A 57,671-nucleotide genomic window follows, 5' to 3' on the forward strand; every position below is an offset into this window, starting at 1 on the left:
TGCAGCGACGGACCTCGGGACGCTCTTACACCACGTCTGCGCGCGCCACCTTGCACGCGCTCCTAAATTACTCAAATAGCTCTATAGCGGGCTTATATGTGTTAGGTTAATGAACATATTTTCTGTTATGTCTATTATCTTTTGCCGGCAATATGGCACTACAATAGCAACAGTACTCATATTTGCCATTTTTTGCCCACAGGGCCTGGAAAAGGCCAACAGGGTAGTCATTGGGGACGTTCTTAAACGACCAGTCAAACAAGAACGTCCCCAACGACTACTTAAAAACGGGAGATTATCCACTCTCATTCTGCGAGCACTCATTTAAGTCTGTCCCCAATGAGTGCCCGGCAGCAACGGGACCGCCGATGTCTTGGCAGAGTCAGCGAAAACCCGCGTAACTAAACCCGCTCCGCGATCTCGTGAATGAGGTAGTCGGTCTTTTCCCAGCCCAGGCACGGATCGGTGATCGACTTGCCAAAGACACCGCCGTCGACCGGCTGGTTGCCGTCCTCAAGGTAGGACTCGATCATAAAGCCCTTGACCAGCCTTGAAATGGCTTCGTTGCGGCGGCAGCTGTCGAGCACCTCCTTGCAAATGCGATACTGCTCCAGTGGACGCTTGCCCGAGTTGTCGTGGTTGCAGTCGATGACCGCTGCCGGATTGGCATAGCCGGCGTGCTCGGTATAGCGCTCGGCCAGGCGCTCGAGGTGCTCGTAGTGGTAGTTGGGGTAGGTGCGCCCATCGAGACCGATGTAGCCACGCATAACGGCGTGCGCGAGCGGATTGCCGTCGCACTCGACCTCCCAGTTGCGGAAGATGAAACTCTGATGCGCCTGAGCGGCGTAGATGGAGTTGAGCATGACGGTGGTGGAGCCGGCAGTGGGGTTCTTCATGCCCACCGGCACCGAAATGCCGCTCGACACCAGACGGTGCTCCTGGTTCTCGACCGAGCGCGCGCCCACAGCGACGTAGCTCAGCAGATCGACAAGGTACTGATAGTTAGAGGGGTAGAGCATCTCGTCGGCGGTAAAGAAGCCGGTCTCCTCGATGACGCGCAGGTGCATGTGGCGAATGGCCTTGACGCCCTCGAGCAGGTCATCGGGCGCCTCGGGGTCGGGATTGTGCAGTAGACCCTTGTAGCCGGTACCCTTGGTGCGCGGCTTGTTGGTGTAGACACGCGGGATGAGGATGAGCTTGTCCTTGACCTCCTCGGCGGTTTTGGCCAGGCGGTTCATGTACTCGAGGACCGAATCCTCGCGATCGGCAGAGCACGGGCCGATGATGAGCACCTTGCGCGCGTCCTCGCCGGTAAAGACCTTGGCGACCTCGGCGTCGAATGCCTGCTTCTTAGCGGTAAGCTCGGCGGAAAGCGGCATTTCCTCGCGGATCTCCATGGGGATCGGCAGCCTGCGTTTGAAATCCATGGCCATAGGGGCCTCCTCAATCTATAGAGAGAGCAAAAAGCGTATTGTCGAGTGCTCGGCATTATCCGCTGTCGCACGCTAAAGTGCAAGCACAGCCTACTAAAAAGGGAATGAATCGACACAAGGGCCCGCTCACCACGAGAGTGGATAATCTCCCGTTTTTGGCCCATGTTCGCGCTCAAAGTGGGAGATTATCCACTCTCGTCGGGCAAGCGTCCGAAAATCCTCACTCGTGACCCCTTTTCCTCCGTCCCCGAGGGATCGGGGCTCGCCTGCCGAATGATTGATGCGGCCGCCCTGCGTCCATGTCACACTCAGAGGTGGCCTGACCCAACTTGGAAGGAGCCTTCATGAGCCTTGACAACGTAACCCTGCGCGCCGCCACGCTCGACGACCTGACCGGCATCGCTGCCATCTACAACCAGCTGTGGTGCAACACGCTGCGCAACCGCGGCGACGTCGAAGCTGCCGATTTCTGCGCGCGCTTTAACATCGCTATGCAGCTGCAACGCTCACCTATCGCGCTTGTCGCCGAGGCCGAGGGCCGCATTATCGCCGCCTGCTGCATCGGCATCTTCGAGGACGGCAAGCCGCGCACCAACCCCACGTGGGAGTCCTGCTACAACGAGATGCTCGCCCAGGCAACCGAAATGGCAAAGGCTGCCGACGCCAAGCTCGAGGGCTCGCTCTTCGGCGACAGTCGCGAAAAGGCCACGGCGGATCGCTTTGCCGCCACAGGCAACGAGTATGCCCAGGGCCAGCTCAACCTGATCATCATCGTGCCCGAGTGGCAGGGCAAGGGGCTCGGCCGCGCGCTTATCGACCTTGCGCGCGCCGAGCTCGCCAAGGCAGGCTGCACCAAGTTCTTCCTGATGAGCGACTGCAACTCCGACTGGCAGTTCTACGAGCACCTCAACATGAAACGCATCCTGGAGGATCACAGCCAAGACACCGGCGACGGCTTTATCGTCTACATGTACGGAGGCGACACGCAGGATTAGCCTGAGTGCCACCTCATGGGCTTTCTCCAAAACAGCCCAAACCAATCAGCCACGCCAAAAGGGACATGCCAAAAAGGGACAGGTTTATTTTGGCAGGTTTTATCTGGGAAAACGCCAACCGCCGCGAGGGGAGCTACTTGCCCTTGCGGCGGCCTTCTCGCCGAAAAACCAAGTGAGTAGACCTTTTGCAGGAGGCCGAGCACACTCCAAAACGCCACAGCTCTGACCTGCGGTTTTATTTAGCGTTTGTCGCGGTGTGCTCGACAGATCCAAAAAAGCCTACTCACTTGCATCTGAGGCGCACCGGATCGGCAAAAAACCGCCGCGAAAGGGATCCGGACCCTTCGCGGCAGTTGTTAATACGCCGAACTTGTTATCGCAAAAGCCAATCACGCGCCGAGACCACGCTACAGTCTTTCGACTCATACGTTGAATCCACGCGGGCCACAACATAGCGCGCATCTTTTGCAATGTCGATCTCATCGCATACAGCCTGTAAATGGCGGGCGTACTTATCGTGATACGTTCTGGATGATTTTATTTCGATAGCCTTGGGACTCCCTGAGTTTGTGCAGTCGAGCAAATCGATTTCTCGCTTGCCGTCGTCCCTATAGAAATACAACTCGGGATTCTCGCCCACGTTGAGATGGCTCTTCGCCGTTTCGGAAACGATGAGGTTTTCGAAAACTGCCCCCAGATAAGGGCTCTCCAAAAGTTGCTCCAGTGATCCAATTTTGAGCAAGTAGCAGAGCAGCCCCGTGTCGTAAAAATAAAGCTTGGGCGTTTTAGTCAAACGTTTCCTGGCATTTGCATAATAAGGCTGCAGTGAAAACGTCAGGTAGCTCTGCTCCAGGATAGACAACCAGCTTTTAATGGTCGATACGTTCACACCCGTATCTCGAGAAAGCGAAGATATATTAATGAGAGCACCGGCGCTCTGGGCAATTATGGACAGTAACTTATGAAACTCCGCTTTATTGCGCACGTCAAGCAAGCCCACAACATCGCGCTCAACATAGGTATCAATATAGCTGGGGAAATAAACCGAGGACGGCATTCCGGCGGAACGCAGGCGAGGGTATCCCCCTTCGAGCGCAAACAAATCCACTTCCAACTGCCCCTGCTGGCCCCTCTCCGCTTCTCGAAACGAAAATGGCAGCAATTTTAAGATCCCGACTCGCCCGGCAAGAGACTGGCCGATGCTTTTCATCATCAAAAAGTTTTGCGATCCCGTAAGGATGTATTGACCGGCATCTCCCCGCTCATCCGAAACAACCTGGATCATCGAGAACAAATCCGGGGCGTATTGCGCCTCATCGATGATGAGTCCGCCCTTTCGGTTGCGGATAAAACTCACCGGATCCTCCAAGGCCGCGCGCCTCGTTTGGGGGTCCTCAAGCGTGACATAGGAATAGTCGGGAAAGGCATGCCTAACCAGCGTAGACTTTCCGCTCTGCCTAGGCCCCGTCAACGACACAACAGGAAACCAACCCGCCATGCGAATGAGCAACTCATGCAAATCCCTGTTAATGTACTCGGCCATATCAACGCCCCTTATAACGCTGTTACCATAATCGTATAGTATCATTTGCCATAATCTCGCAGTAGCGTTTTCCATAATCTTGTAGTAGTGTTTTCCACAATCTTATAGTAGCCCAGTTCAAAAACGTTATTTATAGAGCCGAAATCTCAGACCCTAAATAACAATAGCCACCACAATGGGAACTGTCCCCATTGTGGTGGCTTGCAGGCGAGTTGACTTATTCGACTATCGCGGGCCGGCCGTGTCCGAGTCTAGAGCGTGGCAAGTCGCTTGGATTCGCGGACGGCGAGGGCGATGGAGATAAGACCAGTGATGGCGTCAGCCGCCACCAAGGCAAACCAGACACCCTGAACGCCCATCATGTTGCCAAGCAGGTACATAAGCGGCACGGAGCAGATCACGTAGCGGAGCAGACCGGTGAACGTGGCGATACCCACCTTCTCAACCGCCTGGAAGTACATCGACATGGTCATGGCAAGATAGCCCAGGGCCACGGCCAGGATAACGATGCGCGTGGCGTTGGCGGCAACCTCGACGAGCGCCGGGTCGCTACCAGCAAAAAAGGCGCAGACCGGCGTTGCGGCCACCCATAGCACAGCAGACACCGCAGCAAGCGTCACGACCTGGTACTTAAGCGTGCAGGAGAGCGTTTCCTTGAGGCGCGCCCACGCCTTGGCGCCGGCGTTGAAGGCGGCAATGGGCTGCAGGCCGTACGAGAAGCACTGGGCGACCATCATGGTAATGTAGAGGATGTAGCCGTTGATCACACCAAAGGCCGCGATGTAGAGCGAACCCATGTCGCCGCCGAGCTGGCCAAGCAACGAGTTGGCAACGGTGTTGAAGATGAACGTGGCAGCTTGCACCAAAAAGAACGGGAAACCAATCTTAATGATCTGGCCGCAGATGGCCATGTCGAGTTTGAGGTCGGCGGCGCTGATCTGGAGCTGCGACTTCTTACCGCCGATGAACCAGAAGATACCGATGGCCCAGATACCGATGGAAAGACCGTAGTACACGCCAGCTCCCATAACGCCAAGCTTGAGCACAAACGTGGAAAGCGCAAGCCAGCAGATAGCGACGATGGCAGACACGGTCATGAGGTTGGCCTGGATCTGAACCTTCTCGTCCACACGCATGACGGCGGTGACCATCTGACCAATGACCGTGAGCGGCAGCAGCACGGAGAAGGTGCGCACGCCGGCAACGGTATCGGCCATGATGTCGGGCGTGGCGCCGAAGAATGCGCAGATGGGCTCGGTAAACACAGCCATCACCACAGCAAGCAGCACACTCACAATCGTGGTAAGCCAAAAACCCTGGCTAAACGCCTTGCTGGCGCCCTTAATGTCGCCGGCACCCAAAAGGTTGCCCACCACGGCGGGCACGCCGGTGCCAAACAGGTTGCCAAAGGCCAGGTTAATGTACTCGACCGACATGATGATCGAAACACAGGCCAGGCCGTGTGCACCCAGGCCCCAACCCATCACGAGGCCCTCAAGGACCACCATGATAATCTGGGCGAGCATACCCTGGCCGGTGATGATGGTGTACTTGCGCACCAGGCCGGGAATCGGCTGCGAGGCAAGCTCACGCTCCTCCTCAACAGCGGCGGTTGTCTCTTCTGCCATTGTTCTCCCCTTTCCATGAGAGATTGATGAATGGATGGATGAATGGATGGGCGGCACGCACAGGCTGTGGCACCGCCCAGCGATGCAGCAGCCCCGCTAGGCCTCGTAGACCACCTTGCCGGCAATCATCGTGAGAGACGCCGTGGCCTCGAGGACCTCAGCCGGTTCGCAGTCAAAGAGGTTGCGGTCGAGCACACAGATATCAGCCTGTTTGCCGCATGCGAGCGTACCGATGCGATCCTCGGCATGCATGGCGTAGGCGCTGCCGTAGGTGTAGGCGCGCAGGGCCTCGGCCATGGTGATGCGCTCCTGCGGGAACCACCCTTCTGGGTTGGAGCCGTCCTCGAGCATGCGGAAGACCGCGCCGTACACCTCCTCCATGGGCTCCAAGCCCACAACGGGGAAGTCGCTGCCCAAGTGCACCACGGCACCGCTGGCAAGCAGGCTGTGCAGGGGCCACGAAAGCGCTGCACGCTCGGGGCCCACGGCATCGTCCTTGGCAAGGTCAGCCATATCGAGCAGCATGTGCCACGGTTGCATGCCGGGGCATATACCAAGCTCCGCGTAGCGCGGCAGATCCTCGGGCTGAACCGTCTCGTTGTGCTCCATGGAGTGGCGGCAACCCCGCTTACCATGCAAGCGCTCGCCCTCCTCAAAGCAATCAAGCACAAAACGCACCGAGCGATCGCCGATCGTATGGACGCGCGTGTCAACGCCCCATTCCTGCGCCCTGACAATGGCGGCACGGATGCGCTCTGGATCCTCCGCGGGCTCACCGCAGGTATCGGGCGCGTTGGAATAGGGTTCAAGCATCCAAGCGGTGTGGTCGGAGCACACGCCATCAAGAAACTGCTTAAAGCCGTGCCACTCGACCTGCGTACCCGAGAAGGCGTATTTCTCCTTGATCTGCTCGAGCGTTAAGGACTCGTTTTCGAACAGATCGGTGTACAGGAACACGCGCAGTGGCAAGTCGCCCTTGGCATTAAGACCTGCCAACACCGCATACGGGTTTTCCATGCTCACAAACGTAGGATTGACCATGCCGACCGTAGTGATTCCCAGGGCATTGGCGCGCCGGGCGGTTTTTGCAAACGACGCGTCAACAACCTCGGGCGCTGGGTCGTAGACCTCGTCCATAAAGAAGACGCCGGCGTTGTTGGAAAACACGCCCGTCAGATTGCCCTCGGCATCCTTAAGGATCTTGCCGCCTGCGGGATCGGGCGTCTGCGAAGTTACTCCCACCTTGTTGATGGCGCAGGTATTGGCACTAAAGGTATGCAGGTCAACCTGCTGCAGAAAGACCGGGCGGTCCGAGATGTACTCATCGATCATCGCGGCTGTGGGCATCTCGGGGACATCCCACTGGAACTGGATAATCTGGCAGCCCAGAATCCACTCGTTATCGGGATGGTCGGCCGCAAACGCCACGACACGTTCCATCGCCATCTCAAAACTGGTGCAGTCGATGAGGTTGACGGAAAAATCGGGGTCGGTCATAAGCGCGCCCTGGGCAAAATGCGTGTGTGAGTCGATCAGGCCGGGCATGACGAGCTGGTCGCCAAAGTCGCGCACCTCGGTATCGGGACCGATAAACGGTGCCAGGTGAGCATCGTCACCGCAGGCAACAATCTTATCACCGCGCACGGCAACGCCGCCCTTAAACGGCTCGAGCCCATCGCCGGTAAAGACGGCGTTGCTCTTGATAACTACATCAGCCTTGTCCATGTGAGCCTCCTCAGGCATCTTTGGTTGCAACGCGGACGCACCGCCCGCGTGGGCACTCGGTTGGGAGCGTAGCGCTCCCGCATCGGCGCGTGCCTACAAGCCGTGCTCGGACGTCTGTCCCACGTCCGCGGCTTCGCGCTACACCCATTGATACACAGGGGCAAATCCGTGCCAAGGCCAGGGATCGCAAACGGTCAGTTTAAGCAGGTTTACACGCTTTACCTGCAGGTTTATTGTCTGAGATTATTACCGCGTCATTACGCCCAACGGCGTGCCCGCCCACACGGCAAGACCCGCATGCAAGGAAGAATAGGACTAGGAACGCCAAAAGGCATCTATGAGGTCATCTCGGTTGGAGACACCGCTTTTAACGTAGATGCGATGCAAGTGCGCCTTGACAGTGCCAGGGCTGATGACCAACTCGCTGGCGATGTTTTGGGCGTCGTTGCCCTTCAGCACCAGCGTGAGCACCTCCTGCTCGCGCCGCGACAGCTTATGGGCATCGGCATAGATCACAACGCGTGATGCTAGATCGTCCCCAGAGCGTGCGCTCTCGGCCGCCACGTCCTCATCGGCACGCGGATGACGGGCATACACGCGCAGGATATGGCTAAACTGGCAAAAGAGTTGGACCGCGCATGCCACGAGCAGCACGTTTTCGGAGATATTGCGCTCGGACAGATACCACAAAAAGAGGCTGATGACGGGGTTTTGAGAGTCGGGGCGGCAGAGCAAAATCATGTAGGTGTCCTCGGCGATTACGCAAAACGCAAGAACGAGTGCCACCTTCCAAAAGAGCTTTGAGCGGTCGAGGTCGAGTTTCTCAACACGCGTGGCCCTGTGCCGGTAATGCCAGGCGGCATAGGCAAGACATCCTACATTTCCCAGGTCACGCGTGAGCCAAAAGAGATACTGCTGCATCTCTCCGGCAGCACCGCTGCGAGGCACCAGCACCAATTGCAAGATTGAAAACGGCACGATAACAAGTCCGAGCATGCGCGACGTCGGCCTTTTGCGCAAGCGCGCAAACATCCACAGTACCACGCAGGCATAGATGGCAATACCGAGCACGCAGCGCAGCAAGGGGTGCTGCAACGGCTCGCTAAAGGTAACAGCGTAGTCGTATTTGAGCCGATTGTACTCGTCAAAAAAAATGACCGACATATCGAGCATGTAGAGCAAAAAGCCCGCCGCGGCCACCAGGCTGTCGCGACGGCGCGTCATGAGCCAAACCACCAATGCCACGGCACTGGTCACCAGAGCCACACCCATGATAATCGTGGTGTAGATATAGAACGCGAAACTCATGCCCGCCTCCCCTGTCTAGATGCCGTGAGGATGTTGACAGATTCTTTGCCGCAAGATTAGACTCACCGATTAAACGTACTGTATCGTTTAGATAAACAAGCTGTGTCTCACCGATGAAAGGAGATGCCATGGCGCCTATCGCACCGCTCAAAATACTCGTTGCCCCTGCCGCCAAGGCCATCGTCCACCTGAGCGACTCACTTACCTACAATGACGTCCCCTGTGTCGTCGAGGCGCGTTCGGACAGCTGCCCCTACCTGGGCCACGTCCCCTACTTTGCGCCTAAGCTCGTTTCCGATCCCGAGCACCGCGAACAGTAATCCAAGATGCACCAAGCGCTGCGTAACTCGCGGCGCTTACTGTTTTGGTGCAAAGTAACCTGACCCCCGTGCACCAACGCCGGGATTGTCGACGCTTCGGCCGCGGCGAGATATGAGGCGCGAAACCTCGCCCAATAACACGCCAATCACTACGCCCGCGAGAATCGGCAACTTTGCCATCTCGGCAGGTGAGCTGTTGAGCGGCACAATCGTAGCAACAATCGAAAGCACGAGCTCCACCACGGGAATCGCAAGCGCCACCGCGAGCACCTTGCCCTCGAAAGGCGCACGGAACACACGCGAGCGATTATCGTGCTTGCGCAGACGCCAAAACGCTGGGAACATGGGGATATAGCTCATGAGCAGAAAGACGACGTTCATCGAGAAGAAGACCCAAAAGACGTCGGAACCCTCACCCAGCGGAATCTGGAGCAGCAGCACCAGGCTGGCAAAACAGCCGTTAATGAGCGCCGAGCCGTTGGGCATGCCGGTCTTTTTGGACACCAACGCAAAGGGACGCGGCATGTTGCCATGGCGCGCGGCATAGCTCGCTACGTTGTTGACGCCAAAGCTCCAGCAGATCATATTGGCGAACAGCGTCACCAAAAAGGCCACGCCCACGACCATCGTCAGCGGGTGGGTGCGCCCCACCATAGCGGCGACTGCGTCCACAATGCCCGAATCGAGTGAAAGCTGCTCGGTGGGAACCGCAGCTCCAATGCCAATGCCACAGATGATGTAGATCGCCGCAATGGCCACGCCACCGGCAATAACCGCCTTGGGGATATCACGCGACGGGTTCTTCATCGTGCTGGCAAAGGTCGCGACCACTTCGAAGCCCATAAAGTTGAACAGGATAATCGATAGGTACGTCAACGAATTGGTGTCGCCCAGATCTGGAATGAAGGTCTTAAACGACATGTCGTTGGCAAAGCCGTTATTGCAGGCAAACCAAATGCCGACGATTCCCACCACAGCGGTAATGAGCACCTTGATGACGGCGCCGCCGTCCATGACCCAATCTGCCTCGGCCACCGGCTGCATTGCCATGACCGTGACGCCCCACACAAAGGCAATCTCGATGGCGATTCGGATCCCGAGTGAAAACTCGATACCCCACACCGCATTAATGACACTGGGGAACATGCAGGCGATACTTGCCACCCACAGCGGAAAGTTAACCCAGTAGCACCAAGAGCAACGGGCGCCCCAACGGTCGCCCAGGCCCAAGCGAACCCAATCGTACAGGCCGCCCTCGGAATCAAACGCCGTACCCAGCTCGGCCACCACCAGACCATAGGGAAGCAAAAACGTAATGATAAGGAAGATCCACCAGAAGAACTGCACGTTGCCCATGGCAGATGCCGGAGCCGCCGCCTCGATGGTAAACACGACGCAGATAACCGAAAGGATGACCTCGATCAGGGAGAACTTTTTACCTGCCATGGCGCGCTCCCCCTACAGCAAAAAGGATGGCATCTGTACCGAAGGCGCAGCCCAAGGTAGGGTTGCAGGCCGCGTCACCGGTGCAGGTGCCATCCCAAAGAGAAGAGAGGATGCAATTATTGGACCAACGCTCGCGGAACAGGCGCGTGTAGATAACGATACGCTGGTACATAGATACTCCGATCAAAACGGCCGCGTTCACGACCGATAACTTTCGGCAATTGAAAACGCGTCTGACCTGGGAAATTCAAGCGAACAATTGGCCTAACCCGCAAAAAATCCCAGGCCAGACGCGTACTCAATCAAAGAAAAGGGCACTCCGAAGTGGAGGCAACGGAGTGCCCAAAGAAAACCCAACCGACCAAGACATCGGGCAAGCCGACCATCAATGCCCCAAGATGGTTCGATTCGCCGATTGTCCGATTGATCGGCTGGGTTTTCGAGGTGCCCCAGGTCGCCGCGAAAGAGGAGCGAAGCGTACTTTGGTACGCGAGCGACGGTTTGAGCGGCGAGATGGGGTGCCTCGGAAAGCCAGACGTTTACTCGGCGTGCTCAGGTGCGCCAGATTGGCGCGAACGAGGAGCGTAGCGTACTGACGCTACGTAAGCGACGAGTGAACGCCAAGGTGGCGTGCCTGAGTTACGCCGAGGGCTCCTGCTGCGTAATGCAGTGGATATTGCCGCCGCCGAAGACGACCTGCTCGGACTGAACGCCGACGCACTTGTAGACGCCCTCGCCCCAGACCTCGTCATAGATCTTCTGGAGCGTGTCAACGGCCAGCTGGTCGTTCTCGTCGCCGTACTGCGGGACGATAACGCCGTGGTTGGTGACAAGGTAGTTCATGTAGGAGGCGATCAGCGGCTCGTCGGGGACGCGCGGCTCGGCGTTCTCGTCGGCGTCGATGGTGTCGCAGGAAGCCTGGTCCATGAACAGCGGGTTCACGGGCATGCAGAGCTTGTAGACCTTCAGCTTGCGGCCCTTGGCGTCAACGGCGTTGGAGAGGGTCTCGTAGGCAGCGTGGCACTGCTCGTAGAACGGGTACTCGGGGTCGTCGGTCCAGATGCAGGCCATGACGCCCGGGGCAATGAACGTGGCGACGTCGTCGATGTGGCCGTTGGTCTCCTCGGGGTCGATGCCCTCCTTGACCCAGATGACCTTCTCGACACCCAGGTAATCCTTGAGGTGCTCGTTCATGTACTCGCGAAGCTCCTCGCTCCAGGGCTCGAACTTCTTGTGGTACTTAGGCCAGATGGACTCGGGATCCTCTTCCTCCTCGAGCACCGCAGAGCAGGTGCGGCCGGGGGACAGGAGGCACTGGTCGGTAACGACAAGGGTGCCCTCGCCGTCGACGGTGATGGAGCCGCCCTCGAGGATCATGTCGTCGGGACGATAGCGACGGCAGCCGGAGAGCTCAGCCATCTTAAGGGCGATCTGCTCGTCCTTGTCCCACGGGAAATAGAGGCCGTCGACGAGGCCGCCGTAGGCGTTGAAGTGCCAGTGGTTGGCGCGCTTCTCGCCCTTGCCGTTGATGACGTAGGTGGCGGCGGTGTCGCGGAACCAGGCGTCGTCGGTGGTCATCTCGATGACGGTGACGTTCTCGTCGTTCTCGAAGACGGCCTTGCAGTTGGCATAGTCGACCTGGTTGGCGCACATATAGACCGGGGTGAACTCGGAGATGGCGCGGGCGATGGCAGCATACTGCTTCTGAGCAGGCTTGGCGCCGTGGGCCCAGGTGTCGGTGCGGTGGGGCCAGCCCATCCACACGCGATCCTGCGGGGCGAACTCGGCGGGCATGAAGAAGCCGTCGGCCTTGGGGGTGGACTCGGACTCGGTGATCGTACGCATAAGATTTCCTCCAAATCGAACGATCGTTTGCCGCGGGCGGGTTACCCGCAGCCTAAAACCAAGAGATGGTAGGCGCCCGTTCCCCGGCAAAGGTCGGGGCGCCCGGCGCCGGTTTTCACGGAGTCGCACCGGCAAGCGACGACGTAACCCGGTGCGCGGAGACAGAACGCACGAAGGATACGGAAGAGAGATTGGGGTGGGCGGTGGTTACCGGAGCAATAGCTCACACCCACCCCAGGGAATGGTTAGCAAACCTGTCGCTTGGGCACGCCTCCAAAGAGGCCGGAGTGCCCAGAGTCGGGAGCGACAAGCCCGACGAAGCGCACGTTGGTACGCGAGGAGGGTCGGAGTCCCGAATCCGGGTGCTCTAGTCCTCTTCGGCCTCGGCGGCCTCCTCAGCGAGACGCTGAGCAGCCAGCTCAGGGGTGAGACCCTTGTACTCGGTCTCGCGACCCTTGGCGCTGACGACGCGGACGACCTCGCCGATGAGCACAAGCACGATGAAGATAACGATCATCGGGACCTTGTCGCCAATTTCATCGACGGAGAACGGAACCAGCGTTGCAACGATGGCCAGGATCAGCTCGATGCAGGGGATGGCCAGCATAACCTTCATCACGGCGCCCTTAAACGGGAACGTGAAGATGCGCTCGCGGTTCGGGTCGTTCTTACGAAGGTTGAGGAATGCCGGGAACATCGGGATGTAGGTGAGCAGCAGGAAGACGACGGAGGTGCCGAAGAGCATCCAGAAAACACCGTTGGAGATGGCGTCGATGGGAACCAGCTGCAGGCACAGCACCAGGGAGGCAACGACGGCGTTGACCAGGTTGGCGCCGTTGGGCATATCGTCGTCAGAGATCATCGAGGCGAAGACCTTGGGCATGTTGCCGTGCTCGGCAGCGTAGCGGGCGACGGAGTTAACGCCGAAGGACCAAGCGGCCATGTTTGCGAACAGGGTGATCAGGAAGGCGATGCAGATGACCTTAAAGATCATGGAGTCGCCCACCATGGTCTGGACTGCGACAATCATGCCAAAGTCGGGGTCGATGGAATCGGCCGGCACAGCAGCGCCGATGCCAAAGCCAGCGAACAGGTAGATCACGGCGATGGACAGGCCACCGACGATGATAGCCTTGGGGATATCGCGAGCGGGATCGGCCATGTCGTCGGTCATGGTGCAGATGACCTCGAAGCCCATGAAGTTAAAGATGATGATCGACAGGTAACCGAGAGCGTTGGTGTTGGTGAGCTCGGGCAGGAAGGTGGCGGCGGACATGTCGTTCGCAAAACCGTTCTCCATGGCATACCAAATGCCCAGGGCGCCGACGATAACGGCGACGGCGACCTTGATGATGGCGCCACCGTTAAGGACCCACTCGGAGTCGGCCGCCTTTGAGCGGCCCATAAGGTAGACGATCCACACAAAGGCAAGTTCGATACCCATCTTGGCGACCAAGTTGAACTCGACGCTAAAGGCCATGCCCAGGATGTCGGGGAACATCGTAGCCAGCGAGGCGATCCACAGCGGGTAGTTGACCCAGTAGTAGTACGAGATGCGGGCGCCCCATTTGTCGCCCAGGCCATCGCGTACCCAGTCGTAAATGCCGCCCTCGCCGTCATAGGTAGTACCGAGCTCGGCGACAACCATGCCGTAGGGAAGCAGGAAGGTCAGGATCAGGAAGATCCACCAGAAGAACTGCTGGTTGCCAATGGCAGCAGCAGGAGCGGCGGCCTCGCAAACGAAGACGACGCAGATGATGGTCGAAATGACCGTCAAGAAGGAAAGCTTTTTCTTTCCGTCGCTCATGATGAGCTCCTTCGCTCAGTCTTGGACAGATCCGAGGCCCAAGGTACTAAGGCAATTGCTTGAGCCTCGGTGAGCGGGCGACAGGAGACGAGCATCCGCCGCCCGCAAACGTGCTTTTAGAAGCTTTGAGGCTTAGAGCTGCTCGAGAGCCTCGAGAGCGGCGTGGAGCTCAGCCTTGGCGGAGTACTCGACACCCTCGTCGTTGAGCGGAGTGCGCTTGCCCAGGGCGGCAAGGAGAGCACGGATGGAGTGCTTGCGGTTCTCGGCCTCGACCCAGCACAGGGAGCGCTCGGGATCGTCCATGACCTCGTCGACGACTTCCTCATTGCGGGTGGCCGGCAGGCAGTGCATGAACTTGGAGTTGGGGCCGGCGAAGTTCATCATGTCCATGGTGACCTGATACTTGGGATAGAACACGTCCATGTAGTTCTCGCCCGAGACCTCCTCGTCGTACAGGCCATACCACACGTCGGTGTAGATGAAGTCGGCGCCCTTGATGCACTCGATGTCGTCGGAGATGACGACCGAGCCGCCGGAGACCTTGCAGTTCTCCTCGGCGATAGCCATCATCTGCTTGCCGAACTCGGTGCGCTCCTCAACGGTGCCAACATGCAGGCCGCCGTCGGGGATCTGGTGGCCCTTAGGTCCAAACTGGACAAACTTCATGCCGACCTTGGAGGCGATGAACATGAGGGAGACGCAGACCTGGGTGGCGTCGCCGATGAAGGCTAGGGTGCAGTCCTCGATCTTCTTGCCCTCGGGGAGGTTCTCGAGCATGGTCATGAGGTCGCCCATCTCCTGCGTGGGATGGTTGAACTCGGACATGCCATTGATGACGGGAACAGCGGAGCCCTCGGCGAGACCGACGACGTCCTTGTGACGGTCAACGCGAGCCATCATGATGTCGAGCAACGAGCCCATAACGCGAGCGGTGTCGCCCAGGGACTCGTGACCGCCGAGCTGGATGGTGCCAGGGCCATAGAACTGAGCATGGCCGCCGAGGTCGGTCATAGCGGTCTCGAAGGAAAGACGGGTGCGGGTGGAGACCTGCTGGAAGATCATGCCAAGGCTCTTGTTGCGGAGCAGGTGCGGATAATAACCGTCAACCTTGATGGCCTTCTTCATTGCCAGGCCAAGATCCTCGATAGCCAGAATCTGCTCTTTGGTGAAGTCGTTGGTGTCGATGAAATCCTTAGGCAGTGCCATGTCGATTTCCTTTCCGCCGGTCTTGCCGACTATTACTATGAGGCGCTCGTACATCACGCCTCGTGTTGACAAGACCATCATTCACCCGTATGCAATTTTTACCTAGTTTATTCGGGATTAAAGACCGTTCACGGAGTTACACCCCCTCTAAACCAATATAAACCCGCAGGTAGCGGGCTTGCAGGGGGTTTACTATCTAGAACCGCGAACGGTATACGGCTATGCTGTATCTCGGTGCCTAATCCGCAATGAAACGAAGGGTTGAGACGTCTATACCCCACAAGGCATACAGGGCTTTGCCATAGATTAAATGAGATGGGACGGTGACAGATGAACACTCTGATGTTCTTCTATACCCTAGCGATACTCGTGATCTGTATTGTGACGGCAGTGCTTTCGCTTGCCGCCTATGCCTCGTCCCGTCGCCGATTCTTTATCTATGGCAGCGGCGTTTTTATTTGCTATGCCATCGAGATGACCGAGATCTTCTTTTTTGAATACACGTTGCAAAACCAGAGTTTTCCGGCCAGTGACTATTACTCAATTACCATGCCTGTAATGCGGACCCTTGTGGCGACCGCTTCACAAGCTTTTATCTGGCTCATTGCCATGGACTTGCTCGACAAACATTCAAAAAAGCAGTTTGTTATTCCCGTCGCAACGTTCTTCCTGAGCGAGCTGCTGATCATTGTCGCTGTCCCCTACGGCCCCATGCATCAATGGCTCTACTACACGATGCGTCAGGCATTCCTTGTATTTGTGGGGCTCTATATCTTTTGGACGGCGCATAAAAGCACGCAGGTCGAGCTTAAGGCGCGCGTCAACAATCAAAGAAAGCACCTCATTATCGGCGCCATTCTGGTCGGGTGCATCGTTGCCGAGGATTTCTACAACATCCTTGTTGTTCCCATGAGCCTGGCACCCTCCTGGCTGCAACTGTACCTATCCGAGCGCAACTTTAGCGAGAACATCTTTGCATGCTACTTTGCGATTCTGCTGATCATCTACGCCTATCACGTGCTTTCGATTCGCATGCAGGAGGCACCCGAGGAAAAGAACGTCAGCGATCTTGATCGACACATCGAAGAGCAGATGCCCTTCTACCGCAACGCCTACAAGCTCTCCAACCGCGAGACCGAAGTCATGCACCTGGTTGTGCTGGGCAAATCGAACCAAGAGATCGCCGACGAGCTATTCCTTGCCGTGGGCACCGTCAAGACCCACATCCACAACATCCTGGTCAAAACCGAGCAGCAAAACCGCACGACGCTGATCCTCCACTTCTGGAAGCGATAACCTACCAAAAAGGGACAGGTTTATTTTGGCAGGTTTTATCTGGGCAAACGTGAAGGCCGTCGCGAGGGAACTGCTTTCCCTCGCGACGGCCTTCTAACAGCGAAAACCAAGTGAGTAGGCTTTTTGCAGAAGGCCGAGCACGCCCCAAATCGACACAGCTCTGACCTGCGGTTTTATTGGGCACTTGTCGCGGTGTGCTCGGTATATCCAAATAAGTCTACTCACTTGTATCTGAGACGCACCAGGTTGGCAAAAACCGCCGCGAAAGGGCCCCTGGTCCCTTCGCGGCGGTTATTCGCTCTGATTTTGCGACGGTTTTGCCCGCTTGCTACTCGCTGTAGCGGGTGGCTATGGCAGCTCGCACCATGCCGGTGCTCATGAGGTAGGTCACCAGGAAGTAGCCACCATAGGCTGCCAGGAAAATCGCACAGGTAAGACCCACGGTGCCGGCGATGCTCATATCGCCGAATACGCTCACCAGCTCGATGATCACCTTGAGCGCCACAAAGGAGTGCGCCAAGCCCACTGCCAGCGGGAACAGGAAGAACACCGCTTGCTGCGCCATCACCGAATGCCGGATCTGGCGGTCGTCACAGCCGATCTGTGCCAGCACACGATAGCTGCGGTTGCCGTCGGCCACATTGGAGAGCTGCTGGATCGATAGGATTGCCGCGCACGCAACGACCAGCACAAAGCCAATGTAGATGGCCAGATAGCTAATCATGCCGTTCATCTGCGCTGCTTGCGTGTACATCTCGGAACGCGTGATGAAGACTCCCCACGACCCCGGCTCCTTGCCGTCAACGAGCAGATTGTCGAGCAAGGTGTATTTAATGCTCTCGTCTGCCTCGGTCGTATCCATACCCTGTTTGTAATTAACGAGCAGATTACTGGAATACGGTTGCAGATTAAGCTGGGACAGCAGCTCATCGGCTACGACCACGGTACCGGGATTGCTGCCCATCGCCGAGTTGGCGATGGCCGCCGTGTCCTCGTCCGACTTATCGGTTGCGGGCTTGAGCGTATGCCCGCCCAAGGTTAGGGCATGGCCGCCAGCCATATACTTGGTGTACAGGTCGCCCAGCTCACCGCCCATATCACACGTGAGCAGATACTGGTCGCGGCCAATGCTCACCGGCTCCTCGCCCATCATCTGGCGCAGTTTGTTGTACTGGCTCGCCGGCGTCACATACAGACCCATCGCATCGGCGTTGCTTCCCTCGAGCGCCTTGGGAAGCTTTTCGCCCATGGCCTTGCACATCTCACCCGCCACCACCGAGGGGCCCGAGCCGCCAAGCGGATAACTCAGATACGAATCGATCTGCACATGCTCACCGGCAACATCGGCGATATTGACCTTCTTGCCGGTCTCATCGTTGTTGTCCGCCGACTTGCGCTCGCCATGCCATGCAGCGTACAAATCGACCGTTGCATCGGCCAGCACCATGCGATCGGCCTCAGACGGATTGACATACTCCTTGTAGTAGTCGAGCGTTTCGGGCGTGTAATAGACATACGTCTGAGACACGTCAACAGGGTTATAGCGCTCCAGGTTTTCGTTCATCACATTGGCAATAGACATACCGCACGTCACCGAGGTGATGGCCAAAAACAGGATCATCGCGATGACGCCCATCGAAAAGCACACCGTATTGACCTTGGCCGAAAGCTGACGCACGGTAAACATATTGAGGCCGCGCCAATACACGCTGCGCAAGCTCTGCAGCAGCTTGATAAGCATGCCCGAGAGTCCCCAGAACAGCGCAAAGGTGCCCACTGTAACCATAGCGGTCGTAATGCCAAACTGGCTCATGGCCTCTTGCAGCTTGCTGTCCGTCGCGGTTAGCGGGAACCCATCACGTAGCAGACGGTAATAGGCCACGCCCACAAGCACTACGCCCGCGGCAAAGATGGCAATCGCGATCCAGGGGTTGCGCGTCTTGATGCTCTCGTTGCGACGCTCGGCACCCATAAGCTCGATGAGTTTGGTACGGCGCACGGCGCGAAGGTTCAGCAGCAGCGTGAGCACAAACATTACGAGCATGCAGACAAGGGTCAGGTTGAACGCATGCACCGAGAAAAAGAAGTGGAAATTGGCGATCTGTGTCTTAAAGAGCGAGGCCGTAAAGAACGTCATGAGCTGGGAGAGTCCCACGCCCAGCACAATACCGGCGACAAAGGCCACGACCGATACTATCACGGTCTCGAGCACCATGATCGTGGCGACGCGCCCGCGCCCCATGCCGAGCACCTGGTACAGGCCAAACTCCTTCTTACGGCGTTTCATGATGAAGTTATTGGCATACACCATCAAAAAGGCCATGACACCGGCCAAAAAGTACGTCAGGTAACCGAGCATGCTGCCCATAACCTGCGCCAAGCCCTCTTCATCGATTCCGGCGATGTCGACCTGCATCGAAATGGTGTTAAAGGCATAGAAGACCGTGACGCCCAGGGTGAGCGTCAAAAGGTAGACGAGGTAGTCGCGGCCGGCGCGGCGGACGTTGCCCCAAGCGAGTTTACAGAGCATCGGAGCCCTCACCGCCCATCATGGCAACGACCTCCATAATGCGGTCGAAGAACTCTCGGCGGTCGGTGTCGCCACGGCGCAGCTCGGTGAAGATCTTGCCGTCGCGGATAAACAGCACACGGCTCGTGTAGCTGGCGGCAAAGCTGTCGTGCGTGACCATGAGCACCGTGGCGCGCAGGCGGCGGTTAAGGGCCTCCAGGCTCTCGAGCAGCAGACGAGCGCTCTTGGAATCGAGGGCACCGGTGGGCTCGTCGGCCATAATCATAGTGGGGTCGGTGACGAGCGCGCGAGCCGCGGCAACGCGCTGCTGCTGACCGCCGGACATCTGGTAGGGATACTTGTCGAGCACCTGACTGATGGACAGGCGCGCTGCCACATCCTGCACGCGGGTCGAGATCTCTGCCGAGTTTGTGCGGGCGATGGTGAGCGGCAGGGCGATGTTCTCGCGTGCCGTGAGTGTATCGAGCAGGTTGGAGTCCTGGAAGATAAAGCCCAGCTCCTCGCGGCGGAACTGCGAAAGCTTAGCCTGCTTCATGCGTGTTACGTCCTGTCCGTTGATGCGGATGGTGCCGCTCGTGGCGCTATCGATGGTCGAGACACAGTTGAGCAACGTCGACTTGCCCGAGCCCGAGGCACCCATGATGCCCACGAATTCGCCGCGGTTGACGGTAAAGTTGACGTCGTTGAGCGCGCGGGTCACGTTGCCCAGCGCTCCATATACCTTTTCGAGATGCGCGACCTCCAGTACCGGGGTCGCCATGTGCGTGGTTTGCATACCGAGTCCTTTCTTGCGATTAGTCTACGGCATCTATAGTCGCAAGAAGCCGAGTCGGCTACCATCGATATGGCTTACGCTTGCCTTACCGTTGTGTAAGGTACGGGTAGCTACCCTGTCACGTGTTGATGTTGAGAGAGGACTCCTGTTGAAGACTGTTCATGTTGCCGCTGGGATCATTCGCAAGGAAGGATCTGACGAGCTGCTTGCCGTGCAGCGCGGCTACGGCGACATGCAGGGACTTTGGGAGTTCCCCGGTGGCAAGCTCATGCGCGGCGAGACGCCCGAGGACGCCGTACGCCGCGAGCTTATGGAGGAGCTGCAGGTAAAAGTCACCAACCTGCGCGATTTCTACACCGTTGAGTATGACTACCCCGATTTTCATCTCTCCATGGAGTGTTACTACTGCTCGCTCGCCGATGAATCCGATGAGCCCCAGAAACACGACCGCCAGCTTGATATCCGCTGGATTCCGCGCACCTCGCTTGCCACGGTGGAATGGATGCCCGCCGACAAGGGGCTCATTGATGCTCTGATTGAGTTAAAGGAAGATCGGCTTGAGGCAAGCTCCGCCGATGACGCCGCGCCCAACACAACCGACAAACCCGCCACCAAACCCAAGCGCGCACCTAAACGCCGCAGCAAAAAGCGTCCCAAGCCCGGTCTGCTCGACGGCATCGATACCTCGGACCTCTCCGCTGACGAGCGCGAACTGGTCCGCCGTCGCGCCGCCATCAAAAAGTCCATGAAGGGCAACAAGCGCGCCAACACCAAGCCCGAGCTGCTCGTACGTCAGCGCCTACGGGCCGCGGGCCTTACGGGCTATCGTTTGGAATGGAAGGTACCCGGCAAGCCCGACATCGCCTTCCCCGGCCGCAAGATCGCCATCTTCGTCAACGGTTGCTTTTGGCACCGCTGCCCCAAGTGCAACCCAAGCCAGCCCAAGCGCAACGTTGAGTTTTGGGATGCAAAGTTCCGTCGCAACGTCGAGCGCGACCGTGCTGCTGTGGCAGCGCTCACTCAAATGGGCTGGACGCCCATAACCATCTGGGAATGCGAACTCAAAAAAGACCGCATCGACGCCACGATGGAAAAGGTCATCGAGCAGGTGCGCGCCACAGAGCCGCAGCGCTAACAGCGAGCATTCACACGCTACGCACGTCCGCGCCACATCCACGTCACAAACCTTAGAAAGCCCTTAAGCTCAAAACCTTTCAAGAGTGTTACTCGATACCTCTGACCTGCAGTTTCATCGTAACACCAAACCAGGTTAAGCCTTTCTTTAGCGCTTCTTTGCGGCAGCCGCGGCATAATGTAGCCAGCGCACGGGACCTAGCAGCAAACCCCGAGCGCATCCTTTTGGTGGATATCGAGGAGGCCGCAAAAGCATGCATTCTTCCAATGACGCAGCACAGCAGCCATCCCTAAAACATGCAAACCTTTTCTCCTTCCCCCCGACACAGAGAAACGGCCTCCTCGACTCCCCCACCACAAAAACCAAGCGCTCAGCCGATCAGAGCCTCAACTTACGAGCATCCTTCGAAAAGCTCCAAGCATCCCTAGACAAGGCGTTCCCCGAACAGGCAAGAGCAATCTAAGCCCATTGCGCTTTATACTGATGCCATGCGAAACATGGATCACATAGAATTGCACCGCGGAGGACGCGAGGAAGCGTTTCCCGAGACCGCCGAAGACTGGCCCTATATTGCCGAACGCGCAGAATTCGCTCGCTATCCGGGCAATTCCGTCCCCTGGCACTGGCATTCCGAAGTTGAGCTTTTCTACATGGAGCAGGGAGCGATTGACTATCGAACGCACGCGGCTCATGAGCACGTACGCTTTGAGGAAGGGTCCGCCGGCTTTATCAACGGCGGCGTTTTGCACAGCACGCTGCAATCACCCAATTCGGCGCCAGCCATTCAAATGCTGCATATCTTTCAGCCGTCGATGCTCGGCGATCCCGCGGGACGTCTCCAAAAGCGCTACATCAACCCATTGCTTCAATGTCGAGGCGTCGATGTGCTCAAATGGTCGCCCACCAATCCCGACGATATGCCCTTTATCGATTTGCTGAAGAGCTCCTTTAGCCACGACCTTCAACGGCCGCAGAACGAGATGGCGCTTCGAAATAGTTTGTCAGAGCTCTGGATTCAGATTAACGCCAAGGCCGAACCGCTCTTTTCTTCCGACGGCGCCTCTTGGATGACCAGCCGCGACGTACAGTTCAAGGCAATCCTGGACTTTATCCGCGCAAACTATGCAGCCGCTATAGATGTGCCCCAGATGGCATCTGCAGCCGGCGTAAGCGAAAGAGAGTGTTACCGCATTATCGAAACTTGTGCAGGAACGACCCCGGCGGCATATCTACGCGCATACCGCATAAACCGTGCTTGCGAACTTTTGGCACACACCACGCGAACCGTACAGACAGTCGCGCGCCAATGCGGATTTATAACAGCAAGCCATCTTGGCCAGGTATTTAAAGAACAAATGGGGTGCACTCCTTCGAGCTATCGAGCAGCGAGGCAGAATCTCGATAGCACCAGGCAGAAATCCCGCTAACCCTTCTTCTGTCACTGCATCAAACTTGCAGGCAAACAACAGAGAGGAGCAATCATATGAAGCACTTTGACCATATCGTATTTGACGTTGATGGGACATTGGCAGATACAGAAGAAAGCGTTCTGTCATCGCTTGTCCAGATTGTCCAAGAAGAGACCGGCAAAACGCTTCCCCGACACGAGCTTGACTTTGCCCTCGGCATACCCGGCAAGGATGCCCTTGAGAAACTTGGGATCTACTCGCAGGCAACGTTGGATCGCTGGTGCCAAGTTGCCGCCAGCTTTAAAAGCACCATCAGCGTGTTTCCAGGTTTGCTTGAAGTCATCGCAACACTCGCCGATAGCGGCTGCAAACTTGGCATCGTCTCCTCACGTGCGCGCGACGAATACACAAAAGAAATTGCACCCCTTGGTTTCGATAAGTATTTTGAGCACATCATCCTTGTCGAAGACACAACCGAACATAAACCCGCACCCGCACCCATGCTCGAATATCTCCGACGTGCGGGCGCGAATCCTGGCAACGTCGTCTACGTTGGCGACACCGTCTACGACGAACAATGCGCAACTTCAGCAGGGGTCAGTTTTGCCCGAGCAGCATGGGGATCACACCAAGATATCCCAAACGCCACCTACAACCTCAAAACCCCCAACGACCTACTAACCCTAACAACCAAATAACCCACGCGTCCCACCCTTTCAGTCCCAACACCACAAGGGCGATTGAGCAGAACGGCTTGGGCGGGTCCCCGTACTTAGTTTCCAAAATCATTCCGCAGCGCGAAGGCTTCTTATTATTTTCCGCCCTAACGCCACAAGGGCGACGACCTCGAGTAGGTCAACCTGGGAGGGACGAGGGCTTAGTTCCCCAATCTTTCCGCAGGAGGCAAAAAGCAACGTCTTATTTTTCCGACACTAACGCCACAAGGGCGATTGAGCAGGACGGTTTGGGCGGGTCCCGTACTTAGTTTCCAAAATCATTCCGCAGCGCGAAGGCCCCCGTTGTCAACGCTTCGAAGAAGCGAGACAACGGGGGCCTTCATGCGCGAGGACGTTTTGGAAACTAAGTACGGGACCCGCCCAAACCGTCCGGTGGGATCAGAGTACCCTTGCTGTTACTCTGCTTTGCCCACGGAGTTGAGGTTGGTCATGCGGATCTTAACCAGCTCAGTGATCTCACGCATGCCCTCCTTGGCCGGCTTCTTGGGGTCGAAGCAGGCGGGGTTCTCGGCCATGTAGGCCATGAAGCCCTTGGTGTAGGCCTGACGCAGCTCGGTGGCGTAGTTGACCTTGCAGATGCCGTTCTTCACAGCCTCGGCAACCTGCTCATCGGGCACACCGGAGGTGCCGTGCAGAACCAGCGGCACGTCGACGGCGTCGCGGATGGCCTTGACCACGGACTGCTCGATGTGCGGATCGCTCGTGTACACACCGTGGCTGGTGCCAACGCCAATAGCGAGAGAGGTGCAGCCGGTGCGCTCGACGAACTCCTTGGCCTCGGCCGGATCGGTGTAGGGGCTCTCGCCCTCAACCGCGGGACCGTCGTCCTCCTTGCCGCCAACCTTACCAAGCTCAGCCTCGACGGGCACGCCCATGGCGCGGCCAGCATCGGCGACGGACTTGGTCAGGGCGATGTTGTCCTCGAAGGACTCGTGCGAACCGTCGATCATGACAGAGGTGTAGCCAGTGCGGAAAGCCTGCATGCAGCGGTCATAGCCATCGCCGTGATCGAGGTGCAGAGCGACGGGCACGGAAGCGCGCTCGGCGGCAGCCTTGACCATGCCGTAGAAGTAGTCCAGACCAGCGGTCTTGATGGTGCCCGGGGTGGTCTGCATGATGACGGGGGACTTGGTCTCCTCGGCAGCGGCCAGAACGGCCATAACAAACTCGAGGTTCTCGACGTTGAACGCGCCGACGGCGTAGTGGCCGGCCTGAGCGTCCTTGAGCATCTTTTCGGTGGTAACAAGTGCCATGAGCGTTTGCTCCTCTCCCTCGCCCGCATCTGGACATCGGGCGTAGTTGTTCACAAGGCGTTTTACCTTGCGTTTTGCTGCCCCCATTGTATGAAAATCGTTCGTGTTACATGCATGAGATATCGCCGGCACGCAGGTCAAGACGCTCGTTTTTGAAAAGCAAACGGAAGGGATTCGGACCAAATTCCTCTATCCGACACTGAAGTTTTCACGCGAATTGTCTTTCTTTTATAGAAAAGATAAGTAATCGAAAGGCTTTTTCTTACTTAAAAAGAAAATGAACGAAAATAGACTCAACACAATTCCTGCAAATTTCAGACGATGATGGAGCGGATATGGCCCATGCAACAACCCGAGCTTTCGCCGATGAGCGTCGTGCCGCCATTATGGAAATGCTCGAACATAACGCCTCGGTGCAGGTAGCAGAAATCGCCCAGACCTTTGGCGTGTCCTCCGTTACCGCCCGCGCCGACCTAGACGCGCTCGCCGAGTCCGGCAAGCTGCGCCGCACGCATGGTGGCGCTGTATCGCTCCAGAAGCGACTGACCGTATCCACCCAGGATCGCCGCATCAACGTCAATGTCGCCGCCAAGCAGGCTATCGCGCAAAGCGCCATTGAACTCGTCGGCAATGGTGATACCCTGCTCGTCGACTCGGGCACCACGGCACTCGAGTTCGTTCGGCTCCTCGATCAACGCAACGGCATCACCGTTATCACGGCCGACATTACCATCGCCGATTACATCGACGAGAGCATGCCCTCGGTCGATGTCGTCATGCTGGGCGGGGCACTGCGCAAAGGCCATCGCTATCTGTACGGCCCACTTACCATGCAGGCGCTCCAAATGGTCCATGCCGATCTGGCCGTCATGTGCCCTGGCGCTTTCGTTCCCGGCTGCGGCTTTACGACCGACTTTCCGCAGATGGCCGAGACCAAAGCGGCTATGGTCGGTGCTGCTCGTCAAAGTGTCGACCTCATGGACGCCAGTAAGGTCAACGGACGTGGCATGTACCGCTTTGCCGAGCTGACCGACGTCAACGCCATCGTGATGGACCGTGACCCCGATCACGCCGTCGCCACCTCAATCGCCGAAATTGCCAGCGACGAGCGTCCAAACCTCATCATCGCCGGCGCGTAAACAAAAACCACCACAAAGGTTCACCGTGAACTGCCTCCCATTTCTTGGACATCGGGAAATGGGAGGTTTTCCATGAGTATAGACCTCAGGGTGAAGCACGACCTGGAGTCCAGGAGGCGGGCCGTCGAGCTCTTCGACGCCGGCGTCGGCTGCAAGCCGGCGGCCGAGGCCCTGTCCGTCCCCCGCGAGACCGTGAGAGAATGGCAGTGGGTATACCGGGCGTTCGAAAGCGAGGCGCTGCTGTCCATGGGCGGGAAACAATCCAGTTACACATTCGAGCAGAGGGTCGCCGCGGCGTCGGCCGTGGTCGACGACGGGATGGCGAAGGCCGACGCCATGGCCGAGTTCGGGATCAGGTCGAAGTCCCCGCTGGAGCGCTGGTGCAGGCTCTACCGCGAGGGCGGCGCCGAGGCGCTGCGGCCCGGCCCGAAGGGCAGGCCGAGGGGGTCGAGGTCGAAACCCCGGGCCCGCACCCGCGAGCAGGAGCTCGAGGAGCGCTGCCGCAGGCTCGAGGCCGAGGTCGCCTACCTAAAAAAATTGCGCGCCCTGGTCGAGCGGGACGGGTTCTGACCAGGGCGGCGGCCGAGGCGGTGGGGGCGCTGAGGGCGGAGGGGCACTCCCTGCGCCACCTGCTGGAGTGCTCGGGGCTCAGGAGGTCGACCTACTACTACGCGCTGGCGCACCCGCGGAGGCCGACCAGGCCCGAGCTGCGCGACGCCGCGGCCGAGATATTCTCGCGCACCGCCAACGGCTGCGGGCACCGGCAGATAGCCATGTGCCTGCGCGCCGAGCTGGGCGCGGTCGTGGCCGACAAGACCGTGCTCAAGATGATGCGCGAGATGGGCATCCGGTGCGGGATACGCCGCCGGGGCTCCCGCAGCCGGTACAGCTCCTACAGGGGGCCCGTGGGGAGCACGTTCGAGAACGTCATCGCGAGGGACTTCGGCGCCGAGGGGCCGTGGCAGAAGCTCGGCACCGACGTCACCGAGTTCAAGGTCGCCGGCGCCAAGGCCTACTGGGCCCCGGTGCTCGACTTCTGCACGAAGGAGATCGTGGCGAGCGACATATCGACCTCGCCGGACCTCGCCCAGCAGCACAGGATGCTCGACCGGCTCCTCGAGGCCCTGCCCGACGGGGCGGCACCGACCATGCACTCGGACATGGGCTGGCAGTACCAGCACGAGTCCTACACCTCCAGGCTGGAGGGGGCGGGCATCACCCAGAGCATGTCGCGCAAGGGGAACTGCATCGACAACGCCGCCACCGAGCAGCTCTTCGGCCACGTGAAGGACGAGTTCTACCGCGGCAGGGAGTGGGGCAGCTTCGAGGACTTCAAGCGCGACCTGGAGGGGTACATAGTCCATTGGAACACGCGGCGCAGGCAGGTAAGATTGAAGGGCCTGACGCCGAAGGAGTTCCGGAGCCGGGCCCTTGCGGCGTAGTCGCTATTTATTCAGTCCAAGTTTCGGGGCGCAGTTCACAGGCACCTTTGTGGTGGTTTGAGCGTTAAACGTGAACGTATCGCTACTTGGAGAGCTCGTCAGCGAGGGCCTCGATCTGAGCGCGCGAGGCGTCGTTGAGCGAACCCAGGACGGTCACTTTGTTCTGCGTCAGGGTGATGTCCTTCATGCCCTCGAGCTCCTTGGTCATAACCTTAGCGGCGGCAGGTGCCCAGGAGCCGGCCTCGACAAGCGCCACGGTACGGTTCTGGTAGGCATGCTCGGCAAGCGTATGGATAAAGGTGCTCATGAACGGGAAGATCTCGCCCTGATAGGTGATGGAAGCGAGCACCAGACGGTCATAGCGGAACGCATCCTCAACGGCCTCGGCCATGTCGTCGCGAGCCAAGTCAAAAACGGAGACCTTCTGGCCGCGAGCCTCGAGCGCTGCGGCGAGCTCCTCGACGGCGGCCTTCAGGTGGCCGTAGACGCTCGCGTAGGCAATGGTGATGCCCTCGTCCTCGGGCTGATAGCTCGACCAGGTGTTGTAGGTGTCGAGGTAGTAGCCCAGGTTCTCGGTCAGCACAGGACCGTGGAGCGGGCAGATGACCTGGATGTCCAAATCGGCGGCCTTCTTGAGCACGGCCTGCACAAACTTGCCGAACTTGCCCACGATGCCAAAGTAGTAACGGCGCGCCTCGCAGGCCCACCCTTCCGGATCCTCGATGTCGTTGGCGCCAAACTTGCCAAAGCCGTCGGCACTAAAGAGCACCTTGTCGGTAGCCTCGTAGGAGAAGAGTACCTCGGGCCAGTGAACGTTGGGGGCGCCGACAAAGGTCAGGCTGTGGCCGCCCAGATCAAGCACGTCGCCCTCTTTGACAACCATCTTGCGCTCGGGGAAGTCGGTGCCAAAGTAGTTGACCATCATGCGGAAGGCGCCCATGCTTGCCACAATCTGCGCCTGGGGATAGCGCTCCATAAAGGCGGCGATGCCGGCGGAGTGATCGGGCTCCATGTGATGGATGACCAGGTAGTCGGGCGTGCGGCCGTCGAGTACGGTCTCGAGGTTGCCGAGCCACTCGTCGACAAATCCGCCATCGACCGAATCGGCGACAGCGATCTTCTCGCCCAAGATAACGTAGCTGTTGTATGCCATACCGTTCTCGGACACGTCGTACTGGCCCTCGAACAGGTCGATGTCGTGATCGTCAACGCCAATGTAGCGGATATCCTTGGTGATCTCCATCAGGCAAAGCCTCCTAGATAGACAAATGAACCCGTCTATCATAGCACTCGCCTTCATAGTCACGGCTATCTGCCGGCATCCTTACCGATTGTTATTGATATGCAACGCCGAGCCGTTGACCTGCGAAAACTATGCGCGCGGCGCTGCCGTGGTGTGTCGAACGATGAGCTGACCGGGAATACGAATGGCGACGGTTTTGTCCGATGCCCCCGCCTTGGGAACTGCGCGCTCGAACACCTCGCGCCCGCGCTGATGCAGATCGAATCGAACGGTCGTGAGCTCGTTATGTGCGACAAAGTCGTCGAGCGAGTCATCGACGCCCACCACGCTCACGTCCTCGGGCACGCGCAAGCCGCTATCGCGCAGCGCGGCAATGGCGCCGTTTGCCATCTGGTCGTTTGCCGCGTAAATCGCCGTCATGGTGCGGTCGTGCTCAGCCAAGTACCGAGCGGCCTCGTAACCGCTGTTAGCAGACCAGTCGCCCTCGAGCGGCTCTGCCGGCTCGATGTGTTTACGCTCGAGCGCATCCTGCCAACCGGCGCGACGAAATTGCTCGTCGACCGAGAAGGACGGGCCGCCAATATAGCGAATCTGCTCGTGCCCCAGCCCAAACAGGTGATCCATAAGCAATAGCGAGCAGCCGTAATGATCGGAGTCGACCGTGGTCACCCGCGGGTGCGCGTACATGGTAACGATGACCGTGCCAATGCCCGGCAGTGGATCAAACGTCTCAAAATCGGGCGCCATACGGCTCATGCCGATGATGATGCCGTCCACGGGCAGCGCGGCCATACGACGCGTTGCCTCGGCAAGCGAAAACTCCTCGGTCTTGGACATCTCGACCAGCGTGATGGCGCAATTATGCTCGCGAGCAGCGCTGGCGATGCCGTCGATCATTGAGAGGTTGCCAAACTTGGTGACATCGTTGACGCACAGACCGACCGAATGGTAGCGGCCGTCGCGCAGCGAGCGACCGGCATAACTCGGACGAAAGCCGAGCTCTTGCATAGCGGCTTGCACGCGCTGGCGCGTCTGTTCGTTAACGTTGGGCAAGCCGTTGGCGACGCGCGAAACCGTCTGCTGCGAAACGCCAGCAGCGCGGGCGACGTCGGCCATGGAGACCGGACGCGTACCTGTATCGTTGGACGGGCGCCTTGCCACAGGATCACCTTCACCCTTGCGAGATCTGAATAGCGTGAATGCCGGCCCGGGCAGAAACACACCCCGCGCCGAGGCCCGCTATCGTCGGACGCATGTTAACGTACTCTACTTTTTCAATCCGCAACTCTTCTGCTCTATAAGTCCATACGGCAATACCGTTCACGGCTGAATTTCTACCGATTACCAGATTCTCAAAAAGTGATAAGTGTTGTGTTATGAGTACGTTAACATAGCCCATAACGTGCGGCATCGTAGATGCTGAGTTTATGCTGCTTCAGATTGTTAACGTACTCACTACGACGGAAAACTCGTCAGTATGCGCCAAGGAAAGGACCCTCATGACCACCCCCGACGAAAAGACACTCGCCACGCTCACCAAGCTGTTTGAGGAGGAGTTTGGCCCCATCGGCGATCGCCAGGTGCTCTATGTGCACGCGCCCGGGCGCTCCGAGATCAGCGGCAACCACACCGATCACGAGGGCGGTCACGTTATCGCCGGCTCGCTCGATGTCGCCGTCGACGGCATCGCCGTGGCAACCGATTCCAACAAGGTCCGCGTCGCCGACGAGGGCTACCCCACGTTTGAGATTACCCTCGACACGCTGGATATTCAAGAGTCCGAGAAAGGCACGTCCGCAAGCCTCGTGCGTGGTATGGCCCACGAGGTCGCAGCGCTTGGTGTTGAGCCCCAAGGCTTCGACTTCGCCTTCACCTGCTCCGTTCCCTCGGGCGGCGGCCTTTCCAGCTCCGCTGCCGTCGAGGCCGCATACGGTCGTGCCATGGAAACCCTCTGGGGCGCGCCCGCCATTGAGCCCGTCGCGCTTGCGCAGATGAGCCAGCGCACCGAGAACAACTACTACGGCAAGCCCTGCGGTCTGATGGACCAGGCCGCTGTGTGCCTGGGCGGCCTTGCCTACATGGACTTTGAGGACCAGGCCCAGCCTAAGACCCAAAAGCTCGAGCTCAACTTTGAGGATCACGGTTATGCGCTTGTGCTCGTTAAGGTTGGCGCCGACCATGTGGCAGCTACCGACGACTACGCCGCCGTTCCGCGCGAGATGCAGGACGTCGCCGCCGAGTTTGGCAAGGCACGCCTGTGCGAGGTCGACGTTGCCGACTTTGACGCTAAACTCCCCGAGCTGCGCGCCAAGCTGGGCGACCGCGCCTGCCTGCGCGCCGTTCACTACTGGTACGAGAACGGCCTGGTCGACAAGCGCTGGGCAGCGCTCAACGCCGGCGACATTGACCAGTTCCTGGTCCTGACGCGCGAGTCCGGCGCCAGCTCTGCCATGTACCTGCAGAATGTTGTTGCCAAGCTGGGTTCCGAGCAGCCTTCCATGTATGCCCTGGCGCTGGCCGAGCACGTGCTCGACGGCCGCGGCGCCGTCCGTATCCACGGTGGCGGCTTTGGTGGCACCATCCAGGCCTTCGTGCCGCTCGATCTGGTCGACACCTTCATTGCCAAGATGAACGGCTGGCTGGGCGAGGGCTCTGCCCGCCACTACGCTATCTCTGACAAGGGGGCTTACGCGGCATGGCTGTAATGACTGACGTGCGCGAGGCCGCGCAGAGCCTGATCGAGTACGCCATCCACCGATCGATGATCGGCCAGGACGATCGCATCTGGGCATACAACACCATTTTGGAGTGCATCGGCGCCACGGGCCCCGCACTCGACATGGCTTGGGCACTCAAGACCGAGAAGATTTCGCTCTTGCACCCCGATACCCTGCCCGACTTTAATCTAGAGGGCACGCTCGCCGCGCTTGCCGAGGCCGCCGTTGCCAACGGTGCTGCCGAGGACACGGCATCGGGGCGCGACCGCATCGCCATGCGCATCATGGGTATGCTCATGCCGAGGCCTTCGGTTGTAAACGAGGAGTTCAACGGCCGTATGGGCGTCAACGAGCCCCGCGCCGCGACCGACTGGTTCTACGGCCTGTGCTGCGACGCCGGCTATGTGCGACGCGCCGCCATCGCACGCAACATCAAATGGAGCACCCCCACCAACTTGGGTGACCTGGAAATCACCATCAACCTGTCCAAGCCTGAGAAGGACCCGCGCGATATCGCCGCGGCAGGTGCAGCCAAGAACACGGGCGAAAAGTATCCCGCCTGCCAGCTCTGCATCGAAAACGAGGGCTATCCCGGACGCTCCGCCGCAGCCGACGGCGGCGCTCACCCCGCCCGCCAGAATCTGCGCGTTATCCCCATCTCGCTCAACGGCGAGCGCTGGGGCTTCCAGTACAGCCCGTACGCGTACTTTAACGAGCACTGCATTGCCATGAGCTCCGAGCATCGTCCGATGCACGTCGACCGCAAGGGCCTGACCTGCCTGCTCGACTTTGTGGACCTGTTCCCGCATTACTTCATCGGCTCTAACGCCGACCTGCCCATCGTAGGCGGCTCAATTCTGTCGCACGACCACTTCCAGGGTGGCGCGCACGAGTTCCCCATGATGCATGCCGCCGAGGTCTCGCAGTTTAGCGTGCCCGGATTTGACCAGGTCACCGGCACCGTGCTGCAGTGGCCGCTCTCGGTGCTGCGCCTGCGCTCGCATGACCGCGCTCAGCTGCTCGACGCTGCCGAGAAGATTATCCTCGCCTGGCGCGAGTGGACCGATGAGTCTGTAGGCGTCATCGCGCACACAGCCGACGGCGTGGCCCACAACACCGTGACGCCCGTCATCCGCCGCGTCGACTCCCGCGGCAATGCCGGCGGCGGGATTTACGAGGCCTACCTGGCGCTTCGCTGCAACATCACGACCGACGAGCATCCGCTGGGCGTGTTCCATCCGCATGCCGAGTACCACCATATTAAAAAGGAGAACATCGGCCTGATCGAGGTTATGGGTCTCGCCATTCTTCCGCCGCGCCTGGTTCCCGAGCTCGGCGCTGTCCGCGAGCACCTGCTGGCGGCCAAGGCCGATGCCAGCTACGATCTCGCCGGCTCGCTCGAGGGCGATGGTCTTTGCCGCAGCCACGCCGCATGGGCCGAGGACGTTTTTGCCCGCCGCGCCGACGAGCTTACGGCCGACAACGCCATCGATATCCTGCACGAGGAGGTCGGCGTGGTGTTTGGCCACGTACTCGACAACGCCGGCGTCTTTAAGTGGGACGAAGCCGGCCGCGCCGCCCAGCAGCGCTTTATCGACTCGCTGTAGCATACGAGTTCGAGCCTCATCAGCGGCCACGACACAACCGCCCACACGACAACGGCGCCCGCCGGCAACATCGCCGACGGGCGCCGTTTTTGCGTGTAGTCATTGGGGACGTTCTTAAACGACCAGTCATTAAAGAGCGTCCCCAATGACTACGTCGATGTTTTGGCAACGACAGCGAAAACCCGCCAGAGCGAGCAAGGTGCCTTGAAACGAGGCGGCATTGACCTTCTGGTCATGCCGCCGAAGTTGAAAGGCAGATTGCCGCTCTGGCGGGTTTGCAGCGTCTGCTGGTTACGCGGTTTGGTAAAACCGCGTAACTCTACAGTTCAGTCACGACAACGTTGTTGAAGATTTCATCCCAGCGGTCCATGACCAGGTGGCCGGTCTTGGGATCCATGGCGTTGAGCTTGCCGCAGGTATTGGCGGTCTTGAGCACCGTGACATCGTCGGCACCAGCAGCAATGGCATGCGCAAAGCCAGCGATGGTCGAGTCGCCGGAACCCGTCGCGTTCACAGCCGCAATCGCGGGCGTCTTGGCGCGGAACGCGCGACCTTCATGGAAGCCTACCGAACCGGCAGCGCCCATCGAAACGACAACCCAGGGAATACCGGCAAAACGGTCATCGGCGGCAAGCGCCTCGCGCAGGGCATCGACATCATCGGTCGTAAAGGACGTACCCAGCAGGCCGTTAATCTCGGTCAGGTTGGGCTTTACGAGCTCGGGCTTAGCGTCGGACTCCAGCGCTGCCTCCAGCGATGCACCCGAGGTGTCGAGCAGCACCTTGGCGCCCGCCTCCTCGGCGATCTTGACGAGCTCGGCATAGTAGCCGGCATCGACGCCACGCGGCAGCGAGCCCGAAAGCGTCACAACGTCCGCCTTCGCCGCAAGCTCGGCGAACTTGGCCGTAAAGGCCTCGAGCTCGGCCGGGGCGATTTGCGGGCCGCTCTCCAGCAGCTCGGTCTGATTACCCTCGTGCAGGATATTCAGGCAGATGCGCGTCTCACCGGCGATGCGCACAAAGTCGTTCTTGACGCCGTCGGCATCCATAAGCTCGGCCATATAGGCACCCATGTGGCCGCCGAGCAGACCGGTCGCGAGCACATCGTCGCCCAACTGCAGCAGCACACGGCTCACGTTGAGGCCCTTGCCGCCAGCGGTCTTTTCGGGCGTCACACGGTTAACATCGTCGATGACCAGCTTGTCGAGCTGATAGCGCGTATCAATCGACGGGTTCATGGTAACGGTCAGAATCATATTGAACTCCTGTTCCGGGGCGGCACGACCCACCCCAAACATACGATAGCTCGTTAAAGGATCTCGATCTCAAAGCCGCGGGTGACGGTCTCCCCCGGCTTGGCAACCAGGCAGCCACGCTTGTGCTCCAGAATATCGTCCTCGTCGGAGCAGGTGGACAGGCCGCCCCACGGTTCCACGGCCACAAAGTCGCCCTCGGGCTTGCTCCACACAATCAGGTACGGCATATCCTGGAACGTCAGGCGCACGCCCTTGTCCTCGGTTTTCTTGGTCAGCGTAACCACGCGGCTCTCGAGCACGTCGAAGATGGTCTCCGCGAAGTCGAAGAGTTCGTGGGTCAGCGGCAGGTTCTGGTCGATCATGGGGTTCTTGCTGCGATGCTCAACATCAATCAAGCCCGTCGAGGGAACGGCAGTACAGAGCTCGGCGGCCTCACGCTGCTCAAAACGGAGCTCGTAATCGTCATAGGACTCGCCCTCGTCGAGCGGGCACTTAAAGCCGGGGTGACCACCCACAAAGAATGGCATATCCTCGGTGCCCTCATTGGTCACCTCGTACGACACGGCCACCTTTTCCGAATCGATCGTGTAGCGAGCAACGATCTTAAACGGATACGGGTACTGCTCAAGCAACTCGGCATGGTCGGCAGAGCTTAGGCTCAGCGCAACCATGTTGTCGCTCTGCTCCTCGAGCTTCCACTCCTGCTTGCGGGCAAAGCCGTGGCGGGCAAGCTTGACCTCGCGGCCACCCATGGTCATCGCGCGGCCATCACGAAGGCCGCCGCAAATCGGAAAGCAAATGGGTGCCTGGCCCGACCACACCGCCGGATCGCCCTGCCACAGATACTCACGACCGTTGGCCGCAATAGAAGTGAACGACCCGCCCGCCGTGCTCAACGCCACACGAATAGAACCGTTATCAAGAACAAACTCCATAGGAGCCTTCCCTTTCTTACGACAGCCCGCCAAGTCAATAGGGCTGATAGAAAACCGGCCCGCGCCCCCTCACAGAAACGCGAGCCGTCAATTAAAAAGCTGCAGAATACCGTGTACCGCCAAGAGCGAAGCACTCAAGCCAAGCAAGCAAACGTGTTATCGGAGCAGCTAGCCGTACCAGAACGCTTCGCAACAACAGCGGTAACCCCACAGGTCACTCAGACATCAGCGAGAAGCCAGCTGGCGAGGCAAGGTGCCGTGAAGCGAGACGGCATTGACCTTCTGGTCATGCCGTCGAAGCTGAGCGGCAGATTGCCCGCCAGATGGCTTCGCAGCGTCAACCGGTCCGGCGTTTGTTAAAACGCCGGAACCCCTTAGTCGTGGTATTCGCCGCGGTCCCACTTCTCGAGGAACTCGTCAAAGAAGTGCGGGTCAGCCTGAGCCACGGCGTCGGCCTTATTGCAGGCATCGATCTTGGCGATCAGGGCATCGTGCTCGGGGGTCTTCTCGTAGGGCTCCTCCAGGAAGGCAAGCATGATATCGGCCATCAGGAACTCGCCGGTGATCTTGCCGCCAAAGCCCACGATGTTGGCGTTGAGCTCGCGACGGGCATACAGGGCAGAGGTCATGTCGCGAACCAGGGCGCAGCGGGCGCCGGGAACCTTGTTGACGGCGTTGGTGATGCCGATGCCGGTGCCGCACAGGGCCACGCCAAAGTCGGCCTTGCCGCTGGCGACAGCCTCGCCCACGGCCTTACCGTAGATGGGATAGTGCGTACGGGTGTGGCTGTAGGTGCCGCAGTCGAGCACCTTGTAGCCAGCCTGCTCCAGGCGGTCGGCCAGATAGATCTTCTCGTCCGTAACGATATGGTCGCAACCGATTGCGATGGTCTTCTTCATCAGAACGTCCTTTCGTCTGAATTCACAAGTTGAGGTAGAAGTTCGAGTTCTCGGTGGCTCTCGTTAGGCCATCTTGTTGAGCATGTCGACACGGATCTGGTGACGGCCGCCGGCGTACTGGGCGCGCAGGAACTCGCGGGCGATCTTCTTGGCGACCTCGGTGCCCACAACGCCCGGGCCCATGGTGACCATGCGCGAACCGTTGTGCTCGCGGGTCATGTAAGCGGAACGCTCGTCGGAAATGTTGGCGACGACCATGCCCTTGATCTTGACGGCGGCCATATAGGAGCCGACGCCGTACTTATCGAATGCGAAGCCCTGGGAATCCTTGTGCTCCAGCAGGTCCTTGGCAACGGCGGTCGCGGAATCGACAAAGTCCGCGGCAGGGGTCTCGGAATAGTCGACGACCTCGTGACCGTCGGCGATGAGCATCTCCTTGATGGACTCCTTCATCGACATACCGTCGGCATCGGAAGCGATTACAACCCTCATGACATCCTCCTTGAGAGATACGCAGGTGCGTAGTTTCTGTTTGGAAGTGTTGAATCGCGTTCAGGTCCGGGCATCTGAATGTGCGGTTCTTCACTGTTCATGTTTATTTGAACACATTCGAACAGCGACTGCAACCATTATTTGTTTATCTTTGTTCTTTTTTGAACAAATACCGTTCGCGGTTGATTGGCGACCGTTTGAGCCCGGCGCAGACGTAGCGACCATGTGTTCAGCAAACAAAAGGGCGGCCGAGAACGTGTCTCGGCCGCCCTTCTTACGGTTGATCTTCCAAAGTTCGCTTTGCCGCCTACTCAGACTGCCCACTCTTCTTGGCATGTTTGGACGGAGCGCTCAGAAAACGGCCCGTCAAATAGTTCGCCGGGCCAGAGATATCGATCCCCAGTAGCGTGTGTCCCAGCCACAGAAACGCCGCGAGCACCAGCAGCGGGATAACGCACGAGGTCACGATCATCACGATGACGCCTTCGATGAGGTCGGTCACCTGCTGCACGATCTTGTCGGTCATCTGCTTGGCACCGCTGGTCACCGACGTGACCAAGCTCGAGGCCCCGTCAGTCAACTGCTCGAGCACGTTTTTGGACTCTGTAGACTCGGTCTTTTTCTTGCTTGCTTTGGAGCTGTCGCTATCTGCCGCACTCGCAGCGTCGGCCGCCTTTTGCTCGGCCTGTTCAATGCTGACGCGATATGTCTCGTCGACCTTTTGCGATACCCACACGCTTGCAGGCACCAACGCCATGCCGATCATGGCGACTACCAGCACGCGGGTCGCCACGCGGCGCAGGACGGCACTCGTGCTCCAGCGCCCGTGAATGCCAAGCGACACCGCAAAGAGCGCCAACGCAAACGGGATTAAGATGCCCAAGCCAACCGACCACAAAATCGTGAGCAAGTATTTCTCTAGGTATAGCACGGCAAGCACGATACCAAGGTTGCCTGAAAGCTGTGCGAGCTGCTCAGCGACCGGCGTACCCGTATCACCCGGCAGCGCGGTAATGCCCGCAGACAGCGCCACGCACGAGGCCGTGAGCGCCAGTACGTTACCTTTCTTTTGGTCGATAACCTCGATGGTGGAGTCCCAAGTCTTGGTATCGGCAAAATGCGGACGAGCCACAAATCCCGACAGCAACGCCAGCACCACGAGCGCAACGATAAAGCCAATCTGCAGCTTTTTGTTTGCGCACACGACATCGGACAGGCTGGGCTGCAGCTCGGTTACCGTCGTGTACTCGGTTATCTGGACAGGACGCCCATGAGCCATCTCGTGCGCGTCTCTCTTTTGAATCGATCCGTTGTCCGGCATTTGGATACCTCCTCAGTCCGGTCTGTATTGCGGATGGAAGTATACCCACCCAGCAAAAAACCGAACGGGAGGGCGTGCAGAAGCTCCATAACGCTGCTAGTCGAATAGTGCCATTTCAAAACTATGCCGGTTTACTACGATAAAACCGATAGGACCGACCACATTTGCTATTAGCAGAAAATGACAAGCTTTCTACCTGCGGCTTTGATAACGCTGTTCTTTCCATAGTTGAAAGAATGCGATTCATCGTAGTAAACCGGCATAGTTTTGTAACCGACAGACCGAGTCGGCACCGCAGCAAACCTAATGACCCGGTTTCTTCCATCCTCAAAGGATCGAATGCATGGCAGGAGTGTCCCAAACTGCCGGCAGATAAGGAACGTCCCCAAGTGCCGGGTAAACAGAAAAAGCCCTGCCGCGGGTAGCGGCAGAGCTTTTGGAAGGGGACTTGGTTGTGAGAGCTCGTTAGGCGAGCTTAGCCTCGAGTGCGGCGATGCGCTTATAGGCATCGATGGTAAAGCGGGTCTGCTTCTCCAGGATCATGGTGGTCATGAGAGTATCCTGAGCGTGAGCCATGATGAAGGTCATCTCCATCTCGCCGCCGCCGGCCTCCTGCGAAAGCAGCTTGGTCTGCGTGTCGTGGGCGCCGATAAGTGCATCGCTGGCATCCTTGTGCAGCTGCTCGGCCTTCTCAAAATCACCCTCGCGAGCAGCATCGAGCGCTGCAAGCAGATCGGTCTGGGCGTCGCCCGCGTATGCGACAATCTCGAATCCAACCATCGAGATTTCTTCTTTGGTTGCCATATTGCGTTCCTTTCACATATGAACCAACGGAGAGCATCGCGTCCGGGCATACGCGCTGCGCTGTGTATGGCAGGAACATTAACATTCAAACAAAAAAGAACAGCGCAAAACGTAATTTCGAGCTATGAACGGTTGCTTTTCACCCGTGAACGGTTTTTAAACCAATCTGAACATTCTCGAACACAATTAGCGGCAACCCAAACAGGTCCGCACCCTAGCGTACATCGCGCACCGTATCGCCCGCTACGAGCACGCCGGGGATCAGCATGTGTTCCACGCCAGGCGCAACGCCCTCGGCGCCGGCGATCTTGTCGACCGCCCACATGCCGACACGCTTGTTATCAAAGCGCACCGTGGTCAGGCGAAGATCGGGCACGATGTCGCCCAAACTATCGTCAACACCCACCACGCTTACGTCCTGGGGCACGTGCTTCCCGCGCGACTCGAGCCCGCGAATGCAGCCGTAGGCCATGGCGTCGTTGGAGGCATAGATGGCCGTACAGGTCGGATCGTCTGCCAGAGCCTGACCGGCAGCATAGCCGCTCTGCGCCGTCCAATCGCCACGAATGAATCGCGGCGGCTCAATACCATGCGCGCGCAGCGTCTCGCGCCAGCCCTCCTCGCGCTGCATGCCCGAAAGCGAGCGCTCGGGGCACGAGATAAAGTGCACAGTCTTGTGCCCCTGCCCCAGCAAGTACTCGACAACCTGGCGCGAGCAATCGAACTGGTCGTTATCGACCGTCGAGCACAGCGGGTGCTCCAGCATGGTAACGAGCACCGTCTGCATACCGGGCAGCGGCTCAAAGGTGCCAAAGTCCGCCGGCATGCGGTTCATAATCACAACCATGCCGTCCACCGGCAGTGCGCTCATGCGCGACGATGCGCTCTCGAGGGTATACGGATGCCCGTCTACTTTAGTGAGGGTGATGGCATAGCCATGTTTGTCGGCCGCGGCGGCAAAGCCCTCCATGCGGTCGAGGTTGCCGGTGCCGGTAATGTTGAACATGGCGACGCCGACGGTCTTAAACTTGCCGCGGCGCAGCGATCGACCGGCAAAATTGGGGCGATACCCCAGCTCGCGCATGGCGGCACGCACGCGCTCCTTGGTCTCGGGGCGCACGCTGGGCGAATCGTGCACCGTACGCGAGACTGTCTGCTCCGAGACGCCCGCGAGACGCGCCACGTCCTTAACGGAAACCGATTTTTTAACAGCGGCCATAGGTCGATCTTTCTATGTCAACGATGCCATTGGTGGCACCCTACGCAGTCACATGAAACGTCTTTAAGTATATCTAACGCCTCCTCCGCCATACGCTCACCACCCAAAACCTACCGTTCACCGACATTTTTGCTTCCCCGAACGGCTTTTGTAGTCCAAATGTTAACGTTGCCATTGTGCAAACACAGAGCCACCGGGCGGCTCAAACGTTTACGCATAAGGAATCGACGGTTCGCAGGCACAGGAACCATCAGTTCGCGTCTTTTTTTTGTGTCGCAAAATGGCAACGTCAACATTTTGGCAACCGAACGCCAAAAGTTACCATCGTTGCTAACCCACCGACTCTTAGGAGCATTGCATGGAGCAACTCATCGCCATCATCGAAAAGGGCCAACCCTTTTTCAACGCGATCGCCCGCAACAAGTACCTCAAGGCGATCCGCGACGGCTTTATCTCCGTCATCCCCATCATCATCTTCTCGTCCATCTTCTGCCTGGTAGCCTCGGTCCCCAACATCTGGGGTTTCTACTGGCCCGATGACATCAACAACGCCCTGTGGAAGTGCTACAACTACTCCATGGGCATCCTGGCCATCGCCTGCGCCGCCACCACGGCCAAGCACTTCGCCGACGCCCAGAACCGTGATCTGCCCAAGAACAACCAGATCAACTTCATCTCGTGCATGTGCGCGGCCATCATCGGCTTCTTGCTCCTTTCGAGCGACACGATCGCCACGGACGCCGCCAGCGGCTTCAACACCACCTACCTTGGTTCCAAGGGCCTGCTGACTGCTTTCATCGCTGCGTTTGTGACTGGCATCATCTACAAGTTCTTTATCAAGCGCAACATCACCGTCAAGATGCCCGAGCAGGTTCCGCCCAACATTTCGCAGACCTTTAAGGACATCATCCCCTTCTCCGTCTGCATCACCGTCTTTTGGGTCTTTGACATCGTCTTCCGCGCTGCCTTTGGCTTCTGCTTTGCCCAGGGCGTCATCCAGGTGTTCCAGCCCCTGTTCACCGCCGCCGACGGCTACATCGGCCTCGCTGTGATCTACGGTGCCATGAGCCTCTTCTGGTTCGTCGGCGTCCACGGCCCCTCGATCGTCGAGCCCGCCATCGCCGCCGCTCTCGTTGCCAACATGACCGACAACCTGGCTGCGTTCCAGGCCGGCCAGCACGCTTCCGCTGTCCTGACCCAGGGTGCCCAGTACTTCGTCGTCTGCATGGGCGGCACCGGTGCCACGCTCGTCCTGGTCTTTATGTTCTGCTTCCTGGCCAAGTCTCAGGAGATGCGCGCCGTCGGTAAGGCCGCCATCGTCCCGGTCTGCTTTGCTGTCAACGAGCCGCTGCTGTTCGCCGCGCCTATCGTGCTCAACCCCGTCTTCTTTGTCCCGTTTGTTTTTGCCCCGATCGCCAACATCTGGATCCTCAAGATCTTTATCGACTTCTTGGGCATGAACGGCTTTATGTACACCCTGCCCTGGACCGTTCCCGGCCCCATCGGCACCATCATGGGCTTGGGCTTCCAGCCGCTCGCCTTTGTGATGCTCGCCCTCATCCTGGTCGTCGACTTCGTCCTGTACTACCCGTTCTTCCGTGCCTATGACGCCCAGAAGTGCGCCGAGGAGGCCGAGATCTCCCAGGAGGAGCTCACCGCCAAGAACGCCGAGAAGGCCGCCAAGCTCAACGACGCCTTCCAGGGCAAGGCCGATGCCAAGAGCGTTGCCGCCGGCGCCGCAGCCGAGGCCGTGAAGGCCGACGCCCCTGCCGCTTCTGCAGCACCCGCTGCCGAGGCAACGACCGCCAGCGACCTCAACGGCAAGCGCGTGCTCGTGCTCTGCCAGGGTGGCGGAACCTCGGGTCTGCTCGCCAACGCGCTGGCCAAGGCTGCCAAGGAGCGCGGCATCAATCTGGAGACCGCTGCCGAAGCCTATGGCAACCACGTCGACATGCTCCCCGACTTTGACCTGGTCGTCCTGGCCCCGCAGGCAGCCAGCTACCTGGCCGACCTGCAGAAAGACTGCGAGCGTGTGGGCAACAAGTGCGTCGCCTGCCGTGGCAAGCAGTACATCGAGCTCTCCCAGAACGGCGACAAGTCTCTCGCCTTCGTCTCCGAGCAACTATCGAAGTAAGTAACGCCCAGGGCCAGCCGACCATCAACAGCCGGTTGGCCCTTCGATTTAGACGATTGGATCATCATGTCCGTTAATCCTGCTAGCGTCACCAATCCGCCTGCGCAGTTTCCCGAGGACTTTGTCTTTGGCGGCGCCACTGCTGCCTACCAGGTAGAGGGCGAGACCCGCACTCACGGTAAGGGCAAGGTTGCCTGGGACGACTTTCTGGAAGCCCAAGGCCGTTTCTCCCCCGATCCCGCTTCGGACTTCTACAACCAGTACCCCGTCGACCTGGAGCTGTGCGAGGAGTTTGGCATCAACGGCATTCGCCTCTCCATTGCCTGGAGCCGCATCTTCCCCAACGGCACCGGCGAGATCAACCCCGAGGGTGTCCAGTTCTACCACGACCTTTTCGCCGAGTGCCACAAGCACCACGTTGAGCCGTTTGTCACGCTGCATCACTTTGATACGCCGCTTCCCCTCTTTGAGAAGGGCGATTTCCTCAACCGCGAGACCATCGACGCCTTTGTGGACTTTGCCACCTTCTGCTTTAAGGAGTACGCCGACCAGGTGACCTATTGGTTCACCTTTAACGAGATCTGGGCGGACGCCTCCAACACCTACATCGAGGGCACCTTCCCCGGCGGCGTCAAGGCGCATCTGGCCGAGGCCTTCCAGTGCGAGCACAACATGATGCTCGCCCACGCCAAGGCCGTGCTGGCCTTCCACAACGGCGGCTTTAAGGGCAAGATCGGCGTCATCCAGTCGCTGGAGTTCAAGTACCCGCTCAACGAGAACGACCCCGCCGACATCAAAGCCGCCAACAACGAGCACGTGCTGCAAAACCAGTTTTTGCTCGACGCTACCTTCCGCGGCGACTACGCGCCCGACACCCTCGAGTGCGCCAACCGCTTGGCCGCCATCTCGGGCGGCACCATCGAGATCCTGGACGAGGACCTCGAGATTATGCGCGAAGCAGCGCTCTACAACGACTACTTGGGCGTTAACAACTACCAGTGCCGCTTCCTCAAGGCTTACGATGGCGAGAACGACCTGCACCACAACGGTACGGGCGAGAAGGGCACCGGCCGCTGGCGCGTTAAGGGTATTGGCGAGCATGTGAACAAGCCCGGCATCCCCACCACCGACTGGGACTGGATCATCTATCCCGAGGGCCTGTTCGATCTGCTCGTCTACATTAAGCAGCGCTACCCCAACTACAAGCAGATCTTCATCACCGAGAACGGCATGGGCTACAAGGACCCCTACAAGGACGGTTTTGTGGACGACCAGCCGCGCATCGACTACATCGAGCAGCACTTGCGCTGGCTGCTCAAGGCCATGGAGGTGGGCGTCAACGTGGGCGGCTACTTCCTGTGGAGCCTGCAGGATCAGTTCTCCTGGACCAACGGCTACAACAAGCGCTACGGCTTCTTCTACGTGGACTTTGAGACCCAAAAGCGCACGCCCAAGGCAAGCGCCTACTGGTACAAGCACGTGGCGCAGACCCGTCGTCTGGACTAGCGACTTGCGACTAGCGAGATGCCCCGCTCACATAACTTGTCCCCATTTCTCAGCCGGGGGCGGCACGTCACACGGCGCGCCGCCCCCGGTCTTTTTTGTTTTTGAGCGGGTCGAGGTCCGTTTGTCTCAATCTGTAACATCTAGCCGAGTTTTTCGGTCCCACCTGTTACAGATTGAGACAAACGTGGAGGCCGGGCCGAAATATCTAAATCTGTAACACTTAACCCGGTTTTGGACGTCTAGTTGTTACAGATTTAGATAAACGTGCGAGCCAATCCCTTCAATCTAAATCTGTAACAACTAGCTTGTGTTTTCGCCCCTAGCTGTTACAGATCGAGACAAATAAAAAAGACCGGGCTGACAATCTCAGCCGCATGCCCCCTTTTTGGCCGCATTCCACCGATTAGATAAAGATCGTCATATACAGAGGTAGATATATCCTATGCCCTTCAGCCCTGAGCTGTTTTGGGTGAAGAACTATCTCTTCTCCGACTCGTCGTTCGAATCGTCTGCCGAAATCGTCAAGCGAGATTGTTGAATACGATTTGGAAGATTTAACTTCAACAGGAGTGACCCGCGGTTTTCCAGCCGCGTCTTCAAAGCCGCGCGAAACAAGAAAATCAATTTCACGCGTTCTGGGCCGACTCCCCTCTGTTTTGGAAGGCTCCTGCCAGCTGTAATAAAAAAGCGAATGCCCCAGACTCTTAAGCTGCTGCGCCACGATGTTCTCGATTAGCATTCCTTTATTAATTGAAATTCTTCCAAATTGAATGTCTCTATGAACATCCATAAGGTCCGGACCATCATCAAACGCCAAGCTCACGAGCAATCCCGTGTCCGCCATATAGCATTTAAGCGAAGACGCGTCCTCGTGCAGGCGGTAACCCACGCTCGGATCACTGCATAAATAGCAACGGTTAATCAGTCGCGCATCCTCAAGCCAGATTAACGCCGACTCATATGTCTCAAAACGGGACCCCTTCTCCACGCTGTCAAATTTGAACCGTTTATTTGCCGCAGATAATTGACCCGGAATATCGTCATAAACCGCCCGCGCACGTCTAGCGTCCGAACCTCCAAACTTGGCAATGTCCTCCCTGTACAGTGCGATAATCTGCCGTTTAACCCTGTCGCATCCTCTAAAATCATTCTCTGCCACAAAGGAGTCGACCGACTGAGGCATACCACCGACAAGCATATACTCATCAAATAATCTCATGCACGTCGCATGAACGCCGTCCGGAAGCGCGGTCCGAGATTCGCGCGCTTTACGGATCTCTTCTGCATAAAGATCTTTTCCGGTCGCCCAAAGATACTCCTCAAAATCGAGGGGCTCGAGAGGGATTCTTTCTTCCTCTGACGGTATGACAATGCTATCGACATTCTTTTTGATGGAGACAAGAGAGCCTGTCTCGATGTAATCAAATCTGCCGTCTTCTACAAGATGCTTTATGTATTCGCGCGCGATGGGAAACCGCTGCACTTCATCAAAAATGACCAGCGACTCTCTCGGTTCGAGGGCCTTACCATACTGCAGCTGAAGCATGCGTAAAAAAAGATCGACATCTTCACGATGGTTCAGAAATATATCGAGCGTGGCTTTGCTAGCAGCCGAAAAGTCAATGTACAGATAATCCTTGTATTCATTTTGCGCGAAGCACTTGACGAGCGTCGTTTTGCCAACGCGTCTTGCACCCTCAATAAGCACCGCAGTGCGCCCTTGCGAGCGTTCTTTCCACTCCTGCAGACGATCATATGCCTTCCGTTTAAACATAATCTCACCTCAGCATAATTTACGTGCTAGTTTACAAAAATACCGACCTTCAGATATATCTAATAATACAAAAATACCGAGCTTTAAATGAGCTTATAGTTACAAAAATACCGACCATTGCAAAGGTCACAACAAACAATATCTCCGGCAACGCTCGCTAGCAGATGACCTGCGTGTGCTCCTCGATGGCGGCGCGGTTCTCGTCGGCAATATCCGGCTCGCACACCACGGCGTCCAAGCTGTCCAGGCGGCAGAAGGTGTAGAAGTCACGTTTGCCGATCTTGCTGGAGTCGGCGATCAGATAGCGCGAGTCCGCCTTGCTAAAGGCGAGCTGCTGGATACGGCCCTCGTCCATGTTGGACGTGGATACGTCACCGTCCAAGATACCGTTGGCGCCGATAAACGCCGCATCGATGCCCAGCGCGCGCAGGGTATCCTCGGCCGTTGGTCCCACAAAAGCGGCGGTGCGGCGACGGTACATACCGCCCACGAGGCACAGCTCGCAGTCTTCGCGCGCCTCGAGCAGGTTAAACACCGAAAGCGAATTGGTCACAATGCGCAGGCGAAACGTCGGCAGCATCGAGGCCATCTGCTCAACCGTGGTGCCCGTGCCCAAAAAGATGGTCGAGCCCTCCTCGATAAGCTCCACAGCACGGCGCGCAATCTGCAGCTTTTCCTCGGCATGCTTAGTGCGCTTTTCGCTGTGCGAATACTCATGGCGCAACATAGCGTGCGGACGGCCCTGTGCACTGCGGGCTCCGCCGTGCACGCGCTCAATCTCGCCTAGGCTCGCAAGTTCTTCGAGGTCGCGGCGAATCGTCATGTCCGAAACGCCCAACGCATCCGAAATCTCTTTGACCGAGACCGTGCCCTGCTCCTCGAGCAGCTGACGAACCTTATCCTGTCGCTCTGCCTTAATCACGATGAATCCTCGCCGTTCTTTGCGCGCATATCATTCAAACAGTAACGAACAAATTGTATCAGACTCGTACGCGTCAAAAATGAACGCCCGCACAGCTCCAATCATCACTTTTTTGAGAAAAATACCCCCAGCTTTAGTGGGGTGTAGTGATAATCTCGCCTGTTCGCGCTACAGTTTGTCGGAATACCTCGATGTTAGGAACCAAATGATCACTTCCGAGCTTTTCGGCACCGCGCCGTGCGGTACCCCCGTTCATCGCTACACCCTCAACGGGCCCGAGATCTGCGTTCGCATTATGGACTATGGCGCCACCGTGCTGGGCATCGATGTGCCCGACATTCCCGGCAACGTACGCGATGTGGTGCTGGGCTTTGATAAGCTCGAGGATTACTTTGACAACCCCGCCTGCTTTGGTGCGACCATCGGCCCCGTGGCAAACCGCACCGCTGGCGCCACGATCGCCATCGACGGCACGGACTGGCATATGCCCGCCAACGAGGGCGCCAACAACCTGCACAGCGACCTTGAGCACGGCCTGCACAAACGTGTGTGGGATGTTGAGCTCGACGAGGTCCATAACGCCGTGCGCATGACCACCTCGCTTAAGGATGGCGAGCTGGGCCTGCCCGGCAACCGAACCTTTACGGCCGTGTTTACCGTTACGCGCACCGGCGTCTTCCGCATCGATTATGGCTGCGAGAGCGACCGCGCCACCTACGTGTCCATGACCAACCACACGTACTTTAACCTTGCAGGCCATAACGCCGACATGGACTGCGAACATTTCTTTGTCGCCAACGCCGCCCACTACCTGCCCATTAACGAGCAGAACATCCCCACCGGCGAGATTGCTCCGGTCGAGGGAACACCGTTTGACTTTCGCGAGCTTCGCCCCGTCGCACCCGGCATGGAGGCCGACGACCCGCAGATCAAGCAGGCCCGTGGCTACGATCACTGCCTGTGCATCGATGGCTATCAGTACGGCCGCAACCTGCGCCGCGCGATGCACGTCGAGGAGATGTGGACCGGTCGTGAGATGGACTACTACACCACTGCCCCGGGCGTGCAGCTCTACACCGGCAACTGGCTGGGCGACGAGCACGCCAAGGACGATGCCAACTATGGCTGGGGCGCCGGCTTTGCCCTCGAGGCCGAGATGTACCCCGACACGCCGCACCAGCCCCTGTTCCCGCAGGGCATTGTGGGCCCGGGCCATCCCTACAGCAATGTGATCGAATACCACTTTATGAGGCACTAAGCCCGCAACGCGACATATCGCACAGCAGCGCCCGCCGGCACCACCGCCAGCGGGCGCTTTTTCATCTTTTAGGCTCGTTTTTTCTGTGACTGTATGAGTGACATATCAAAACTATGCCCATTTACTACGTTTAGCCCGGGATGCTCGACCATGCACCGGTTTTTGTTACATTTGTGAGCAGTATACCTGCGGTTTTGTTTATCTCAAATTCGACATGCTCGACGATAGCCAATCAAACGTAGTAAATGGGCATAGTTTTTGACAGGCGGCATCGCACGCGTCCCTCGCAAGGGCAAAATGATCCGTTTTCCTCCGTCCCCAAGGGATCAGTTGAACAGATTGCCAATGGGGTCGGGGGCGGAACTGGGGAGATAGCGGATTTCTAGCTCTATGCCGAGCTTTTGCAACTCTTTGAAGGCGGCGATGTCCGTATCGTCTACGGCAATGGTAGGCGTTGCAGAGCGCTTGCCCTCCCCTGCCTGCATATGGCCAATGCTGATCTTGGTTATTGGCACACCACCCTTAACCAGCGCGAGCGCATCGGCGGGTGAGGCCACTATGATCAAGATCCATTGACGCGGCGTTGCGGTATGAATGATGTCGATAGTCCTTTGCACCGAGAAAAACCGCGTCCAAACGCCTTCTGGCACCGCCACCCTCATTGGTGCCCATTGGCGCGAATCCGCCGCGATCTCATCGTTGACGATTAGGACAAGGTTGGAACCCACGGCTTCGTTCCACAGCTCAACGTCTTGCCCGTAAATGAAACGGTCATCGATACGCGTAAGAAGAATCTTGGGTTGAGCCATGGCTGCCCCATTCTGTTTGAGACCCATACGAGCGGGACGTCGACCACCAACTCAACAGCAGGTCAAGTAACAAATGGGCACTGCAGACATCACGCCTCTAATATTAGTGCATTTAAAGTGAGAAAAGCCGTCAGAACACTTGCGCGGATGTGTGATGTCCCGTATCATAGACAGCCGTTGACGCCTCAGTTGCGTCATCATATGGCCGCCAGCGTAGCTCAGTTGGTAGAGCACCGCTCTCGTAAAGCGGGGGTCACCGGTTCGAGCCCGGTCGCTGGCTCCATTACACAAGATAGCCGCCTTCGGGCGGCTTTTTTGTTGCCGATTTTGAGTGCGTGCGCGCCAATCCAAACATCGCCACGTCAACGGCGGCCCACTCGGTGGACTTCGGGTTTAATGCTTAGGGGCGGGGATTTACCAAAGTGAAATCTTAATGAAAAGAAACCCAGCTGCAACAATTGCCATGGTGAGGGCTCAAATTGGCCATATAGATCTAAAATAGTCACAATATACAAATGTCGAGAGATATTGGCGATATAGATGAAAAGAACTAAGGGTTTTCTTTTGTTGGTAATGATGCTGCTCGGACTGTTCTGCCTGAGTGGCCCTTCTTGGGCCGAGGCTGCCTGTCCTGAAGGTGAGCCTCAGCAGTCTTATACGGGCAGCCTGCTGATAACTGCTAAGGAGGGCGATGCCGACTCTCAGTCTGGGGTAAATCCCCTTGCCACTTTTGAGGGGGACGGCGGAACGGTCAAGCTTGACCATATTGGTAGCGGGATTTTGAGGTGGCAAGTTCTTCCGGACAAAATTGCGAACGATCCCTTCTCTTTTGCTGGAACGATATATCTATACAAGGTTGTGAGCGGAAAACAAAAATACGTCGATTGCTATCCGACAAACGGGTCTGGAATTGCATTCACCGGCATTTCGGGGCAGATTGATACACATGTACGAAAGGGAACCTATGTGGTGCGTTGGGTTGGAGCTGCTGCAGGCCCGATATGGATTGCGGTCTTGCGCCCCGATGTCCAAATAGGTTTCTCTCTCTAGACGGGAAGTTGCTCATGGACGCCATATATGACGGAGATGACTGGGTCGATCATTATACTTGGCGCCTGGTCGGCTCGAACGACAATGGGGATGTGGTGTTTGATGGACTATGTCCAAAGCATCTCCATCCTTTTGTCTCGTCGTTAATTGAGAGTTCCGCTCGTGTTGCCCCCTACAGCTCGGCATCGCTTCATGATACGGACGTTTTGAAGACCATAAGGGAATCAATTGACGAGGGAACGATGAGCGGCCCGCTGTTTTCTCGGCTTGTGGGGCTAGATGAGATTGGCTCGAAACGACTGCTTGCGGGCGAAAAAGTGGAACTCACTTATCGGTCGATGATTTCAATCCTGCGGCTAGCCGATGTTCTTCGCAAATAAATGAGGCTTCCCTATTCAAAAAACCGAAAACCCCGCCAAACGTGATTTCCCTAGGGAAAAAACGCTTGGCGGGGTCCTGGCGTGTTTTCCCTAAGGGGATCACGCCATCAGACGAGCAGCTCAGCCGAGCAGTTCGCTACTCCTCCCAGTAAGCATCTGCAAGCAGCTTAAAGCAAATCTTCTTGACCGGCTGTGCGCCATCGCCCGGGAACTCGAGCGTGGGCATGTGAGGCTCGCCGGCAACGAACAGTGCAAACTTATCGTCGGCAAGATCGCCGGCGATCGAAGCGTCGGAATCGACCAGATCGTAGTCGTCCTTCTCGTCAAACTCCTGAACCAGCGTCAGGCTGCCCGTGGCGACCTTAAAGGCCTCGCGACCCTCGACGTCGATCTGCAGGTCGTGATAGCGCTGATGCGTCTCATAGTGAGCCTCGGCCTCGGGACGCGTCGTGGGAGACATGACGTTCGCAAAGACCTTCTCACCCAAAATCGGATGGCTGCCGACCTCGAGCTGTGCCGGGTCGTTCTCCTCGAGCCAGTCGATCAGCACGTCGAGGCCCTTGAGCATTCCGCGGTACTCCTCGATATCGCCCAATGCACCGTAAATCATCTAAATCCCCTCTCGGATCGCTTCTTTGGCGGCTAATCGGCAAACGCGTTACCGATGCTGTTGCCACCCACATACGCCTCGACCAGGGTAAGGTCGGGATTGAACACGACAAACTCGGCGTCGCGCCCCAGCATAATGCTACCGCACTTGTCGTCGACATGGGCTAGCAAGCAATGCCGGGGCCGACGCCCAGGCTTTTACAGCTCGGTCACGACAACGCCGTTGTAGACCTCGTCCCAACGGTCCATGACCAGATGGCCGGTCATGGGATCCATGGCATTGAGCTTGCCGCAGGTGTTGGCGGTACGCAGCACCGTCTCGTCATCCGCGCCAGCAGCAATCGCATGCGCGAAGCCGGCAATGGTCGAATCGCCAGAGCCCGTAGCGTTAACGGCGGGGATATCGGGGGTCTTGGCGCGGAATGCACGGCCATTATGGAAGCCCACGGAGCCGGCAGCGCCCATGGACACGACGACCCAGGGGATATCGGAGAAGCGGGCATCAGAGGCGAGCGCGGCGCGGAGCTCGTCCACATCGTCGGTGGTAAAGCTCGTGCCCAGAAGGCCGTTAATCTCGGTCAGGTTAGGCTTGACCAGCTCGGGCTTAATTTCGGACTTAAGGGCGGCCTCGAGCGAAGCACCCGAGGTATCGAGCAGCACCTTGGCGCCGGCGTTCTCGGCAATACCCGTGATCTTGGCGTAGTAGCCCGCCTCGACACCACGGGGCAGCGAACCCGAGATGGTAACGACAGCGGCCTTGCTCGCAAGCTCGGCGAACTTGGCGGTAAAGGCATCGAGCTCCTCGGGGGCAATCGTCGGGCCGCTCTCGAGTAGCTCGGTCTGGTTGCCGGCGTGGAGGATGTTAAGGCAAATGCGAGTCTCGCCCTTGATGGGTACAAAATCATTCTTAATGCCGTTGGCATCCATGAGCTCGGCCATGTAGGCGCCCATGTGGCCGCCGAGTAGACCGGTTGCCACAACGTCGTCGCCCAGCTGACCCAGTACACGGGCCACGTTGAGACCCTTGCCGCCGGCGGTCTTTTCGGGCGTCACACGGTTAACGTCGTCGATAATGAGCTCATCGAGCTGATAGCGTGTATCGACGGACGGGTTCATCGTAACGGTGAGGATCATTTTTAGCTCCTTATCTCGCAGGCTCCTTGTGCCTCGCGATACGAGTCGACAAAACGGAATTACAGAATCTCAATCGTGAACGAGCGAACGACGGTCTCCTTGGGCTTGGCGACAAGGCAGCCGCGCTTATGCTCAAGCACGTCATCCTCATCGGAGCAGGTCGAAAGGCCGCCCCAAGGCTCAACTGCCACAAAATCACCCTCGGGCTTGCTCCACACAATGAGATATGGGAAGCCCTCAAAGCTCAGGCGAACGCCCTTGTCCTCGCCCTTTTTGGAAAGCGTGACCTGGCGGCTCTCGAGCACGTCAAAGATGGTCTCCGCAAAATCGAAGAGCTCGTGCGACAGGGGCAGCGTCTTTCCCACCATGGGGTTCTTGGAGCGGTTGGTCACGTCAATCAAGCCAGTCGAGGGGACGGCAGTGCAAAGCTCCGCCGCCTCGTCCTTCTCGAAGCGTAGCTCGTAGTCCGTATAGGCCTCGCCCTCGTCGAGCGGGCACCTAAAGCCGGGGTGTCCACCGATAAAGAACGGCATGTCCTCGGTGCCCTCGTTGGTCACCTCATAGGAGACGCGCACGGCAGCGTCCTCGAGCGTATAGCGGGCGACGAGCTTAAACGGATACGGATAATCGCTCAGCAATGCAGCGTTATCCTCGGATGCCAGACACACAGCCAGCTCGTTCGTGCTTTGGCTCAGCAGTTTCCACTCCTGCTTACGCGCAAACCCGTGGCGGGCGAGCTTCACATGATGCCCAGCGAACGTCATGGCGCTGCCGTCGCGCAGACCTCCGCAAATCGGGAAGCAGACCGGCGCCTGACCGGACCATACTGCGGGGTCGCCCTGCCACAAATACTCGCGACCGTCGGCCTCAATCGAGGTAAACGAGCCGCCGGCAGTGGAAACCTTAATAGAAATCGAATCGTTGGAAAGAGCGTATTCCATTACCCATCCTTTCGAACAACTGCTTTATTTCACGCAAGCGCCCGTTTCAATCCTAACCATAGAACAAACCCGCACGCTCATCGATGCGTCCGGTATCCCGGTCATGTAACGGGGTACCATACAGACATTGATGCAATTACAGCTGAAAGGCCTTCTTATGCGAACCATCATTCTTTATGCCTCACGCCACCACGGCAATACGAAAAAGCTCGTGGACGCCATCGTCGAGGCGCACCCCGAAATCGATACCCTCGACGTGAAAACGCTCGGCAAAAACGAGTATCCCAACCTGCACGAATACCATCTGATTGGTGTCGCCACGGGCATCTATTACTCCGAGATCGACAAGGACATGGCACGCGTGCTCACTAACGTGCTGCAGCCGCAGGACAAGGTGTTTGGCCTTATGACCTACGGTGGCAAAAACAAGTGGTACGGCAAGGATATCGATGGCATCTGCCGCATGAGGCAGGCCATCTTTATGGGTGTCTACGGCTGCCCCGGCTTTGATACGTGGGGGCCGTTCAAACTCACCGGCGGGGTCCAAAAGGGGCACCCGACCGCTGAGGAAATTAAGGGTGCCGTCGACTTCTTCGACAAGATCGAAGACGAGTATGGAGACATCATCGTCGAAGAGTACGCCAAGCGCGAGAAGCGTCTAGCCTACGAAAAGGAGCATCCTGCAGGAGGCCTGGTGGCCGGCGTTAAGCGCACGGCAAAGAAGATCGCTAACAAGCTGTAACTGTAAAGGTGCTTTTGAGCGTTTAACCCATACGGCGGGTCCGAGCAGATTCGGGCCCGCCGTCTTTTTCTTTCGTTACTCGGTAAAGGCGTTGCCGACGCTCTGGCCGCCAACATACGTCTCGACGAGGGTGAGCTCATGGTCGAACACGACAAAGTCGGCGTCGCGACCCGGCATGATGCTGCCGCACTTATCCTCGATGTGCGCGGAGCGTGCCGGCACCTCGGTTGCCATGCGAATGGCGATATCGGCGCTGGCGATGCCCCAGTCGACGATGTTCTTGACGCCCTGGGCAAGCGTGAGCACCGAACCGGCAATGCTCTTGCCATCGGCGAGCCAGCACAGGTTGTCCTTCATGATGACGTCCATGCCGCCGCTGGTGTAGCTGCCCTCGGGCATGCCGCCGCAGCCCAGGCAGTCGGTGATGAGTACCGTGTGCTGCCAGCCCTTGGCCTGCAGCAGCGCCTTGATGGCGGCAGGGTTTACGTGCTTGCCGTCACAGATGATCTCGGCGTAAGTCTCGGACGTGGACATAGCAGCACCCACGACACCGGGCTCACGGTGATGCAGCCCGCGCTGGCCGTTATAGGTATGCGTAAAGCAGCTGGCACCGGCGTTGATGGCAGCGATGCACTCATCGTAGGTGGCGTCGGAGTGACCGATGCTGGTCACCACACCCTTGGCGTTCAGAGCAGCCGCATAAGCAGCGGCACCGTCGCGCTCGGCCGCCATGGCGCTCTTAACGATGCGACCGCCCGCAGCCTCCTGCCACTGATCGAAGACCTCCTCGGAGGGGTCGATCAGATAAGCGGGGTTCTGCGCGCCCACGTGCTTCATGGTAAAGAAAGGGCCTTCCAGGTAGATGCCCTGAATGCGAGCACCGCAGAAGTCGGGGCCGCGACCCTCGTCCGCCTGGGCGATGGCGGCGCAGGCGTCCTTAATCTGCTCGACGCCATCGGTGAACGTCGTGGGCAGCCAGCTGGTGGTGCCGCGACGGGCGAGCTCGGTCGAGCTGATATCGATGCCCTCGGGATCGTTATCGGTAGTCGAGTGGTTATAGAAGCCATGGATGTGGGTGTCGACCATACCCGGTGCGATCCACGATCCCGTGTAATCCTTAATCTCGCAAGAGGGCTCGTCGGCCTGCCAGGCGCCAAAGACGCCATCCTCGACCATAAGATAGCCGCCCAGCTGCGGACCTGCCGGCAAGAAGAACTTGTCAGCCTTAATTGCGTACGTGCTCATATGCACTCCTTGCTTCTAAAGCAGTTGACTGTGGTGATGCTTATACCCGGTCCAAGTGAAAACAAAAAGCGCCCGCCCGCCGTTATGAGCGGACGGGCGCCCTTACAGGGGGGACGCGATTAAGCGGTGAAGGGGTGAATCGTCACGCCCTTAACCACGCGGTTGACCGTGCCGGTGGGGCTCGGCGTATCGGGCGTGTTGCCCACGCGCACGGAGTTGAGCAGGCTGATGGCCTGGGCAAACATCACGAACGGCAGGGCAAGGTAGCCCTCGGGGAGTGCCTCATAGCCCTTAAAGGTGAAGGACTCGCCCTCGTAGACGGTAGCGCCATCCTGCTGAACGGCAACGGTGTGCTGAGCGATCTTGTCGCCACCGATCTCGTTGAGGATGTCGATATCGTACTGACGGGTGTAGGCATCGTTGTTGACGAACACGAACACGAGGGTCTTGTCGTCGACGAAGGACTTGGGTCCGTGACGATAACCCATAGAGGTGTCGTAGGAAGTAGCGACCAGACCGTGAGCGAGCTCGAGGATCTTGAGCTGGCTCTCCTGGGCAAGGCCACCGAAGGAGCCGGAACCCAAGTAGGTCACGCGGTTGAAGTCGCCAGCCAGGTAATCGGCGACCTCGGGCTCACGAGCGATGACCTCCTCGCCCATCTTGGCGATGGTCTCGACCCACTCGGCCTTCTGCTCGTCGGAAGCCTCGTCAAAGATGAGGGTAGAGAGCAGGGTCATACAGGTGTAAGAACCGGTCATGGCGAAGCCCTTGTCGTTGGCGCGCGGGATGAGCAGCGTCAGCGCATTGGGGTCATCAGCGGACTCGACAGCGAGCTTGCCCTCGGGAGCGCAGGTGATGTTGAGGAACTTGACGTTGTGGACGAGCTCCTTGGCAACGGCGACGGCGGCAAGGCTCTCGGGGCTGTTGCCAGAGCGGGCAAAGGAAACCACGAGCGTGGGATCCTCGGCGCGCAGGAAGTCGCGCGGGGCGCTCACGATATCGGTCGTGGCGATGGGCTTAAAGTCGTAGAGATCAGTGTTGCCAGCGTGACGCAGGTACGGGGCGCAGGTATCGCCAACATAGTCGGACGTACCGGCACCGGTGAAGACAACGGACAGACGGCCCTCGCCCATAGCGCGAGCCTCAGCCAGAAAGGCCTCGATGGCCTCTTTGTTCTCGCGGTAGATGTTGAGCGTATCACGCCAAAGCTCGGGCTGCTGGGCAATCTCGGCCGTGGTGATCTGGGCGCCGAGCTCAGTGAGCTCCTCGACACTCTTCTCGAACATTTCTAATACCTCTCTCTAGAAGTAATCCTCTGACGTGCAATTATACACTTCAGTTGGTTATCTGGTAGTAACCAGTTGACTGCAAAGAATCAACACAACGAAACAAGTGCATCATTAATCGTTGCGCTGGTGATAAACCTTGTACTTAAACTGGTCGGCACGAGCAACCGAGAGCGTATACTCCACAACCTCGTTTGACTCGTTATACGTAGTCCTGACCAAATCGAGCACTGGCGAGCCCTCGACGATTCCCAAAAGGTGAGCGTCGGTGGGACGGGCTATGCTCGCATAGAACTCCTCTTCGGCCACGCGTATCTTTTGTTGGAAATCTTGCTCAATCACATCGTAGAGCGGTTTACGCTCCAAGAGCGGACGCTTGAGCGACAAGAACTTACGCACCGGCAGATAGCTGCGCTCGACCATCATGGGCATGTTGTCGGCGGAACGAAGGCGCTTGAGCTTAAAGATACGGTCGCCGATGCGGCACCCCATATGCTCGGCCAGATTCTTATCGGCCTCCATCTCGCAAAAATCGAGAATCGTGGTCTCTGGTTCGCGACCCATCGCACGCATCTGCTCGGTAAAGCTGTAGGACTGCGTAAGATTGGTTACCTTTGCCGAACGGTCAGTCACAAAGGTGCCGCGACCGTGCTGCCGAACCACCAGCCCCAAGCGTTCCAACTCCTGCAGGGCCAGGCGCACTGTGGTGCGCGAGAGACCATAGCGCTCCGATAATTCGCGCTCGGAAGGAATCATGTCACCGGCATGATATTCATGGTCAATCTTTTCGGTCAGAATATCGACCAGCTGATCGTATAGGGGCTGTTTGCGCACTCCGATCGCCATCCTATCCTCCCTTTTGCTCGAATTCGGCTAACTACCTAGGGTGTTAAGCATTATCAGTCCGCAACACCCGAATCATCAAGAAAACAAAAGCCGCGCGCTCTTTCGAGCACGCGGCTTTTAACATACACATGGCTTAAGGGGTCGGGGTGTGAGCCGCGTAGGGACACACCCCTCAAGCTAGAGCCTTACCAGATGCTCGGCCAGAGACCAAGCGGGCCAGCGCCCAGGATGCCCAGGACGAAGAGCAGCAGAATGCCCTTGGTCGGGGTCCAGCTGTGCTTAGCGAACATGTAGTAAAGCAGCAGCGTAAGCATAAGCGGGACGAGCTTCGGGACGATGGTGTTGAGGGTGTCGGCAACGGAGAAGTTGACCGGATCCTCGGTGACGGTGCCGTAGGTAACGGACTCCATGCCGTTGCCCAGATCGGTGACGCCGCACTCGACAGCGTTGCCGTCGGCATCGGAAGCGGTGAGGGCGTTGCCGTCCTCATCGGTCATGGCGATGGTACCGGCCTCAGCGGTCTCGGTATCGATGCCCTCCATACCGGTGAAGTTCTCGGCCTCCTTCTCGGAGACGATCACGGTATTGGCGGAGAGGCCACGGGTGGTGCCGTTGGGGATCTGGAGGTTGATCTGGGTGCCACCCATGGTGACGACCAGGCAACCGACGACGAAGACGCCCATGATGGAAGCGGCACGCGTGAAGGCCTGCATGTTGGCAGTCAGAGCGTCAATAGCGCTGGTGCCAAGCTTGTAGGACCAGTTCATGAGCCAGAAGCGCAGAGCGAACTGGACGACGTTGAAGATCACCAGGAAGATGATCGGCGCAGCGGCGTTGCCGTTGATGGCCATGTTGGAGGTGATGCCGGCCGTGATAGGCACGAGCGTCAGCCAGAACAGGGCGTCACCGATACCACCGAGCGGGCCCATTGCGGCGACGCGGACGGCGCGGATCGTGGGGATGTCAACCTTGTTCTGCTCGAGCGAAAGCACGATACCCATAACAAAGGTGACGAGGAACGGGTGGGTGTTGAAGAACTCCAGGTTGTGGCTCATGGAAGCCGCGAGGTCGTTCTTGTTGGTGTGGATCTTCTCCAGACCGGGGATGATGGAGTAGAGCCAGCCAGCGGCCTGCATGCGCTCGTAGTTGAACGATGCCTGCAGGAAGCAGGAGCGCCAAGCCATCTTGTTGAGGGTCTTCTGGTCGAGCTGCGGAGCAGGAGTGAGATCCTCGTAGTGCTCCGGGATCACATACTCATTAGATGCCATCTTCGAAGTCACCTCCGTCAGAAACAGCTGCACCCTTCAGCTCGGTCTGCTGCTGGAAGTCCCAGAAAGCGATGCCGAAGCCGATGAGAGCGAGGATGAGCAGGGCAGGGGTTGCCAGAGAATCGTTGGCAACGGTGATGAGTGCGAGGCCAAAGCCCATGAGGAAGAAGCCCCACATATCGCGGTTCATCATAACCTTGAGCAGGACGGCGAAGCCGACGAAGCGCATCATGCCGCCTGCAGCGGAGAGACCGGTCTGCAGCCAAGTCGGGATGGCGGAAGCGATGGTCTGACCGATGGTAG

Annotated in this window: 50 protein-coding genes and 1 tRNA gene (1 of these 51 running past the window's edge); 18 read left to right on the top strand and 33 right to left on the bottom strand. The window is 58.3% G+C overall.

Annotated elements, in window-relative coordinates:
• Positions 1-401 precede the first annotated feature (401 nt).
• The gene (locus DW754_RS05425) at positions 402-1,433 is read right to left on the bottom strand and encodes a 3-deoxy-7-phosphoheptulonate synthase (protein WP_117758667.1); all 1,032 of its coding nucleotides are present in this window, start codon (positions 1,431-1,433) and stop codon (positions 402-404) included.
• A gap of 344 nt (positions 1,434-1,777) precedes the next feature.
• On the opposite strand from DW754_RS05425, the gene DW754_RS05430 reads away from it, so the two are divergent.
• Positions 1,778-2,428 carry a GNAT family N-acetyltransferase gene (locus DW754_RS05430; RefSeq protein ID WP_117736107.1) on the top strand — a complete coding sequence of 217 codons (651 nt, stop codon included), beginning with the start codon at positions 1,778-1,780 and terminating at the stop codon, positions 2,426-2,428.
• Between the two features lie 373 nt (positions 2,429-2,801).
• Here DW754_RS05430 and DW754_RS05435 read toward each other — a convergent pair whose 3' ends face one another.
• The 4 genes from DW754_RS05435 to DW754_RS05450 all read right to left on the bottom strand — a co-directional run bounded on the left by DW754_RS05435 (position 2,802) and on the right by DW754_RS05450 (position 8,632).
• Positions 2,802-3,971 carry an ATP-binding protein gene (locus DW754_RS05435; protein ID WP_197032249.1) on the bottom strand — a complete coding sequence of 390 codons (1,170 nt, stop codon included), beginning with the start codon at positions 3,969-3,971 and terminating at the stop codon, positions 2,802-2,804.
• A 251-nt stretch (positions 3,972-4,222) separates the two neighbouring features.
• Positions 4,223-5,599 (bottom strand): MATE family efflux transporter, encoded by a 1,377-nt coding sequence (locus tag DW754_RS05440; RefSeq protein ID WP_089572364.1) that lies wholly within the window; start codon positions 5,597-5,599, stop codon positions 4,223-4,225.
• A gap of 96 nt (positions 5,600-5,695) precedes the next feature.
• Positions 5,696-7,324, bottom strand: a complete 1,629-nt coding sequence (locus DW754_RS05445; protein ID WP_158561617.1) for an amidohydrolase — start codon at positions 7,322-7,324, stop codon at positions 5,696-5,698.
• A gap of 315 nt (positions 7,325-7,639) precedes the next feature.
• On the bottom strand, positions 7,640-8,632 hold the full coding sequence (locus tag DW754_RS05450; protein WP_117758669.1) for a helix-turn-helix transcriptional regulator: 993 nt from the start codon (positions 8,630-8,632) through the stop codon (positions 7,640-7,642).
• Between the two features lie 128 nt (positions 8,633-8,760).
• On the opposite strand from DW754_RS05450, the gene DW754_RS05455 reads away from it, so the two are divergent.
• Positions 8,761-8,952, top strand: a complete 192-nt coding sequence (locus DW754_RS05455) for a hypothetical protein (RefSeq protein ID WP_117758670.1) — start codon at positions 8,761-8,763, stop codon at positions 8,950-8,952.
• Between the two features lie 36 nt (positions 8,953-8,988).
• Here the strand turns inward: DW754_RS05455 and DW754_RS05460 are convergent, their stop codons facing one another.
• The 5 genes from DW754_RS05460 to ptcA all read right to left on the bottom strand — a co-directional run bounded on the left by DW754_RS05460 (position 8,989) and on the right by ptcA (position 15,256).
• The gene (locus tag DW754_RS05460) at positions 8,989-10,398 is read right to left on the bottom strand and encodes an APC family permease (protein WP_117758671.1); all 1,410 of its coding nucleotides are present in this window, start codon (positions 10,396-10,398) and stop codon (positions 8,989-8,991) included.
• Entirely contained in the window at positions 10,388-10,570 is a 183-nt protein-coding gene (locus tag DW754_RS10890; RefSeq protein ID WP_055252462.1) for a hypothetical protein, read from the bottom strand. The genes DW754_RS05460 and DW754_RS10890 overlap by 11 nt, the downstream gene beginning before the upstream one ends.
• Before the next feature lie 467 nt (positions 10,571-11,037).
• Entirely contained in the window at positions 11,038-12,243 is a 1,206-nt protein-coding gene (locus tag DW754_RS05470) for an agmatine deiminase family protein (RefSeq protein ID WP_117583530.1), read from the bottom strand.
• A gap of 367 nt (positions 12,244-12,610) precedes the next feature.
• On the bottom strand, positions 12,611-14,050 hold the full coding sequence (locus DW754_RS05475; protein WP_117758672.1) for an APC family permease: 1,440 nt from the start codon (positions 14,048-14,050) through the stop codon (positions 12,611-12,613).
• A gap of 132 nt (positions 14,051-14,182) precedes the next feature.
• Positions 14,183-15,256: a putrescine carbamoyltransferase gene (ptcA, locus tag DW754_RS05480; protein WP_117758673.1), complete on the bottom strand. Its 1,074-nt coding sequence runs from the start codon at positions 15,254-15,256 to the stop codon at positions 14,183-14,185.
• A gap of 330 nt (positions 15,257-15,586) precedes the next feature.
• On the opposite strand from ptcA, the gene DW754_RS05485 reads away from it, so the two are divergent.
• Positions 15,587-16,552, top strand: a complete 966-nt coding sequence (locus tag DW754_RS05485; RefSeq protein ID WP_117758674.1) for a LuxR C-terminal-related transcriptional regulator — start codon at positions 15,587-15,589, stop codon at positions 16,550-16,552.
• Positions 16,553-16,880: 328 nt separating this feature from the next.
• Here DW754_RS05485 and DW754_RS05490 read toward each other — a convergent pair whose 3' ends face one another.
• Both DW754_RS05490 and DW754_RS05495 read right to left on the bottom strand, forming a co-directional pair.
• A complete protein-coding gene (locus DW754_RS05490; RefSeq protein ID WP_117758675.1) occupies positions 16,881-19,082 on the bottom strand; it encodes an ABC transporter permease in 2,202 nt (733 codons plus the stop codon).
• The gene (locus DW754_RS05495; protein ID WP_099432192.1) at positions 19,072-19,857 is read right to left on the bottom strand and encodes an ABC transporter ATP-binding protein; all 786 of its coding nucleotides are present in this window, start codon (positions 19,855-19,857) and stop codon (positions 19,072-19,074) included. Before DW754_RS05495 ends, DW754_RS05490 begins: the two co-directional genes overlap by 11 nt.
• A gap of 148 nt (positions 19,858-20,005) precedes the next feature.
• Between DW754_RS05495 and vsr the strand changes: the two genes are divergently transcribed.
• The 3 genes from vsr (at position 20,006) to DW754_RS05515 (ending at position 23,099) form a co-directional block, all read left to right on the top strand.
• Entirely contained in the window at positions 20,006-20,992 is a 987-nt protein-coding gene (vsr, locus tag DW754_RS11155) for a DNA mismatch endonuclease Vsr (RefSeq protein WP_233508880.1), read from the top strand.
• Positions 20,993-21,489: 497 nt separating this feature from the next.
• Positions 21,490-22,419, top strand: coding sequence for an AraC family transcriptional regulator (locus DW754_RS05510; RefSeq protein ID WP_158549316.1), 930 nt, complete (start codon positions 21,490-21,492; stop codon positions 22,417-22,419).
• A gap of 56 nt (positions 22,420-22,475) precedes the next feature.
• On the top strand, positions 22,476-23,099 hold the full coding sequence (locus DW754_RS05515) for an HAD family hydrolase (protein WP_117758676.1): 624 nt from the start codon (positions 22,476-22,478) through the stop codon (positions 23,097-23,099).
• 434 nt (positions 23,100-23,533) lie between these two features.
• Here the strand turns inward: DW754_RS05515 and DW754_RS05520 are convergent, their stop codons facing one another.
• Positions 23,534-24,391 carry a class II fructose-bisphosphate aldolase gene (locus DW754_RS05520; RefSeq protein WP_022095149.1) on the bottom strand — a complete coding sequence of 286 codons (858 nt, stop codon included), beginning with the start codon at positions 24,389-24,391 and terminating at the stop codon, positions 23,534-23,536.
• Positions 24,392-24,726: 335 nt separating this feature from the next.
• Here DW754_RS05520 and DW754_RS05525 point away from each other — a divergent pair, with 335 nt between their 5' ends.
• The 3 genes from DW754_RS05525 to DW754_RS05535 all read left to right on the top strand — a co-directional run bounded on the left by DW754_RS05525 (position 24,727) and on the right by DW754_RS05535 (position 26,972).
• Positions 24,727-25,530: a DeoR/GlpR family DNA-binding transcription regulator gene (locus DW754_RS05525; protein WP_117758677.1), complete on the top strand. Its 804-nt coding sequence runs from the start codon at positions 24,727-24,729 to the stop codon at positions 25,528-25,530.
• A 72-nt stretch (positions 25,531-25,602) separates the two neighbouring features.
• Positions 25,603-26,100, top strand: a complete 498-nt coding sequence (locus tag DW754_RS05530; protein ID WP_117758678.1) for a helix-turn-helix domain-containing protein — start codon at positions 25,603-25,605, stop codon at positions 26,098-26,100.
• A gap of 20 nt (positions 26,101-26,120) precedes the next feature.
• Positions 26,121-26,972: an IS3 family transposase gene (locus DW754_RS05535; protein WP_199411445.1), complete on the top strand. Its 852-nt coding sequence runs from the start codon at positions 26,121-26,123 to the stop codon at positions 26,970-26,972.
• A gap of 82 nt (positions 26,973-27,054) precedes the next feature.
• On the opposite strand, the gene DW754_RS05540 is transcribed toward DW754_RS05535, so the two are convergent.
• Together DW754_RS05540 and DW754_RS05545 are read right to left on the bottom strand one after the other, a co-directional pair.
• The gene (locus DW754_RS05540; protein WP_233508881.1) at positions 27,055-28,215 is read right to left on the bottom strand and encodes an FprA family A-type flavoprotein; all 1,161 of its coding nucleotides are present in this window, start codon (positions 28,213-28,215) and stop codon (positions 27,055-27,057) included.
• A gap of 129 nt (positions 28,216-28,344) precedes the next feature.
• On the bottom strand, positions 28,345-29,331 hold the full coding sequence (locus DW754_RS05545) for a LacI family DNA-binding transcriptional regulator (RefSeq protein ID WP_117758680.1): 987 nt from the start codon (positions 29,329-29,331) through the stop codon (positions 28,345-28,347).
• A gap of 383 nt (positions 29,332-29,714) precedes the next feature.
• On the opposite strand from DW754_RS05545, the gene DW754_RS05550 reads away from it, so the two are divergent.
• Positions 29,715-30,920 (top strand): galactokinase family protein, encoded by a 1,206-nt coding sequence (locus tag DW754_RS05550; protein WP_117758681.1) that lies wholly within the window; start codon positions 29,715-29,717, stop codon positions 30,918-30,920.
• A complete protein-coding gene (locus DW754_RS05555) occupies positions 30,911-32,539 on the top strand; it encodes a UDP-glucose--hexose-1-phosphate uridylyltransferase (protein ID WP_233508882.1) in 1,629 nt (542 codons plus the stop codon). The genes DW754_RS05550 and DW754_RS05555 overlap by 10 nt, the downstream gene beginning before the upstream one ends.
• Positions 32,540-32,858: 319 nt before the next feature.
• On the opposite strand, the gene DW754_RS05560 is transcribed toward DW754_RS05555, so the two are convergent.
• The 7 genes from DW754_RS05560 to DW754_RS05590 all read right to left on the bottom strand — a co-directional run bounded on the left by DW754_RS05560 (position 32,859) and on the right by DW754_RS05590 (position 39,464).
• Positions 32,859-33,794 (bottom strand): hexose kinase, encoded by a 936-nt coding sequence (locus DW754_RS05560; protein ID WP_117758701.1) that lies wholly within the window; start codon positions 33,792-33,794, stop codon positions 32,859-32,861.
• Between the two features lie 53 nt (positions 33,795-33,847).
• Positions 33,848-34,729, bottom strand: coding sequence for an aldose 1-epimerase family protein (locus tag DW754_RS05565; protein WP_117758683.1), 882 nt, complete (start codon positions 34,727-34,729; stop codon positions 33,848-33,850).
• Between the two features lie 374 nt (positions 34,730-35,103).
• Positions 35,104-35,628: a galactose-6-phosphate isomerase subunit LacB gene (gene lacB, locus DW754_RS05570; RefSeq protein ID WP_117758684.1), complete on the bottom strand. Its 525-nt coding sequence runs from the start codon at positions 35,626-35,628 to the stop codon at positions 35,104-35,106.
• Positions 35,629-35,691: 63 nt separating this feature from the next.
• A complete protein-coding gene (lacA, locus tag DW754_RS05575; protein ID WP_006234830.1) occupies positions 35,692-36,120 on the bottom strand; it encodes a galactose-6-phosphate isomerase subunit LacA in 429 nt (142 codons plus the stop codon).
• A gap of 307 nt (positions 36,121-36,427) precedes the next feature.
• Entirely contained in the window at positions 36,428-37,441 is a 1,014-nt protein-coding gene (locus DW754_RS05580) for a hypothetical protein (RefSeq protein ID WP_117758685.1), read from the bottom strand.
• Between the two features lie 465 nt (positions 37,442-37,906).
• Positions 37,907-38,245, bottom strand: a complete 339-nt coding sequence (locus tag DW754_RS05585; RefSeq protein WP_089572387.1) for a PTS lactose/cellobiose transporter subunit IIA — start codon at positions 38,243-38,245, stop codon at positions 37,907-37,909.
• A 214-nt stretch (positions 38,246-38,459) separates the two neighbouring features.
• Positions 38,460-39,464 (bottom strand): LacI family DNA-binding transcriptional regulator, encoded by a 1,005-nt coding sequence (locus DW754_RS05590; RefSeq protein ID WP_117758686.1) that lies wholly within the window; start codon positions 39,462-39,464, stop codon positions 38,460-38,462.
• A gap of 358 nt (positions 39,465-39,822) precedes the next feature.
• Here DW754_RS05590 and DW754_RS05595 point away from each other — a divergent pair, with 358 nt between their 5' ends.
• Positions 39,823-41,598 carry a lactose/cellobiose PTS transporter subunit IIB gene (locus DW754_RS05595; protein ID WP_117758687.1) on the top strand — a complete coding sequence of 592 codons (1,776 nt, stop codon included), beginning with the start codon at positions 39,823-39,825 and terminating at the stop codon, positions 41,596-41,598.
• A gap of 66 nt (positions 41,599-41,664) precedes the next feature.
• Positions 41,665-43,104 carry a 6-phospho-beta-galactosidase gene (gene lacG, locus DW754_RS05600; RefSeq protein ID WP_117758688.1) on the top strand — a complete coding sequence of 480 codons (1,440 nt, stop codon included), beginning with the start codon at positions 41,665-41,667 and terminating at the stop codon, positions 43,102-43,104.
• A gap of 403 nt (positions 43,105-43,507) precedes the next feature.
• Here the strand turns inward: lacG and DW754_RS05605 are convergent, their stop codons facing one another.
• Together DW754_RS05605 and DW754_RS05610 are read right to left on the bottom strand one after the other, a co-directional pair.
• Positions 43,508-44,878, bottom strand: a complete 1,371-nt coding sequence (locus DW754_RS05605) for an ATP-binding protein (RefSeq protein ID WP_117637046.1) — start codon at positions 44,876-44,878, stop codon at positions 43,508-43,510.
• 157 nt (positions 44,879-45,035) lie between these two features.
• On the bottom strand, positions 45,036-45,800 hold the full coding sequence (locus DW754_RS05610) for a DeoR/GlpR family DNA-binding transcription regulator (RefSeq protein WP_233508883.1): 765 nt from the start codon (positions 45,798-45,800) through the stop codon (positions 45,036-45,038).
• Between the two features lie 205 nt (positions 45,801-46,005).
• On the opposite strand from DW754_RS05610, the gene DW754_RS05615 reads away from it, so the two are divergent.
• A complete protein-coding gene (locus DW754_RS05615) occupies positions 46,006-47,058 on the top strand; it encodes an aldose epimerase family protein (protein WP_158561618.1) in 1,053 nt (350 codons plus the stop codon).
• Positions 47,059-47,384: 326 nt separating this feature from the next.
• Here the strand turns inward: DW754_RS05615 and DW754_RS05620 are convergent, their stop codons facing one another.
• Positions 47,385-47,867: a PTS sugar transporter subunit IIB gene (locus DW754_RS05620; protein ID WP_117637050.1), complete on the bottom strand. Its 483-nt coding sequence runs from the start codon at positions 47,865-47,867 to the stop codon at positions 47,385-47,387.
• A gap of 207 nt (positions 47,868-48,074) precedes the next feature.
• Here DW754_RS05620 and DW754_RS05625 point away from each other — a divergent pair.
• The 3 genes from DW754_RS05625 to DW754_RS05635 all read left to right on the top strand — a co-directional run bounded on the left by DW754_RS05625 (position 48,075) and on the right by DW754_RS05635 (position 49,297).
• Positions 48,075-48,150, top strand: a tRNA-Thr gene (locus tag DW754_RS05625).
• 257 nt (positions 48,151-48,407) lie between these two features.
• Positions 48,408-48,917 carry a hypothetical protein gene (locus DW754_RS05630; protein ID WP_117736086.1) on the top strand — a complete coding sequence of 170 codons (510 nt, stop codon included), beginning with the start codon at positions 48,408-48,410 and terminating at the stop codon, positions 48,915-48,917.
• Between the two features lie 14 nt (positions 48,918-48,931).
• Positions 48,932-49,297, top strand: coding sequence for a hypothetical protein (locus DW754_RS05635; protein WP_117736085.1), 366 nt, complete (start codon positions 48,932-48,934; stop codon positions 49,295-49,297).
• Between the two features lie 136 nt (positions 49,298-49,433).
• On the opposite strand, the gene DW754_RS05640 is transcribed toward DW754_RS05635, so the two are convergent.
• The 3 genes from DW754_RS05640 to DW754_RS05655 all read right to left on the bottom strand — a co-directional run bounded on the left by DW754_RS05640 (position 49,434) and on the right by DW754_RS05655 (position 51,981).
• Complete coding sequence (locus DW754_RS05640; RefSeq protein ID WP_089572396.1) at positions 49,434-49,907, bottom strand: YhcH/YjgK/YiaL family protein; 474 nt, start codon at positions 49,905-49,907, stop codon at positions 49,434-49,436.
• A gap of 197 nt (positions 49,908-50,104) precedes the next feature.
• Positions 50,105-51,040, bottom strand: coding sequence for a hexose kinase (locus DW754_RS05650; RefSeq protein WP_117648435.1), 936 nt, complete (start codon positions 51,038-51,040; stop codon positions 50,105-50,107).
• A 59-nt stretch (positions 51,041-51,099) separates the two neighbouring features.
• Positions 51,100-51,981 (bottom strand): aldose 1-epimerase family protein, encoded by an 882-nt coding sequence (locus DW754_RS05655; RefSeq protein WP_117758690.1) that lies wholly within the window; start codon positions 51,979-51,981, stop codon positions 51,100-51,102.
• A gap of 157 nt (positions 51,982-52,138) precedes the next feature.
• Between DW754_RS05655 and DW754_RS05660 the strand changes: the two genes are divergently transcribed.
• Positions 52,139-52,723 carry a hypothetical protein gene (locus tag DW754_RS05660; protein ID WP_117648434.1) on the top strand — a complete coding sequence of 195 codons (585 nt, stop codon included), beginning with the start codon at positions 52,139-52,141 and terminating at the stop codon, positions 52,721-52,723.
• A 75-nt stretch (positions 52,724-52,798) separates the two neighbouring features.
• On the opposite strand, the gene nagA is transcribed toward DW754_RS05660, so the two are convergent.
• The 5 genes from nagA to DW754_RS05685 form a co-directional block, all read right to left on the bottom strand.
• Complete coding sequence (gene nagA, locus DW754_RS05665) at positions 52,799-53,968, bottom strand: N-acetylglucosamine-6-phosphate deacetylase (RefSeq protein WP_117646248.1); 1,170 nt, start codon at positions 53,966-53,968, stop codon at positions 52,799-52,801.
• A 119-nt stretch (positions 53,969-54,087) separates the two neighbouring features.
• Positions 54,088-55,254, bottom strand: a complete 1,167-nt coding sequence (locus tag DW754_RS05670; RefSeq protein WP_117756829.1) for an SIS domain-containing protein — start codon at positions 55,252-55,254, stop codon at positions 54,088-54,090.
• A gap of 114 nt (positions 55,255-55,368) precedes the next feature.
• The gene (locus DW754_RS05675) at positions 55,369-56,100 is read right to left on the bottom strand and encodes a GntR family transcriptional regulator (RefSeq protein WP_117758691.1); all 732 of its coding nucleotides are present in this window, start codon (positions 56,098-56,100) and stop codon (positions 55,369-55,371) included.
• A gap of 185 nt (positions 56,101-56,285) precedes the next feature.
• Complete coding sequence (locus DW754_RS05680) at positions 56,286-57,368, bottom strand: PTS system mannose/fructose/sorbose family transporter subunit IID (protein ID WP_117758692.1); 1,083 nt, start codon at positions 57,366-57,368, stop codon at positions 56,286-56,288.
• Positions 57,358-57,671: the 3' portion of a PTS sugar transporter subunit IIC gene (locus tag DW754_RS05685; RefSeq protein WP_035137676.1), read on the bottom strand. The gene runs 487 nt beyond the window's last position; only the last 314 of its 801 coding nucleotides appear in the window; the start codon falls outside the window, past its right edge; it ends in the stop codon at positions 57,358-57,360. Before DW754_RS05685 ends, DW754_RS05680 begins: the two co-directional genes overlap by 11 nt.

This window comes from Collinsella sp. AM29-10AC (assembly GCF_003469085.1).
Classification (GTDB): domain Bacteria; phylum Actinomycetota; class Coriobacteriia; order Coriobacteriales; family Coriobacteriaceae; genus Collinsella.

Bases quoted from the DNA above. Each gene is read 5' to 3' on its own strand.
- DW754_RS05475 (WP_117758672.1), bottom strand. From the start codon at position 14,050: ATGAGCGACGGAAAGAAAAAGCTTTCCTTCTTGACGGTCATTTCGACC.
- DW754_RS05585 (WP_089572387.1), bottom strand. From the start codon at position 38,245: ATGGCAACCAAAGAAGAAATCTCGATGGTTGGATTCGAGATTGTCGCA.
- DW754_RS05485 (WP_117758674.1), top strand. From the start codon at position 15,587: ATGAACACTCTGATGTTCTTCTATACCCTAGCGATACTCGTGATCTGT.
- nagA (WP_117646248.1), bottom strand. From the start codon at position 53,968: ATGAGCACGTACGCAATTAAGGCTGACAAGTTCTTCTTGCCGGCAGGT.
- DW754_RS05565 (WP_117758683.1), bottom strand. From the start codon at position 34,729: ATGGAGTTTGTTCTTGATAACGGTTCTATTCGTGTGGCGTTGAGCACG.
- lacB (WP_117758684.1), bottom strand. From the start codon at position 35,628: ATGAAGAAGACCATCGCAATCGGTTGCGACCATATCGTTACGGACGAG.
- DW754_RS05495 (WP_099432192.1), bottom strand. From the start codon at position 19,857: ATGCAAACCACGCACATGGCGACCCCGGTACTGGAGGTCGCGCATCTC.
- DW754_RS05540 (WP_233508881.1), bottom strand. From the start codon at position 28,215: ATGGAGATCACCAAGGATATCCGCTACATTGGCGTTGACGATCACGAC.
- DW754_RS05450 (WP_117758669.1), bottom strand. From the start codon at position 8,632: ATGAGTTTCGCGTTCTATATCTACACCACGATTATCATGGGTGTGGCT.
- DW754_RS05605 (WP_117637046.1), bottom strand. From the start codon at position 44,878: ATGTTTAAACGGAAGGCATATGATCGTCTGCAGGAGTGGAAAGAACGC.
- DW754_RS05590 (WP_117758686.1), bottom strand. From the start codon at position 39,464: ATGGCCGCTGTTAAAAAATCGGTTTCCGTTAAGGACGTGGCGCGTCTC.
- DW754_RS05670 (WP_117756829.1), bottom strand. From the start codon at position 55,254: ATGTTCGAGAAGAGTGTCGAGGAGCTCACTGAGCTCGGCGCCCAGATC.
- DW754_RS05595 (WP_117758687.1), top strand. From the start codon at position 39,823: ATGGAGCAACTCATCGCCATCATCGAAAAGGGCCAACCCTTTTTCAAC.
- DW754_RS05635 (WP_117736085.1), top strand. From the start codon at position 48,932: ATGGACGCCATATATGACGGAGATGACTGGGTCGATCATTATACTTGG.
- DW754_RS05530 (WP_117758678.1), top strand. From the start codon at position 25,603: ATGAGTATAGACCTCAGGGTGAAGCACGACCTGGAGTCCAGGAGGCGG.
- DW754_RS05560 (WP_117758701.1), bottom strand. From the start codon at position 33,794: ATGATTCTGACCGTTACCATGAACCCGTCGATTGATACGCGCTATCAG.
- DW754_RS05630 (WP_117736086.1), top strand. From the start codon at position 48,408: ATGAAAAGAACTAAGGGTTTTCTTTTGTTGGTAATGATGCTGCTCGGA.
- DW754_RS05510 (WP_158549316.1), top strand. From the start codon at position 21,490: ATGGATCACATAGAATTGCACCGCGGAGGACGCGAGGAAGCGTTTCCC.
- DW754_RS05680 (WP_117758692.1), bottom strand. From the start codon at position 57,368: ATGGCATCTAATGAGTATGTGATCCCGGAGCACTACGAGGATCTCACT.
- DW754_RS05640 (WP_089572396.1), bottom strand. From the start codon at position 49,907: ATGATTTACGGTGCATTGGGCGATATCGAGGAGTACCGCGGAATGCTC.
- DW754_RS05515 (WP_117758676.1), top strand. From the start codon at position 22,476: ATGAAGCACTTTGACCATATCGTATTTGACGTTGATGGGACATTGGCA.
- DW754_RS10890 (WP_055252462.1), bottom strand. From the start codon at position 10,570: ATGTACCAGCGTATCGTTATCTACACGCGCCTGTTCCGCGAGCGTTGG.
- DW754_RS05620 (WP_117637050.1), bottom strand. From the start codon at position 47,867: ATGGCTCAACCCAAGATTCTTCTTACGCGTATCGATGACCGTTTCATT.
- DW754_RS05520 (WP_022095149.1), bottom strand. From the start codon at position 24,391: ATGGCACTTGTTACCACCGAAAAGATGCTCAAGGACGCTCAGGCCGGC.
- DW754_RS05430 (WP_117736107.1), top strand. From the start codon at position 1,778: ATGAGCCTTGACAACGTAACCCTGCGCGCCGCCACGCTCGACGACCTG.
- DW754_RS05555 (WP_233508882.1), top strand. From the start codon at position 30,911: ATGGCTGTAATGACTGACGTGCGCGAGGCCGCGCAGAGCCTGATCGAG.
- DW754_RS05460 (WP_117758671.1), bottom strand. From the start codon at position 10,398: ATGGCAGGTAAAAAGTTCTCCCTGATCGAGGTCATCCTTTCGGTTATC.
- DW754_RS05440 (WP_089572364.1), bottom strand. From the start codon at position 5,599: ATGGCAGAAGAGACAACCGCCGCTGTTGAGGAGGAGCGTGAGCTTGCC.
- lacG (WP_117758688.1), top strand. From the start codon at position 41,665: ATGTCCGTTAATCCTGCTAGCGTCACCAATCCGCCTGCGCAGTTTCCC.
- DW754_RS05435 (WP_197032249.1), bottom strand. From the start codon at position 3,971: ATGGCCGAGTACATTAACAGGGATTTGCATGAGTTGCTCATTCGCATG.
- ptcA (WP_117758673.1), bottom strand. From the start codon at position 15,256: ATGGCACTGCCTAAGGATTTCATCGACACCAACGACTTCACCAAAGAG.
- DW754_RS05650 (WP_117648435.1), bottom strand. From the start codon at position 51,040: ATGATCCTCACCGTTACGATGAACCCGTCCGTCGATACACGCTATCAG.
- DW754_RS05580 (WP_117758685.1), bottom strand. From the start codon at position 37,441: ATGCCGGACAACGGATCGATTCAAAAGAGAGACGCGCACGAGATGGCT.
- DW754_RS05550 (WP_117758681.1), top strand. From the start codon at position 29,715: ATGACCACCCCCGACGAAAAGACACTCGCCACGCTCACCAAGCTGTTT.
- DW754_RS05490 (WP_117758675.1), bottom strand. From the start codon at position 19,082: ATGCTCTGTAAACTCGCTTGGGGCAACGTCCGCCGCGCCGGCCGCGAC.
- DW754_RS05445 (WP_158561617.1), bottom strand. From the start codon at position 7,324: ATGGACAAGGCTGATGTAGTTATCAAGAGCAACGCCGTCTTTACCGGC.
- DW754_RS05655 (WP_117758690.1), bottom strand. From the start codon at position 51,981: ATGGAATACGCTCTTTCCAACGATTCGATTTCTATTAAGGTTTCCACT.
- DW754_RS05455 (WP_117758670.1), top strand. From the start codon at position 8,761: ATGGCGCCTATCGCACCGCTCAAAATACTCGTTGCCCCTGCCGCCAAG.
- lacA (WP_006234830.1), bottom strand. From the start codon at position 36,120: ATGAGGGTTGTAATCGCTTCCGATGCCGACGGTATGTCGATGAAGGAG.
- DW754_RS05425 (WP_117758667.1), bottom strand. From the start codon at position 1,433: ATGGCCATGGATTTCAAACGCAGGCTGCCGATCCCCATGGAGATCCGC.
- DW754_RS05525 (WP_117758677.1), top strand. From the start codon at position 24,727: ATGGCCCATGCAACAACCCGAGCTTTCGCCGATGAGCGTCGTGCCGCC.
- DW754_RS05470 (WP_117583530.1), bottom strand. From the start codon at position 12,243: ATGCGTACGATCACCGAGTCCGAGTCCACCCCCAAGGCCGACGGCTTC.
- DW754_RS05545 (WP_117758680.1), bottom strand. From the start codon at position 29,331: ATGGCCGACGTCGCCCGCGCTGCTGGCGTTTCGCAGCAGACGGTTTCG.
- DW754_RS05675 (WP_117758691.1), bottom strand. From the start codon at position 56,100: ATGGCGATCGGAGTGCGCAAACAGCCCCTATACGATCAGCTGGTCGAT.
- DW754_RS05615 (WP_158561618.1), top strand. From the start codon at position 46,006: ATGATCACTTCCGAGCTTTTCGGCACCGCGCCGTGCGGTACCCCCGTT.
- DW754_RS05660 (WP_117648434.1), top strand. From the start codon at position 52,139: ATGCGAACCATCATTCTTTATGCCTCACGCCACCACGGCAATACGAAA.